The sequence below is a fragment of the Vibrio sp. bablab_jr001 genome (genome assembly GCF_016464285.1).
Classification (GTDB): domain Bacteria; phylum Pseudomonadota; class Gammaproteobacteria; order Enterobacterales; family Vibrionaceae; genus Vibrio; species Vibrio fluvialis.
On record NZ_JACDWZ010000046.1, the window covers coordinates 113673 to 170544 of the forward strand.

Sequence of the window (56872 nt, forward strand, 5' to 3'; positions counted from 1 at the left end):
TGCTCGGCGCTCTGTCGGTACAGGTACTGCTTGGCATGGGCAATGTACTGCTGAGCCTGCCGCTGACGATCGCGGTGTTGCACAACCTCGGCGCCGCGTTGCTGTTGATATCGGTACTCAAATGCAATTATCTGCTTTGGCCGCAGACGCTCGCCGTCAGTCAAACAAGGAGTGTGACTCATGAGTAAATCTATTGCGGTGGTCCATACCGCATCGGCTTCCAGTCGCTGGCACATTTATCTCACGCTGACCAAACCGAAAGTGGTCGCTCTGATGCTGCTGACCGCACTGGTTGGAATGTGCCTCGCGCAGCCGGGGTTGATGCCACTCAAAGCGGCAGTCTTGGGGTTGTCAGGTATCGGTTTGATGGCCGGGTCAGCGGCGGCATTTAATCATCTGATTGACCGACGCATTGATGCGATGATGGCACGCACCTACAAGCGTCCGCTGCCTTCAGGCGAGATTCAGGCCAGCCGCGTGATGTTGTTTGCCTTGAGTTTAGGCGCGTGCGGCTTTGTCATTTTGTATTGGGGAGTCAACGGATTAACTGCTTGGCTGACCTTTGCCAGCCTGCTTGGTTACGCTGTGGTCTACACGCTGTATCTCAAACGCGCGACACCGCAGAATATTGTGATTGCTGGCTTGGCTGGCGCGATGCCGCCGCTGCTTGGTTGGACATCTGTGACGGGAGAGCTGCACGCCAACGCGTGGCTGCTGGTGATGATTATCTTTATCTGGACGCCGCCGCATTTTTGGGCACTCGCGATTCATCGCAGAGACGATTACGCCAAAGCGGACATTCCGATGCTGCCCGTGACGCATGGGGTGGAATACACCAAAACTTCGATTCTGCTGTATACCTTTTTGCTGGCGTTGGTGTGTTTGTTGCCAGTGCTGGTGGGAATGAGTGGCGTGATTTATTTCGCGGCTTCGAGTGTGCTCAGCGCCGGGTTTATCTACTCCGCATGGGCGCTGAAGTACGATCCGGACAACAGCTCGGCGATGAATACTTTCAAGTATTCCATTTATCATCTGATGATGCTGTTTATCGCGTTGCTACTGGATCATTACCTCTGAGGCGCCAGCGATGAGAGTTAGTTAGACGTATTCAAACATGGCTCGGTTGCGGCCGTTGGTTCGCTCTCGTTGACGGTGCTCAGCCACCATTTTTCCAACGGTGCTGGCTCGGCGATGGCCATACGTTCACCAATCATCGGAGCGGTGACGGTTACATTCAGTGCTCGCGCCAGTTTAGTGACCTGCTCCAGTGGCTCGTACCAACGGTGCAGCGACAAATCAAACGTACTGTTGTGAATCGGCAGCATCACTTTGCCTTTCAGATCCAAATGCGCTTGCAGGCTCTCACGAGGAAACATGTGGACTTCAGACCAGAGTGAACTGTAGGCGCCAGTTTCAACCAAAGTCAGATCAAATGGTCCAAAACGATCGCCAATCTGTTTAAAGCCGCCAAAGTAACCGGAATCACCGCTGAAAAAGATCGATTTATCCTGACCTCGGATCACCCAACTTCCCCACAAGGTCGTGTTGCGATCACTCAGGCCACGTCCGGAGAAATGCTGCGTCGGCGTGAAGACAAACTCTGTCTCGCCAACGGTTGCTCTCTGCCACCAGCCAAACTCGCTGATTTTTTCTTGCGGCAGTCCCCATTTCACCATCAGCTTGCCCACTTCAAGTGGCACCAGAAAGCGTCCGACTTTATCGGCCAGTAGCTTTACCGCTGCTTTGTCGAGATGGTCATAGTGATCATGGCTGATCAACACCACATCAATAAAAGGCAGTTCTGAGAGAGAAATCGGTGTGTCGTGAAAGCGTTTCGGCCCCATCCATTGTACGGGTGATGCGCGGTCGCTGAAGACCGGATCGGTGAGGATCCATTGGCCGTCAAGTTTCATCAGTACAGTGGAATGGCCAAGACGATAGACAACGTCTTCGCTTTCATCGTTGAGCTGCTCAGTAGTGATCGACTGAACAGGTATCGGCTTTTTTGGCTCAGCTTCCTCGCGATCAGCGGTTAGGTAAGCCCAGGAAATGGTCAGGAAGTCGCGCATCGTGGTTTTGGTCACGACCTCGCTGTTGGCAAATTTGCCGTCGCGCATCGGAAGTTCAGTCGCCGTTGAGCAGGTTGTTTCGATATTCATATCTTCCTCCTGTGTTGTGCTGTGGCACAAACGCTTGGGTGTATCTTTAGCGATCAACATGAAGTGTTTGTGACGTTTCTTATAAGTTTTAAAGTAAACTAGTCGGTGTAGTTTACATATTGGGTGGTGAAAAGTAAACTGCTTAGTGTAATATTGACCAAAAATGAACATTCGACCAAGGCAAGAAAAATGAAAAAGACCCGCAGTGAATTGAAGCGCGAAGCCATACTATCGGCGGCGATGGCGGCTTTTCGCGAGTTTGGCGCGCAAAACACCAGTATGGATAAGATTGCCGCGATGGCGCAGGTCTCCAAGCGCACGGTCTACAACCACTTCGCTTCTAAAGAGATGTTGGTCATGACCCTGCTGGCGGATCTGTGGCAAGCGACAGCGAACCTAATGGATTCAGACAAATTGGCCTCTTTGCCGTTGCATGAGCAGTTAGAACAGCTGCTGCTGAGTGAAATTGATATTCTTGCATCCGGTGAATATCTCGACCTGGCGAGGGTCGTGCTGGGGCACTATCTGTATCGTCCAGAAGAATTGACACAGCATTCCGAACAGATGGCGATGAAAGAGACTCAACTCGCCCGTTGGCTCAAGCATCAGGTGGATAATAAGCAACTGAATATTGAGGATATCGATTTGGCTAATATCCAGTTGCATAGCCTGATCAAGGGCAGCTGTTTCTGGCCACAAATCCTCGGTTTGAAACCGTCGTTATCACAGGAAGAACGCAGCAAACTGGCGCAGCAGAGTGCCCAGTTCTTTCTCAGTCATTACGGTGTAAAAAAATAATTACACATAATTTTAAGTGTAAATAATTTACACATATTGCTTTTGGTAAAAAATAATGGTTGCGCTTGGTGCTTGAAGTGGATAAGTTACGGGAAGAGCAAATGACGCTGCTTTGGGAGAGGCTATTTCCGTTCGAATAGCCAGCAGCGACAAGTAATAGGAAGAAGTAAGCGATGTACCAAACTGATGATGTAAATATTAAACGAATTAAAGAGTTGTTACCCCCAGTTGCTGTACTGGAGAAGTTTCCAGCGACTGAAGTCGCTTCTTCAACGACATTTCAAGCCCGCGAAGCTATTCACAACATTCTGCAAGACAAAGACGATCGCCTGTTGGTGGTGATTGGTCCATGTTCAATTCACGACACTGAAGCGGCTATCGAATACGGCAAACGCCTGAAAGTGCTGCGTGATGAACTGAGCGGACAGCTCGAAGTCGTGATGCGAGTTTACTTTGAAAAACCACGTACCACGGTGGGTTGGAAAGGTCTGATCAACGACCCGTACCTGAACGACACTTACGAAATCAACGACGGCGTGCGTATCGGCCGTAAACTGCTGCTGGATTTGACCGATATGGGCATGCCAACGGCAAGTGAATTCCTTGATATGATCACCCCGCAGTACATTGCTGACTTGATCAGCTGGGGCGCTATTGGTGCGCGTACCACAGAATCTCAGGTTCACCGTGAACTGGCATCGGGTCTTTCTTGTCCGGTTGGTTTTAAAAACGGTACTGATGGCAACATCAAGATCGCAGCCGATGCGATCAGTTCAGCCAGCGCTTCGCACCATTTCCTGTCAGTGACTAAATACGGTCACTCTGCGATTGTGGAAACCGCAGGTAACCCGGACTGCCACATCATTCTGCGCGGCGGTAAAGAGCCGAATTACAGTGCAGAACATGTGGGTGAAATCAAACAGAAACTGGAAGCGTCTGGTCTGTCACAGAAAGTGATGATCGACTTCAGCCATGCGAATAGCTCGAAACAGTACCAACGCCAGATGGTGGTGGCGGAAGATGTTGCGGCGCAAATTTCAGGTGGCGAACACGCGATTTTCGGCGTCATGATTGAATCGCATCTGGTCGAAGGTCGTCAGGACTTGGTTGAAGGTAAAGCGCCAACATACGGTCAGTCTATTACCGATGCGTGTATTGGCTGGGACGACACAGAAACTGTGCTGCGCCAACTGGCTGCCGCAGTGGAAGCGCGTCGCAATCGCTAACACTCAATGATTAAAAAAGGCGCTCATCTGAGCGCCTTTTTTTGTTTTCGTATTAAGCCTGACGGACATTCATTTCGATGCGATGCAACGCACGCTGATAGATGCTCCAGGCGGTCGCGCCCGCCAGAATATTGCCGATGAACGCCCCGATAAATAGCCCTTTCAAATCGCCAATCTGCGCGCCCAACCACAAGCAGGGCAGGAAGAAAGCAAACAGGCGAAGTGCAGAAATGGTCAGCGCGACGTAAGATTTACCCAGCGCGTTAGACACCGATACCATCAGCATACAGATGCCCAATGGCCCAAGGCTGAGCGGTACCACCGTCAGGTGCCAGTTGAGGATCGATTCCACGCTCTGTTCACTGGTCATCAGACTGGCAAGAGGCGTTGCCAGTACCAATGTCAGCAAGGCGATCAGTAGCTGGAATACCAGAATAAAACGAATCGCTATAGTCACCAGTTTGCGAATGTCCGCCATATTGCTTGAACCGAGCAGACGGCCCACCATTGGCGGCATCGACATGGTCAGCGCCAACACCGACACAATGGCAAAAAATTCAAAGCGTGAGCCCAATGCCCAGGCCGCAACAGCCGCTGTGCCGAAGCCTGCCAGTAATTTGGTGGCCAGCATTGAGGAAAGAGGCGGCAGCAGTTGGCTCAGCATTGCCGGTCCCATAATGTGACCAATGGAGCGCACACTCTGGGCAATATTCAGATCGCTCCAGTCAAACAGCATCCAATGTTTGGCCGATACCCGCGGTGCTACGATCACAATACCGATACCAAAAGCAAGAATGGTCGCAATCGCTGCACCATTGATGCCGAGATCAAAAGTGAAGATAAACAGCGGATCCAGAATCAGATTCAGTACGCTGGTGATCATCATCATGGTTCCTGGCAGCATGGTGTTGCCATTGGCGCGGCAAAGACTGTAGAGGAAATAGAGCACCGCGCCCGTCCACGCACTGATGACCCACCAAATCCAGTAACTATCAATGATGGTAAACACACTTTCCGGCGCGCTTAACAGCGACAAAATCGGGTGACGTAATAAGTACAGCACCACGCCGAATACGGCGACGCCAATGCTGCCCATCGCCACGACTAAACCGCCCAGCTGCTTGGCGTATTTATCCTGACCTGCCCCCAGCGCGCGTGAAATCACGGCGGTGGTCGCGATGCCAAGACCAACCTGAATGCCGATGATGATCATCTGAATTGGCAAAGTGAACCCCTGCGCCGCCAGTGGCAGAACGCCGAGTTGGCCGATAAAAGCACTGTCGACCAGTTGGAAGCTCATCAGCGACAGCACGCCAAAGAGCATCGGCCAGGTCATCTGAAACAGCTGACGTGACAGCGAGGGGGGAGTAATTGTTTGGCGGTTTTGCATAAGAACCTATGGTTTTTTTGAATTTGAACGAGCAGTTATGTCAGGTAATATGCGGTTGAAAATATCGAAATCAACGCCAATGTTCTACGAGACAAAGGTTTACCTGATTTCGCAACTCAACTATTGTAGAACTATGTTAACAGTGTAAACGGCGAGTCGCCATGCAAATACCAGCCAAACCTCTCGACGAACAACAACGTATTGCCAACCTGCACAAACTCGGCATTCTGGATACCGCACCGGAAGAGCGTTTTGATCGTGTTACTCGCCTGGCAAGACGCCTGTTTGATGTGCCGATTGCCCTGGTGACTCTGGTGGATGAGAAACGCCAGTGGTTCAAGTCCAGTTTTGGTCTGGATGTGAAAGAGACGCCGCGGGATGTTTCTTTCTGCGGGCATGCAATTTTGGGCGATGAACCGTTTATCATCAATGACGCTGAAGTGGACGAACGCTTTGCCGACAACCCGCTGGTGACCGATAAACCTCACATTCGCTTCTATGCGGGTGTGCCACTGGTGTTCCAGGATGGTACCAAGCTCGGCACGTTGTGCATTATTGATACCGAGCCGCGTAACCTGGATCAGGACCAGATTGTCGATTTGCTCGATCTGGCCAAAATGGCGGAACGTGAGCTGTCGGCAACGCACAATGCTTCTATGGATGAGCTCACTAATATTTCCAATCGTCGCGGCTTTTTATCTCTGGTAGGAAAGAGCTTAGCGCACTGCCGTTTCAACAGCATGCCCTACAGTTTGGCGTTTTTTGACCTCAATGGTTTCAAAGAGATTAACGACAAACTTGGCCATTCCATCGGTGACGATGCGCTGCAAGATTTTGCACAGTTGATGAAACAAAGCTTTCGCGAATCGGATCTGCTTGCTCGCCTCGGCGGCGACGAGTTTGTGGTGTTTATGTCGGCGACACTGCCAGCGGATGCTGAAAACGCGATCGAACGTTTCCGTCAATCCGTAGCACAGTTTAACCACACCGCTGGTCGTCCTTATCAGCTGGCGTTTTGCAGCGGCACCGTGGCAGGGGATGGAGTGGCGGATGTCAGTATCGACACCTTACTCGAACAGGCTGATCAGGTAATGTACCGTCAGAAAACCCAAATTCGGGCCGCCAAAGGACGCTGATCACGCTTTGGGGTTGCTCGTTCCTCACTACGTTTCACAGTTTTAGTGCATCAGTATCGAAAATTCATTCGGGAGTGATATCGTTCTGCTTGGACGATATGCAATAGGATGAGAACGTATGGATGCCGATCTTCGCCAACAATGCCACACCTTTATCGCGGGCAACCATGAACCGGATCCGGCGACACTGTTTCGCCAGATGGCAGACTGGTGCCAGGAGCATGATGCTGTGCATGATGCTTACGGAGAAGGAAAAACCATTCAGAATTTTGAGCAGCAGGTCGCTGAGCTACTGGGCTTTGAGGCCGCGCTGTTTGTGATCACGGGTACCATGACCCAGCCAACCGCGTTGCAGTTGGTGTGTCAGGAAAAACGTTGCCCGGTGGTTGCGATGCACGAAACCTGTCACATCTTTGCGCATGAAGCGCAGGGCTATCAGATGCAGCAACGCTTTCAGGTACTGCCCGTCGGCGATCGCCATCGCCCGTGGAATGTCAAAGATCTTAAAGCCTGGCCGGATGAAATTGCGGCGGCGGTGTATGAACTGCCGATGCGTGAGATTGGTGGTCAGCTGCCAAGCTGGCAGCAGCTGGAAGAGGTCAAAACATACTGCGCCGAGCAGGGTATCCACCTGCACATGGACGGTGCGCGCTTATGGGAATCGGCCGCGTATTATCAGAAGAGTTATCGTGATATTGCTAAGGGGTTTAGCACCGCGTATGTCTCTTTGTATAAAGGCGTGAATGGCCTTGGTGGCTCAATGTTGCTTGGCAGCAAAGCCTTTATTCAGAAAGCGGCCGTGTGGATGCGCCGTCAGGGCGGCAACGTATATCATCGCACACCTTATGTGGTCTCGGCTGCGATGCAGTTTGAACAGCGCCTTGCGATGATGCCCGCGCTATACGAGCGCACGCAACAGGTTTATCAAATCCTGCTTGAATATCCGGAATTTGTGCTCAACCCGATTGAGCCGCAGGCCAACATGCTGCACCTCTATCTGCCACTAAGCGTCGACAATGCGATCGTACTGCGTAACCGTCTGGCGTCAGACAAGAAAATCTGGCTCGGCAACCCGCAGAGTGCACCGCAACCGAATCAAAGCTTCATTGAGTGGTATGTGGGTGACCGGTTGCTCAACATGCCTGATCACCAACTGATTGAAGTGCTGGATTGGGTGCGAGAGCAGCTTAGCCAATAACGATTTACGGAATCTCCGTCTATGTCTTATTTGAAATTGACTCATCAGACACCGCTCATTGCAGCGGTGTCTGCCTGTTTACTGGCCTCGCCCGCTCAGGCGGCGTTGGGGGACACGCCCATCATCGGCGGCGTGTTTAACTCCGCTGAGATCCTCAAAAATCAGATTGTCTCATCGCTCAGCTATTCGACCACCGTGGCGCGTGATGCCACTATTTTTACTATCGCGGGAGTGTCGCTCGATACCTACATTCTGACTTTACCGCTGGACGCGAAAGTCAAAGCTCGCGTCATTAAGCAAATTTCTGATCCGGGGTACGCCATTCCGCTCGGCTACTTCCTCTATCAGTATTACGACCGTTACACCGGGATTGAGCCGGGTGATCAGTTCAAAGCGTATCTTAGCAGCGTGTACGACGAGCAAGCGCTCAAAGGCTTTGAACACAGTCTGTATCATGTGGGTGATAAACCGACGGATGAAACCCAGATGCGCAGCAAAGATCAGGCGCATCAGGAAGGGATTAAAGTTGACCGGGATTTCATCGCGACTTTGGTGACGCTGTATGATGCGTTGGTGCAGGTGGGCGAGTGGCAAAATGTGGCTCAGTTGCCGCAGCAGTATCAATACCTGAGCGGCAGTGCGCAAGACAAAGCGTTGGTCGCTAAAATTCAACCCATAGTGGTTGGGCTGCTGGAGAAAGCCTCATCCGGCATGCAGGACGGCGATATGAAAAATGCGCTGCTGGCGGTGATGGAAGATGCCAAACCCGACAATGCCAGCAAAATCAACAATAAAGCAGAAGCTGTGACCGTCAGCCTGATCGATTTTGTGCGCCTCAATGTGCTCAAAGGGTATCGCCAGTTTTTGTATCAGCAGGAGCGTACTGAACGCTTGACGGATTGGCTGGTGGATATGCTCGACAGTGACCCGACACAAGTCGCGGATTTTCTGCGTTCTCAGCAGCAGCGCCGTTTTGCGGTGCAGATTACCGTCGATGGTTTGCAACAAGGCTTGATGCAGGGGCTGGTTGACCCGAGTAAGCCATTTATCGGCGAAGTGTACCGCCGTCAGGTAAATGCGGAGTCGGTAAGTTCGCCGTTGACTCATGAACAGCCTGAGCATCAGCAGCAGGTGCGTTTTATGCAAATCCTCGCCGAACAGCCGTATCACGATCCCTATTACCTGCCGTTCTTTAAGCGCCTTTATCGTAGTGAGCACAGCAATATCGTTCAGGTAGGGATTTCCTCGACGCCCACCATCAGCGTGCGCAACCTGCCGCTGATCAAAACGGGGGCGAAAGTCTCCGGCGATGGCGGTACCGGCATTCCCAATTTCCACTTTGTTGATCGCCAACAAGACCGGGCGTATTACTTCTACGGCAATGATGCATTGCAGCTCGATAAGCTGGTCGGTGAACGTCATGTCAAAACCATGTTTGATCGTTTGGACTACCTCAAAACGCTTAACTGCAACGCGCAATACGACTGGAATGCGCACGTCACGTACGATGGCTTAATCAACCTCGGTGTCGGCGAAGCGCAGCGCGATTTTGGTGAGAAACGCTGCTTGCGCGACCTTGAAGCGCGGGCGAAAGTGGAGCAATCGCTGAATGGCGTGCGCGCAACACTGATTGAGCAGGTGGACGACTATCAGGATATTTCAAAATGGGATTTCTACACTCGCCTGAGCCGCAAATGGTCGTTGCAACAAGCGCTGGCCGAATACGCCGAGCAAGACATCAACGGCTTGCCGGATTACACCCTGGTGTACAACCCGTGGCCGGATCATTTTGCGCATTTTACCGGCCCGTTCAGCGATGAAGTCATCATGCCAACGGGCGAGCTTAACCGTCTTGATTACTGGTTAGGGCGGATGGAAAGTGCTTATCGGGATGCAGGTGTGTATGAGCGCACTTTGTGGGGTATGGCGGGGGACCACGGTCTGGCGCCAGTCTATTTTGCGCTCAATCCGGAAAAGCAGATCTTCACTCCGCTGGCGAAAGAACTCGGAATCCCGATTCATCTGGAGAAAATTTCCTCAGATGAAGGGGAAGGGCCGAAGCTGACCAACGCGCTCAATCCGCCTGGCTATCATCAGGTCGATGTGGTGGTTGCGTCGACCGCGGGCGGTAACTTCATGCTGGATTTCTTTAATGCCAACGCGGGTTGGACAGTGCAACCGGTGTATCAGGAACTGACCCAATGGCAACCCGCAGAGAGCGAGAAACCCATCGATGTGATCGCCGAGAGCGTAATCCGTCTTGGCGATACGCTGGATTATCTGGCGGTACGCGAAAGCGCCTGCAATTTGAACCAATGTGCGGTGCGTCTGATTGGCGAACGCGAAGGTCAGCGGGTGGATGAAATTATCCGCAAGCAGGGCGACAAGCTCTATTACGCTGGCGTAAATGGTAAAGCGCGTCTGCTGGATGTGCAGGTGCTCAACCCGTATCTGTCACGCCCGAGCGAGCAGGCACTCAGCCATTACGCCAAGCTGGTGGATAAATGCCTGTATAAAGCGACCGCAGATCACGTCGCAAGTTGGTGTGATGCCAATCAGTGGCGAGATTTGACCCGCTTTAGCGCGCGGCCAGATTCCGTCAATCAGTTAGCAGCCATCTACGAAGAGGACCGTGCTGGCACCGTCAACCTGTTCCCGCGTGATGGTATTGGCTACAACACCAAAGTGCCAGGACGTCATGCCGGGGAAAGTTATCTGGAAAAAGATGCGTTTCTGGGCTTTTGGGGCGCGCCGGTGGGAGCCAATAAAAAGCCGCTGCTGAGTGAAGCGAACGGCTCATTGGCACCAACATTGTTTGAGTATTTAACCGGTGAAACGGTGGTGCCGGGTCAAAATGGTTGGGGTTTTCCATCGCTGCTGAATAAGCTCGATATTCACAACCAGTAACGTTTCACTCGAGGTGATATCTCCCTCTTAGCCAGACGCTGCGTTTGCGATTAACGCGCGTCTGGCTTTGTCGTTCTGATAACCCCATACGCTTGCGGCAACGGTGAGCACTCCCACCCAAGACATCAGGCTGAGCGTGGTACCAAACAGCGCATAATCAAACAGAATCGTCAGCACCGGAATGCTGTAGAACAGCACGCTGACCTGACTGGCGGACTGATGTTTGAGCATCAGCATCAACAGCAGCAACGCGCCGGTCGACACCACCACACTCATCCACAGCAGCGAGATGACAAGCGGCGCATTCCATTGCATCTGCCAGGGTTGCGTCAGTTGAATAAGGCTGAAAATAACCAGTGCCACACTGTTCTGACACACCACCGAATCCAGATTGTCGAACTTGATTCGGCCTTGGCAAATGGTGCCAAAAGTAATCGCTGCCAATGCCAGTATCGCCAGACCTATCCCGCTCCAGTTCAGCGCGTCCAGTTGCGCCGACCCAGCGACTGCAAGGCTCAGCCCCATAAATCCAAACAGCAGAAACAGCATTGCGCGTCGGCTCTGACGCTGCCCGGTCAGCAGTGGTGTCAGGAGTGGTTGTAAGCCCAAAATGACGGTAACGATGCCCGGAGACAGACCTGTTGAGATCGCCAGAAAGTAACCACTGAGATAGCCGGCCTGCAATAGCAAGCCGGAGCCCAGTAGGTTCCACCGGGTAGCCCCAGTGGTGTGAGACAGATTGGGGCGCCAGCGGCCGCGCATCAGGCGCAGTAATAACAGTGTCAGCGTGAAAGAAATGGCCGAACGGGCAATCAGAAAGCTCCAGACGGAAGCATGTTCTAAGCCGAGCTTGACCATCACCGCACCACTGCTCCACATCAGAAGAAACAGAATCGGTGCCAGTGTCAGCAGGGAATAAGGTTGGTTTAAACGTATTGAACGCGACATTAGACATTCTCGGTGAACAAAAATCAGTAACACCGATAGTAGAGCGATTATTTTATTAAATTGTGCAGAAAGGACACTTTGCTACGCCGAGATGGTGCTTTTCGTGTTGCCACCGCCACAAGTTCACCATATGTATTGTTGGGATGGAAAACTTACTTGGCGTAGAACTTGGGCGGCTGGCCAAAATAACGGCTGAAACTGCGGCTGAAAGCGGAAGGATCCTGAAAGCCCACTTGCTCAGCAATCAGACCAATCGGGTAGTCGGAGTGAGTCAGCAGTGCGCGGGCACGCTCCATTCTCAGTTGGGTAAGGTACTGAAACGTCGTCATCCCCAGATTGGCTTTGAACAGGTTCTTGTATTGAGTGGTGCTCAGGCACGCAATGTTGGCCAGCTCATTGATGGTCAGTGAGCGGGTCAGATTATCGCGCATCGCCTGCACCGCTTTTTGAATCCGCGGGTCGATTTTGCGCGCAAAGCTCTGGCGAGCCAGCAGTGCCAGAAACAGCTCCAGCGTCATGGCTTCAATGTGTTTATCAACCTGCGCACTGAGCTGCTTGTCGACGAACTGAATGTACGCCAACGCTGAAGGATCAAGCAGAAAACTCACGACTTCCGACTGAGTTAGATTGGCAGGCAGTTCGTTGAGATCGGCAACCAGAAAACGGAAAGCTTCCGGCGCGCTGAAATCGTGGCGCGATCCGGCGCGAATCACCACGCAATCGCCCAAACCAGATTTGAGCACGACATCATCGACCACAATGTCGATGTAGCCCGATAGCGGCAACACCAACTGGTGATAGTGGTGCACGTGGCTGGTGGAGTGGGCAGTGTAAGAGCGAATCGACAGACGGTTGCGCATTGTTAATCCAGATAACGCCACGAATCGGCGCCGTCAAAGTGGCGAATGATCAAGGCCTGTTGGACCACGGCATCAAACATCCGATAGTTGACGGCAAGGCGCTCGCTGCCCGTGCCCGGAGCCGCCGTGTAATGGGTGACGCAGCCGCATCCTTTACAGCGCTGAAACTCAATACATTGATCACCCCATACATACTGTTCAAGACCCGCCCCCTGATCGATGACCTTAACTTCAGGTTGAGTAAAGTAACCCCACAGCGCGCCATAACGGCGACAAATAGAGCAGTTGCATTCAGTGGCTGTCGTGGTGAGACGAGGGATCTCCAAACTGATGTTGCCGCAGTGACAGTGTCCACGAATCATAATGTCGTCCTTCCTGAGTTGAGGTTCCAACGGCATCAAACGTGCTAAGCAACGTGAATGTTGCCACGCAGATAGAGCACGCCATGGCCGGAAACGATGACGCGATCGCCTTGCAATTCGCACTGCAGCAAACCGCCACGTTGTGACGCCTGATAAGCGAGAAGCTTGGTTTTACCCAGACGTTCGCCCCAGAATGGCGTCAGTCCGGCATGAATTGAACCCGTCACCGGATCCTCATCACCGCCATTGGCGGGCCAGAAATAGCGCGAGATAAAATCATAGTCGGTCGATTTAGCCGTCGCAACCACATCATACGGTGCGAGTTGTTTGAGTTTTTGGTTATCGCGCAGCACCTGAGTCACCGCTGCTTCATCCTTGTACACCGCAAAATAGGCTTGAGGGCTGAGAAGCACTTCATCAGGCTTGATGGAAAGCCCTTCCAGTAAAGCGGCCGGGATTTCACTGACAGGTTGCGGCGCGCGATTGGGAAAGCTCATCGCGATGCGCTTGTCCGCCGACTGGGTAACGCTGAGTGTGCCGACGGCGGCAGTGTCGAACGTCAATGTATCGCCTCCGCCAAAGTGATTGAACAACACGTAAGCGGAGGCCAGTGTCGCATGGCCACAGAAATCAATTTCGGTCAGCGGAGAAAACCAGCGGATGGCGTAATGGTCCGCAGCAAGGCGTTTGATGAACGCGGTTTCAGAGAGGTTGTTTTCCTGGGCAATGGCGAGCATGAGCTCGTCGCTCAGCCAGTCCGTGACAGGGACAACGGCGGCCGAGTTGCCCTTAAAGCGTTCGGTGGTAAAGGCATCAACCACAAACAGTTCCAGTTCCATATTTTCTCCCGATTCCCTCTGATGTTTGATTGTCCAACATACAGAAAATCAGGCATATAGCAACGGGGAAGCACAGAGAGAAGCCGGGGCGTAAAGCCCGCCCCGACAATAACCAATTAGTTTTCCATCATCTGCATGGCTTTTTTCATCAGGATCGGTTTGAGGCGTTGCGCTGCTTTTTTGTCTTCATCAGTCATGCAGCGGTTCAGCAGTTCAATCACGTTGTTCTGATTGGCAATTTCCGCTTCGAGCTCGCTACGGCTCTCCGCTGGCAGGGATTTCAGTAACGATTCGCTGGATTTGAGCATCATCTGCATCTCTTCCATCATCATCCACTGCATTTTGTGGGTGAACTCGAAGTACTCAACCGGTGACATGCCATGATGTTTGGCTGCTGCTTCCACATCCGCGACCTCCTTGGCAGGGGCTGAAGCGACGGCCTGTTGATAGTGACGTTGCCAGTCACAGTGCGCCGCGTAGGTCAGTGGCATCGTTGTCTCGTCGGTGTCAAAAGAATCCTCTGCGGTTGCGTCGAGCTCTTCGGTCACCTGCATGTAAGTATCGAGGTTTTTCTCAGTCAGTACGGTTTTCGCAAAGCCTGATGTTGAGCAGAGTAGCAGTAGCAGACCTGCCCATACCGGGGTGTGTTTCATTTCGTCGTTCCTTTGAAAGTTAAGCCAGCTGGCGTTGAAGTTATTATTATGATTTTCAGCACGTTAATCACGGCATGAGAAGTCTAGGAGCTGGCGATGAAACTGTCTATCTCTTGTGCAATGTTGTGCTTAAAATCTTAGACACAAGACGCTTTGCGCTGGCATTCGCGCTTATAGGCGCACGTGCTGCTTGATGACCGTCATCAGCCTAGCCAGTTCTCCGGTTATCTCTTCGCTTGGCGCAAAGCCGATATTAATGCGCAGGCAGTCCTGATAGCGCTCAGACTCTGTAAACCAAGGGCCGATACGAATATCAAGCTGCGCCTGTTCAGCAGCCTCACCGACAGCTTTGGCATTGAGGCCGGGGATCTGCATCCATAACACCAAACCACCATCGGGCTGTGTAATCCGGCTTCCTGTTGGCAGATGTTCACTCAGGTAATTGAGGTAGTAGGCTTTGTGCTGACTGAGCTGGTAACGCACCCGTTTGAGATGACTGGCGTAAGCGCCGGAGTCGATAAAATCGGCCAGTGCATACTGAATCAGCGTTGGCACGCCCAAGGCTCGTTTCAAATACGGCTGAAAAAAGCGCCCTGGGCGGCACCAGCCAATCCGATAACTGGGGGACAAGGTTTTCGATACTGAGCCACACCACAGAACGTATCCGCCGTCATCGTAATACGAGGCGGGCAGCAGTGGCTGATGGCGATGGGGCAGTTCCAGATACACGTCATCTTCAATTACGGGCACCCGGTAGTGATTAGCAAGTTTAGCCAAGCGCTCCTTTTGCTGGCTGGAGAGCGTAATACCCTGTGGGTTCATGTGGGTGGTGCAGAACAAACCTGCCTGCACTTGGCCACATTGAAGGTGCTGTTCAAACTGATCGAGGTCGATGCCATCAGCCAGAGAGGGAATTTCGATAATGCGCAATGAAAGTTGGGAGAGCAAATCCAACAAGCCATTGTAACAGGGCGAACTGACGGCCACGGTGTCTCCGGGTTGTGTACAAACCTGCAGTGCGTTTTTGACCGCATCCATACAACCGTGGGTGATCACCAGCTCTTGTGCGTTGAGCGCAAATCCGCAGTGCGTGAAATGAGTGGCGAGTGCGTTGAGCAGGGCTGGTTCACCCTGAGGTTCCGGGTAATAGGTTATTTTGTTAGCGGCCCGTTTCATTGCGCGGCGCAGGCTGCGATCCAGCGCCTGCTGCGTGGGATTATCCAGTTGTAAACGCGATGTACCGAGTGGCCCGCAAGGTGCCAGCGTGCGGCTGCGAATGGTGGTCGGCGTGGTGACGGTGCTGCGAAAAGGTGGCCAGCTCGGCGGCGGTGCAATCTGGCTTTGCTGAGCAATAAAGAATCCGGCCTGCGGCCGGGCAATCAACCAGCCTTGCGCTTCGAGTTCAGCATAGCAACTGACGGCAGTCGAGACACTGACGCCATGTTGGCTGGCAAACTGGCGCAGCGACAACATACGATCGCCTGGCGTCAGTTTCCCTGCCTCAATATCGTGAACAAATTTCTCTGCCAATTGTTTATACCGCGCCATGCTGTCACCAAATTGTACTGGTTAAATTTTATAAAATTGTATCTGTACTGTTTTTATTCGGCAAGGGAGACTGGGTGACAAGGTTAAAAGTCAGGAGATAAGCAATGCAGGGACGAGATTTACTGCTCATCATCAGCGTGATGGCAATCTGGGGATTCAATTTTTCGATGATCAAACTGGGCGTGAGCGAGATGGATCCGCTGCTGATCGCCGCCGCGCGCTTTTTCTGCGCCACGTTTCCAATCATTTTCTTTGTCCGTAAACCCAATGTGCAATGGCGCTATCTGATGGCCTATGGCTTGGTGTTCGGTACTGGTATTTGGGGCATGGCATCGTGCTCCATCACGTTTGGCTTGTCGTCGGGTATGGCATCGGTGTTGCTGCAAACCGATGTGCTGACCACCGTGCTGGTCGGGGTGTTGCTGTATAAAGAGGTGATTTCCGCCCGCATGGCGGCAGGGATCGTGTTATCCGTGGTTGGGCTAGTGGTCTCCATCATTTACACCAATGGCAACGTCACGTTGGCGGGCGTGGTGTTTATCATGATCTCGGCAATTTGCTGGCCGTTGGCGGGGGTGATTGTACGCAAATCGGGCACGCGATCGGCTTTTGCATTCAACATTTGGGGTATGTTGTTTGCGCCGCTGCCTTTGGTCGTGCTGAGCGTCGGCATGAATGGATGGGACGTGCTGAGTACCACCTATCAACAGTGGAACAGTAATGCGTGGATTTCAGTGCTGTTTCAGGCTTACCCGACCACCGTATTCGGCTATTGGGTGTGGAACAAAATGGTCCTTAAATACCCGATGAGTCAATTGGCGCCGATGACGCTGTTGGTGTCGGTGTTTGCACTGCTGAGCGGTTACGCGATCTACGATGAGCAACTGTCGCTCGCTCAGTGGGTATCATGCAGCACCTTCTTACTGGGAATTGGTTTGGTGCTCTATCCCCAGAGCAAAAAACAGCCTGCGTTTGAGAAGCGAACAGTGAGTACGCCCACCTCCGTATAACGCGTCATTAAGCGCTCGAAATGCTCTGGATTTTTATTCAGGGCATTTTTGCTTTCTGGGAGTGGGCTGGTTGAGAGATTCAGTCCACGGTTACGCGTTTCAGTCATGTACATTGCGCTTAAAGAACTGCTAGATTGAGAGGAGATTCCTGCGAACAAGACGTTCATTTTTCTCGTCGCGCCAATCAACGGGCGACGCATTGCCGACAGTATCCTCGGCATGTTTACAAGGACTTGTAGATGACAAACCCTCTGCGTACTTTTGCCTCTTTGTACAGCACGACACTGCTGACTGTGCTGGCCAGCGGCCTGTTGACGACCTACCTCGGACTTCGCCTTTCAGCCATGCAAGTGCCTGAAATCTGGATTGGTGGCATGATGTCGGCATATTACGCGGGGCTGGTTGCTGGTTCTAAGATTGGTCACCGTTTGATTGCTCGGGTAGGTCACATTCGTGCGTTCGTAGCCAGTGCCGGGATTGTCACCGCATCCGCTCTGGGCCATGCATTAGTTGACCAGCTCACCATTTGGATTGTGCTGCGGCTGATGGTCGGTATCGGCATGATGTGTCAATACATGGTGCTGGAAAGCTGGCTTAACGAGCAGGCAGACAACAGTCAACGGGGCACTGTGTTCGCCAGTTACATGATCGTGTCGTACCTTGCGTTGATTCTCGGTCAGGGCGCAATCAGTCTCTACCCCGATTTAGGTCTGGAACCGCTGCTGCTGATCGCCATCTGTTTTGCGCTCTGCATTGTGCCGATTGCAATTACCCGGCGTATTCACCCGGCGCCATTGGTGCCCGCGCCGCTGCACATCACCTATTACTGGAAAAAAGCACCGCAAGCGCTAACTACGGTAGCGATTGGCAGCATGGTGGTTGGCTCGTTTTACGGCCTGGCACCGGCTTATGCCAGTAATCTTGGGCTGGCGCCGGAAGAGGTCGCCACCTACATGACCGCTACCATTTTAGCTGGCCTGCTTGCTCAGTGGCCGATGGGTAAACTTTCTGATGTCATCTCGCGCAGTAGCCTGATTCGCATCAACTGTGTGTTGCTGGTCGGGTTGACACTGAGTATCGCATTCACGCCTTACCATCACTTTGCGGCACTGGCGATGACATTTCTGTTTGGCATCTTAGCGTTCACCCTCTATCCGCTGGCTACTGCGCTGGCGAATTCTCGCGTCGAACAAAGTGAACGAGTTGGTCTATCGGCGACTATCCTGCTGACCTTTGGTTTGGGAGCCAGTATCGGCCCGCTGATTGCATCAGGTGTGATGCAATGGCTGGGCAATAATATGTTGTATGGCTTTATGGGAGCGTGTGGTTGTGTGCTGTTCTTGACGCTGCAATACATTAACTCACAGCAAAAAGCCGAAGTGCAAACCACCGAAGATTACATCATGGCGACGGGCGATTTAGTCTCTTCGCCACTGGCGGCAGCGCTCGACCCACGGGTTGATATTGAATCAGTACAAGAGCAGATGACGCCAACTCCGGACACTGACGATGAAGAGATGGAATCTGAATCTGAAGAGGAAGAAGAGAGTAAGGCAGAAGTGGCGTAAGTGATTTTCTTCTTGCCGCCACTATCACGATTTGCACAGATAAGGCCTTAAAAAGGCGCTTATTTGCTCTTCGCACATTCCGACCTGAACGTGAATGCCAGCGCGTTTGAGGATGTCGATTCCCTTACCGTTATTGCGAATGTCCGGATCCAACATCCCGACAATCACGTGCTTGATTCCTGCCTGAATTAACGCGTTTGCACAGGCAGGTGTTCTACCTACAAATGAGCAGGGTTCCAAAGTAACATAGGCTGTCACCCCATCCATGGGGCCTGAATATGCTTTAAGAGCTTGAACTTCAGCATGCTGACCACCGACAATTTGTGTATATCATCCCTCTGATACGATGGTTTCATTTTTCACTAATATGCATCCTACAGGAGGATTGGGAACGCAAAGTGGTAAAGCGTTCTTAGAAACTTCCAGTGCTCTTAGCATGTACTTTTCAGGCATTTCCTTCATATTCCTGTGACTGGCAAACCGTTTAGATAAGCTGAGAATCGGACCGCGCTATTTATGACGCGTGCCCTTTGACAAACACTTCGTGTTGGCTGACTCGTTGCAGATAGTCTTGCAGGTTAGGGGCGTGTTTCTCGACCAAATCCGCCGGAACATGATCGAGCGCACCGGAACACAGGTGGCGAAGCAACATCATTACCCTAAGATCGGCGATCGTGAGACGATTGTCCGCAAAGTAGTCACCCGCTTGAGCTAATTTCTTTGAAAAGAAGGTCAGATACGCTGGAAAGACCGTAGCGCATAACTTTTCTCGTGCGGCTTTCAGTTCTTCGCTTTGCAAAGAAAATGTTTCTGCAACTTTCGCGGTGAGTTCTTCTGCCGCGTCCAATGCTTCATCGCACAGCAGTGCTTGAATGGGGTCATTCGGGTATAACCCCGTCAGTTTGCCCACATAGCGGTTGATTGCGTTGGATTGAGTTACCCGATGGCCTTCAACGTCCATCACGGGCACTTTGCCTAGCGGGTAATCCTTCGCCCTTTCAGCCAACTCTTTGGGGGAAAACGCACATCCTCGAAATCGATGCCAGCATAACGTAATGCAATGCGTGCGGGTTCCGCTCGTCCACCGGGAAAATCAAAATAGTGAATAGATAGCTTGCTCATTGCTCAGTCCCTTTCATCGGTTTTGGATAGTTAACTTGCGGTTAAAACCTGTCGCGGCTACACAAAAAATAATCTATGAAGATTCTATTTGCGAGTATTGTGCTGAAACATTGTTTAATAATGAGCCCATGTTTACTTACGACGCTGGGCTAATGTCTTCGCTGAACTTATCGCCTTCGAGATCTTTTCTCTGTGTCTAGTTTCCCACTCTGATAAAGTCAGTGACGCTTCTGCAGATGCTTTCTCGGACGCCAATTGAAATACGCGCTCTCGTTCCGATTTCGGAATCACCACAATCCCTTCGATATCAGCGACGATCATATCGCCGGTTGCCACTTTTACGCCGCCGCAAATGATGGGCGCACAAAGTTCAGTAAAGATTTCTTTTTTTCCCGGTACCGGATGCAATCCTTTTGCAAAAACGGGGAACTGCCTATTCTCTATTTCGCTTAGATCCCGAATGACACCATCCACAATAAACCCTTTTATCCCTCTTTGTTGAGCGACGGCACATACATTACCTCCGGCCACGGCATATTCCGCATCGACGCCGTCGACCACCAAAATAGAACCTTCAGGCGCTTCATAGATTGCCGAATGAAGCATTAAATTATCGCCGGGTGCCAATTGAACCGTAAAAGCTTCGCCAAATATTCGTGGCATTCCCTGCCAAATGGGGCGGATAGTGAAGTCCATAAAGTGATCATGGCTCAATACATTTCCGTAATCGGTGGTTGCCAATGCAGAAAAATCCCTATTCATATTTAACCTCCCTATTTAAGCAAACGTGACGTCTGGTGTACAAATGGCAAAGGATATTGCCGACCAATCTTCAGGCTGTGACTACGCAACACAATAGTCAACTAAACACATATCATTAATTGGGAGTGTTGAAGCAAGAGCGGACTGTTGAAGATGTGATGAGCCGTTGCTCAAAACCATGACGAGGCAGACATTTGCCTGAGATAAACAGCACCAGTTTGCAGTAGAACAGGCTATAACCACCGCTTAAATGGCACTTACCTGGAAAGCGCAGAAACAAAAAAGGCGTTAGCAGATTGACTAACGCCTTTATGATTGATGGCATTCCGCCTCAGGTGGCAGATGCATTTCATGTTACTGATTGAGCGGGGTTAGGCTCTTATTCAACATCGCAATTGGTGCAACTTTGCAGGGCGATTTCGTGTTCAAACACGATGGCTTCGTTACCTTCTGCCGCTAGTTCGGCTAACTCATCGGCGACTTCTTGTTCATCTTCTGCTTCAACTTGATTCTCAAGCTCTTCTTCTGAATAGCCGTAGAAGTTCAGCAATAGATACTCACGCGCTTCGTCTTTAGTACAAGTCACGTTTACCGAAATATCCGGCTCAATGTTGCCTTGTTCGATAATCGCGGTCACTTGTGCCAGAACATCATCTTTCATCGCTGCGGTTAACCAACCAAGATCGGTGCTTACTGTGGTTTTTTTGCAGTTAAAACAAGGCAGTTGATGGAAGTAATATTGAAAATCAGTCATAGGTCATGTCTTCTCTGAGAGTTGTACCGGACGATTATGCGCGTTTTCCAGCAAAATACTATCTCAATAGGCAGAGAAGTGGATTGCCCTCGGTGGATTTGGTTCTGGCGGGGTGTCAAAGCCGCTGTTGAGTGTGTTTACCGATGCTTGATTGAGACAAAGCATCCACCCTTGGTTGAGAGTGGATGCTTGGTTAACTGCGCTATGACAGTCAGCGGCGCAGTTCCGTTACCTGATCAAAACCGACGCCCCAGTTGTCTGTGTTGACCTCGTCGATGACCACAAAAGTCTTCTCTGGGTTCTTATTCAGGATATCGACCATCAGTTGCGTACAACCTTTGATGATCGCCTGCTTTTGTTCCTTGGTCACACCATCATCGGTGACTTTTACGTTGATATAAGGCATGTTTTCTTTCTCCTAATCTTAAGGTTTCTCAACCTCAACTGACACGTCGGTGTACATTTTGCTGACGATGCGCCACTGTCCGTCTTCCTTCAGAAGCCCCAAAAAGTCGATGTAATCAAAGCTAAACAACGGACAATGAATTTTCGCCATCGCTTGATCTTTGACGATATCGAGCGACTCAATCTTAAAGTTAAATGCGAGGCTCAACTGCTCAGGGCTTTTTCGCTCCGACACATCGTTTAGCCACTCAGTCATGCTGCGTCGAACGCTGGGGGCTTTCAGGCACACGTCCGGGTGAAAAATGCGCCCAAGCAGTGCAGCATCACCTCGGTGTAGCCCGTCAAAATAGTGGTTGATGATGGCGATGATCTGCTGGCGATCATCATTGCCGTTAAAAGTCGTGGGCATCATTTATCCTTGTTTTTCTCGGATTCAACACGTTGTGCTTCGATCGTGCGCTGAAAGTTCGGCATCGCCTGCACGGTTTCAATCATATGACGAGAACGAGGCCCGATATTGATATCCACCGGAAAATACGCACCCCAAGTGGCGTAGACCGCGAGCAAAATATCGGCCGCGCTCGGGGCATTGCCGCCGAGGTATGGTTGGGACTGCAACAGGCTTTCGACATAGCGCCATAGAGTGCTGATTGCATCGGCTGCCTGATTCAACGCGGATTGTTTGACGGCTTCATCATCGATATTCGCGGCGATAAAGAACAGTCGGCTGTAGGCGGGGTGCATCGTAGCGTTCGCAAACAGTATGTTCTGAATCGCGTTCTGGCGCGCAAAGCCGTGGCTGGGAAGCAGGGTGTTTTCGTGCTTGGTTAACAAATGCAGAATGATAGCCGCCCCTTCCGTCAGCGTATGTTCTCCATCCACCAGAACCGGAACCGCTTGAATTGGCGTTATTGCGGCAAAATCAGCGACGTGTGCTCTGTCGACAATTTTTACGTCTTGCCCGAGTTCAAGCAAAATGACTTGTGTCGCAATGGCGCAGGTACCAGGGGAATAATAGAGTGTGTACATGGTGTTCTCCTTAACTAGACAAATTTCTTCACCGATTCGGCTTGGCAAGCAACGCTCGGTGATGGACTTATCCTAGTCCGCACTATTGGTTTCATATATAGCTATAATGTGCATATACTGTTCTCAAATCGAGAACAATGATGGCTTTATCGGGAGAGTTGAGGATGGATAAACTACGCGCTATTGAGCTCTTTGTGCGCTTAGCCAATCTGGGCAGTTTCACTAAGGTCGCTGAGCAGACTGGCACCTCAAAATCGATGATCAGCAAAGAGATTTCACGTTTAGAAGCGGATATTGGTGCGCGCTTACTGCATCGCTCCACCCGTAATGTTCAACTGACGCCCGTCGGAGAGGGCTATTTACAGCGCGCGAATGACATTCTGACAAAACTCGCCGAAGCCGACAGCTTTGCGCAGGATTTACAACAAAACCTGCGTGGTAAGCTGAAGATCAATGCACCGATGGCTCTGGGAATCACTGATTTATCCGGTTTGTTTGCCGATTTCATGTTGGCTCATCCCGACCTTGAGCTGGATATTCATCTGGGCGACGAACAGATGGATCTGGTCGAGCATGGCTTTGACTTGGGGTTTCGCGCGTCAAGCCAGCCGATTGATGTCAACTATGTCGGCAAAGCGCTCACTCATTTCAGTTACAAGGTGTGTGCATCACCGGGGTATTTAGCCAGTCATCCCAACATTCTGATGCCCAAAGATCTGAAGGAGCACAACTGCTTCGTTTACAGCTATTTTCAAGGCAAACATGTCTGGCCGATAGAGGATGGTGTCGCCATCAGTGGCCGACTGAAAGTCAACAGCACGATGTTCATGATGGAAGCCATCAAACGAGGTCTCGGAATCGGGTTTATTCCGGACTTTGTCGCACAAAGCGCCATTGATAGCGGCGAGGTGGTGGAAATACTCGCGGATTCCAACAAGCCTCAACTGACGCTCTACGCGCTTTACCCAGCCAGGCATCATGTGCCCGCTAAGTTAGCGTTATGTATCGAGTTTTTACAGGCGTGGTTTGCGAATAAGAACCGCGAAGTACGCGAAGGTAGCGTATAAGCCGCCGGTCTGTGCGCCACCTTACTCATAATGTCTTCTACACTCATAAAAGGTCGGGCGGGTGTTTTATGCCGTGAGCCTGAAATGAGAATGAGGAGAAAGCGATGAAACGCACCTTATTGTTGGTCGTATTGGCGTTATTGGCATCACCAGTAAAAGCCGGTAACAACAGCGTGAATAGCGAATTCAGCCATGCCGTTGGCGGCGCGGCGATGGCCGGGGCATTTGTATGGGCGTCGGATGCTTGGTGGTCTAAAGAGGATAGGGGCTGGGTCGGTTTTTATATCAGCACGGCTTTAGGGGCTGTGTCGCAATACTATGAATATGAGCGAGGGACAAATACGGGCAAAGAGGCATTTCTGGATGCGGCGTCGCACGCACTTGGGTCCGCTATCGGGGCATATGTGACCGACCGCTACTTGCTCGCCCCTGTCATTGCTCCCGAGGAGCACGGTACCTATGTCGGCCTGACCGTGAGTCTTCGCTACTAACTGGAGATATCAGCCATTCAATGATTGAGGCGTTCCTGCCTCAATCGACGTCAGATGGGCTTTTTGCCGGCGTTGAATCTCTCTTCGGCGTCCCGGAACACGGATTTCACCCGCTCGACATCCCATGGATGTTCGACCAGAGTTTCATGATCCCATTCGCTTCTGGGTTCGTGAGGCGCGAAAAAGTCACCGCCATAGACATGAATAGCGCCCGTCATTTTCCCGATCGGATTGAGTACGGAATGGATCGTAGTGGTATCGAGTACGCACACGTCTCCTGCTCCGAGTGATTTTGCCCCGCGAGCTTCAATGCCGTTTGGCGTCCTTTGCCAGAAAATATTATCTTCTCTGCCCGAATAGATACCGACCACCGAAAACATCTGATGATTGTGTGGCATTAAATTCATGTAAGGCGCCCACTTGAAGTTGATGATTGTGAGTGCAGGTGAGCGGTAGAGCAGATGGATACCAGCGTGCTCTTGTTGGCCAAGTACTGAAGCCATCATTCTGGTCTCAGACATGGCTTCTGACACCACCGCATTAACCGCTTGTTCCCCCTCTGAGACGGCCTGAATGCAATTCTCAATAAACTTATCGGTGTTAAACATGAATGCGTCCTCCGTTACTTTCTCTCCACAAGAGAAATCATCCATTACAAGTATTAGCTCAGGTTGGCGACTCGACAAGGGATGAGATCATGTCAGTTCACACTCTTGCGAAAGCCGCTGGGCGTCAGTCCGGTCACGCGGCTGAATTCACGATTGAAGTTGGATTTGGTTTGAAAACCGGAATTCAGATAGACCTGCGTAATGCTCTCATCGCTGTGCAGCAAACGCTGCTTGGCGTACTCGATGCGATACTCATTGAGTATTTTTGAGATGTTGCGACCGTGAATCTGATTGACCGCCATTGAAATCTGCCTGGCTGGAATCGTCAGTTTACGCGCCAGACGATCCAGGGTTAAATCCGGGTCGAGAAATGCCTGCTTTTCGTTCATCAGTGTATCGAGTCGCGTCAGAATCGCCTGCGCGTGTTCATCGCTCATGGCACTGTTATCGCTTTGCTCAACGGCAGAGTCCGGCGCGCTCGCTTGCGGTTCTTCTTCGGCCGCGTGCAAGGTACTTTGCGCCACCATCACCACCGCTAACGCTAAGGTTGGCAACAACAGGGTGTAACCGACCGCCAGAACATACATCGCGTGGCGGCCCTCATACAGTGCGAAATCAAGTGTCAGCGCGCCATCAATGCAGGCAGAAAACAGCAGCATGCAACCGGCGGTGCGCTCGGCGTAGCGCACCCAGTCCATATCGGACAACCGGACTCGCGACGCTTCATTGCGCGACGCCAGCAGCAGCGCGATACCGTAACCGATATACAGCGCCGTCAGCATCAAATCCAGTGGCGCATGCCAATACGGATAGCTCAGCGACCCGGCAGCAATCACCAGTGGCCCGAGCCAATGCAGGCGCGCGAGCCTTCCGGGTTGGTGGGCGCGGCGAAAACAGTGCCAGGCGGCCATCGGCACCAGCGCGGCACACACCGGCTGCAACATGCGAAACAGTGCGATATCCAGTGTCCAGCGCAGGCCGACAATGGCCGTGGTTAAGGCGCAGAGCGCGGTAAACCAGCTGGCGGGTTTGGTCGCCGCATCGGATTTGACCCACAACACGATCGCCAACATCAACAGCAGCAATGAGACAACAAAGGGCAGGGGAATGGCGATCATCGGCTTTCCTTACATGGGCAACGTTTCATAATCCAACGTGCTAAGCCTACCTATTTCTCCGCGTCACGTGAAGATGTTGCGGTCCTCAAACCGGATGTAGGAAGTCCTCGAACCGGATCGAGGACTCGCCCGCCAAGGGATTGCGCCAAAGTGACCTTGTTCGGCGCAACTGCCGGACATCATTTTTAACGACAGAGGTCATAGGCGAGAAAAAGGAGCGCGATGATGAATTGGTATTGGCAGGCGTGGCAACTTGGGCTGAGTTTTTCCGGGCGAGCGACGCGTCAGGCGTACTGGATGTTCTTTTTGGTCAATCTGCTGGTCAGCCTTGTATTGGTGGCGCTGGAGATCAACGCCGGTTCGCCGCCGTGGGTGGAAGTGGCGTACAGCATACTCAGCTTTCTGCCGCTGGTGGCGGTGACGGTGCGCCGTTTGCACGACACCGGACGTTCTGGCTGGTGGAGTTTGGTGTTCTTTATTCCGGTGATTGGCGTGGTCGTGCTGTTGGTGCTGATGGCGCAGCGCAGCGAACCGCACCGCAATCGCTTTGATATCGCGCAATAGGGAGAATAGAAGATGAGACGAATTAAAATAGCAGCTTGGTTGGCACTCGTATGGGCATTTGGTCTATCAAGCGCGGCGCAGGCAACGGAAAAACCGCGGGTGGGCGAACATGGACAAGACAAGACGGCAACATGGCTCCCCAGCGATGTGCAAGGCTTAGTCATCGTGCCGACTGTGGCGGAAGGGCATCTGGTTTATCTGCATGGAATCGCTGGCAAAGGCGCATACCTGAGTCGCAATGAGGATGGTGAATTGTGCATTGTGGCACCGCTGCACATCGTGGCGGGTAACTTTGAGCAAGGCGGTATTGTGGTCAAAGAAACCGGCCCGGTGACGCTGCGCATATACAGCAGCGAAGTGTCGCAAGCGCTGAAAAACGGCGATCAGGTCACGAGTGAGCACTTACACGTGACGCAAGGGTTCGACCATGAACCCGGAGATGTGGCGATCGAAAGCGGCATCGGCAGCCAAGTGCATTTTATTTTGAACCCGCGCCGCAAGTGGACTTCGTGGCTCAATGGCGAATGGTCAGCCGCGCGCTGTCAAACCGCGACCGAGGCGCAACTCAAGCAGCTCTACACACGTCAATATTAGCGTCAGGTGCATGAATAATCGCTAGGTGCACAGGTTCGCTGCAAACATTGATTCCACCTCAGAATTAGAATTGTTATTGGCATATGCTAACTTAATTTTTGATAGTGAGGTGGATGATGACCAAGGCGTTAGAATCGCACGCAATGTGCGCGGTGTGCTCGCCAGCCGAGCACAATCCTTATTCATTGGGCGTGGCTTTGGCTTGCGACGAGTGCGGGCAAGTGAGTGGTCACTTTACCGTCTATTCGCGTCATCAGGGGTATCGGGGAAAGCTGCATGGTGGGATTGCCAGTTCGCTGCTCGATGCCGCGATGACGCACTGTTTGTTACATCAAGGCATCGAAGCGTTGACGGCGCAGTTGGACGTGCGCTTTCATCACCCGATTGTGGTGGGGGAACAGGTGGTGATTTCGGCGCATTGCGATACGGTGCGCCGAGGGATTTACCTGCTGACCGCGCAGCTACACGTTGACGGTGAGCTGCGGGTCAGTGCCAGCGGCAAATTTCTCCAAGAGAAAGTGAGAACGAGCTAGCTGCGCAGGTATTTGTCCATTTCGTCTTTCGGCACCATGCCGCCCCCGGTTGCCCACACCAAGTGCGTGGCGCGGCTGAGTTGGGCGTCACTGAAACCATGCTGAGCGAGATAGCCGTGATCGCGCTGCGCGACCACCGGCCCTTTCATGCCCGCCAAGGCTGACGGTTCGAGCTGAATCTGTTCGTAATCGCTGAGCATTTTCAGCAGCGTAAATAATGTTTCGTCGCTGACGGTGTAGTAGCCATCGAGCAGGCGCTCCATGGCGCGGCCGACAAAACCCGATGCGCGCCCGACCGCGAGGCCATCGGCTGCGGTGAGGTTATCGATGCCCAAATCCTGCACGCAGATAGCATCGTGCAAACCGGTGTGCACGCCAAGCAGCATGCACGGCGAGTGAGTGGGTTCGGCAAAGAGGCAGTGCACGTGATCGCCAAACGCGAGTTTGAGGCCAAAGGCGACACCGCCCGGGCCACCGCCGACGCCGCACGGCAGGTAAACAAACAGCGGATGCTCGGCGTCGACGCGAATTTCACGCTGTACCAACTGCGCTTTGAGGCGCTCACCGGCCACCGCGTAGCCCAGAAATAGCGTGCGGGAGTTTTCATCGTCGATGAAAAAGCAGCTCGGATCGTTTTGCGCTTGTGCGCGCCCTTGTTCAACGGCGACGCCGTAGTCACTGTCGTATTCCACCACGGTGACGCCATGTGAGCGCAGTTTGGCTTTTTTCCATTCACGGGCATCGGCCGACATGTGTACCGTGACGCGAAATCCGAGTTTGGCGCTCATGATGCCAATCGATAGGCCGAGATTTCCGGTGGAACCGACGGCAATCTGATGTTGCGAGAAAAAGTGGCGCAGTTCATCACTTGCCAGCGTGCGGTAATCGTCTTCAAGGTGGAGTAAACCCGCTTGCAGCGCGAGTTGTTCGGCGTGAGCCAATACTTCGTAAATCCCGCCTCGCGCTTTGATCGAGCCCGAAATCGGCAGGTGGCTGTCGAGTTTGAGCAGCAGCTTGCCCTGCATGTCGGTTTGGTAGTGAGATTGCAGCGCGCGGCGCATGTGATCGATGGCCACCAGCGGCGATTCGATGATGCCCTGGTTGACGGCGGTTTCAGGAAACACATGTTCAATATACGGCGCGAAGCGGCGCAGCCTTGCAGCCGCATCCTGCACGTCTTGCTCACTCAGGCCAACATGGGGCAGGCCTTCCGCCAGTGTGGTGATGTTGGGGTTGAACCATTGCGTTTCTTGTAGCGCAATGAGCTGTTTGAGCAATGGAAATCGTTCAATAAGGGCTTCGGTCATAGGGCACCTTCTCATCGGGTTTTAGCTTGTCATCATAACGATTTGTGTCGGTTTGCCTAGGGCGGGGCAATCAAAGTCTGAACCGATGCGTCACCTTGGCTGAGTGGATGTCGAAAATCTTCAATCTCTGATGTTTCCCTTTCCTTATGCTGTGAAAAACAGAGGAGAAAGACCATGTCAAAACGCATCAACTACATCCACATCGCACCGCAAGCCATGGACATTTTGTACACCCAAGAAGCGTACTTCCATGACCAGTTTCGTCAGTCGGACACCATGAATATGACCATCTGGGAACTGGTAAAGTTGCGTGTGTCGCAAATTAATCAGTGCGCTTTCTGTATCGATATGCACAGCAAAGACGCGCTCAAAATGGGTGAGCAGCCCGAGCGAATCTGGGGACTGAGTGCCTGGAAAGACATGCCACTTTACAGCGAGGCCGAACGCGTGGCGTTGGCGTGGGCAGAACTGCTGACGGCGGGTCAACCGGTGGAGGATGACGCCTATCAGCTCACCTTGAATACCTTTGGCGATAAAGCTATGGTGAACCTGACGGTGGCGGTGAATGCCATCAACAGCTGGAACCGGATAGTGAAAGTGTTTAAGCCGCAGGTGGGACTGTATCAACCCAACTAATCGCAATGTGGGAACATCCGTTTGGATTTAGATTTTGAGATTTTCAAACCGCAGGGATTATTAGCCGGCCAGATTCAGGCAATCTGGTCGGTTTCTGTTGCGCCTGAAACCGAGCAAACCGTGCGCAGGCAACTCCTCAGTGATGCAGGCACGGGCGTGACCTTCATTTTGCAACAGCAGGTGCAAATGGACAACGAATGGCAGGCGCCGGGTGTGGTGTTGCTGCCGGTCAGCACCCTGGCCCATCAGGTCAGCTTGCCACCGGGAGCAATCGTGGCAGGGGTGCGTTTTCACCCGGCAGTGGGCTATCAGCTGTTTGGTGAACGGTTGGAGACGCCGCTGCGTATTGCTGGCGACCACCCACTTGCCGAATCCGCACAGACCGTCTTTTTAGCGCTGCAAAGCGCGCGTTCTCCGGCCGCCAGAATTACTACGTTATATCGTTGGTGCCACGCGTTGATCGCGCAGTATCAGCCGCAGGATGTGGGGCATATCATTCATCGCCAGCCCGAGACGCTCAGTCAGCGTCAGCGCGAACGCCAGTTTCAGAAATGGCTGGGGATCACGCCGAAACAGTATCAACGCATCGTGCGGGTGAAACAGACCTTGGAGCAACTGCGCGCGCAGCCTCATGTGTCGCTCGCCGATTTGGCACTCGAACAGGGTTTTGCCGATCAGGCCCACATGACGCGCGAATGCAAACAGATTGCCCGCATCACGCCCAAACAATTTATCCGCCAGCGCAGGCCCTGATTGGCTGGCCAGCAGGCATAAAAAAAGCGCCGCAAGACGGCGCTTTTTCGATAGAGCAGTGAGCGAATTATTTCGCAGCCACTTCACCCAGTTTGATCCACGTATCAATCACGGTGTCTGGGTTGAGCGAGACCGAACTGATGCCTTGTTCCATCAGCCATTCCGCCAGATCTTCGTGATCGGATGGGCCCTGACCACAAATGCCGACGTACTTGCCCGCTTTGGTTGCCGCATCAATCGCCATCTTCAGCATCACTTTCACCGCAGGGTTGCGCTCGTCAAACAGGTGCGCCACGTCACCGGAGTCACGGTCAAGGCCAAGGGTCAACTGAGTCATGTCGTTTGAGCCGATAGAGAACCCATCGAAGTACTTGAGGAACTCATCTGCCAGTACCGCGTTGGATGGCAGTTCGCACATCATGATCACTTTCAGGCCTTGCTCGCCACGGCGCAGGTCAAACTTCGCCAGCAGGTCAATCACCGATGCTGCTTCGCTTGGTGTACGCACGAATGGAATCATGATTTCGACGTTTTTCAGCCCCATTTCGTTGCGCACGCGTTTCACCGCCAGCGTTTCCAGTTCGAAACAGTCTTCAAACACCGGTGAGATGTAGCGAGACGCGCCGCGGAAGCCCAGCATTGGATTCTCTTCGTGCGGTTCGTAGTGCTTGCCACCCACCAGGTTGCTGTACTCATTCGATTTGAAGTCTGACATACGCACGATCACGCGTTTTGGCCAGAATGCTGCGGCGATGGTCGCGATACCTTCAGTCAGTTTGCTGACGTAGAAATCGATCGGATCTTTGTAACCACGAATGCGGTTGGTTATTTCGGCTTTCAGCTCGTCGGTTTGCGCGTCAAAGTTCAGCAGCGCTTTCGGGTGAATGCCGATCATCTTGTTGATGATGAATTCCAGACGCGCCAGACCCACACCTTCGTTCGGGATTTGTGCAAAATCGAAGGCTCGATCCGGGTTACCCACGTTCATCATCACTTTGGTTGGCAGCAGTGGCAGTTCATCGACCGATGAGCGGCGCACTTCAAAGTCCAGCAGACCTTGGTACACGTAGCCGGTTTCCCCTTCCGCACACGAAACGGTCACGGTTGCGCCGTCTGTCAATGTGCTGGTGGCGTTCCCACAACCGACGATCGCCGGAATGCCCAGTTCACGTGCGATGATCGCAGCGTGACAAGTACGGCCGCCACGGTTAGTGACGATCGCAGCGGCTTTCTTCATCACCGGTTCCCAGTCTGGGTCGGTCATGTCGGTGACCAGCACATCGCCTTCTTTGACCAGTGACATTTGATCCAGTGAATCGACCAAACGAACGGTGCCGCTGCCGATGCGCTGACCGATCGCGCGGCCTTCAATCAGGATGTCGGCTTTGTTGTTCAGCTCGTAACGCTCAATGACGTTCTGCTCGCTTTGTGAACACACGGTTTCTGGACGCGCTTGCACGATGTACAGTTTGCCGTCGATGCCGTCTTTCGCCCACTCGATGTCCATCGGACGCTGGTAGTGCTTCTCGATGATCATCGCTTGTTTTGCCAGCTCTTTGATCTCGTCATCGCTCAGAGAGAACTGATTACGTTCTGCGTCTGTAGTGTCGATGATTTCAACCTGTTTGCCGATCACCTGGCTGTTGGCGTAAATCATTTTTACCAGCTTCGAACCGAAGGTTTTCTTCACGATCGGCGCTTGGCCTGCTTCAAGCAACGGTTTGTGCACGTAGAACTCATCTGGGTTCACTGCGCCTTGCACCACCATTTCGCCCAGACCCCAAGCCGAGGTAATGAAGACGACTTGGTCGAAACCAGATTCGGTATCGAGGGTGAACATCACGCCCGATGCCGCTTTGTCTGAACGCACCATGCGCTGGATACCCGCCGACAGCGAGATGCCGCGGTGGTCAAAGCCTTGGTGCACGCGGTAAGAGATCGCGCGGTCGTTAAACAGCGACGCGTACACGTGCTTGGTTGCTTCCAGCACCGCATCGATGCCTTTCACGTTAAGGAAGGTTTCTTGTTGGCCTGCAAACGAAGCGTCTGGCAGGTCTTCAGCGGTAGCCGAAGAGCGAACCGCCACTGAAAGCTCGGGGTTGCCTTCAATCAGCGTTTCGTAGTTGTCTCGAATGTCCTGCTCTAAATCTGCAGGGAATGGGGCGTCTAATACCCATTGACGGATGGTGGCACCTGTCTTGCGCAGGGCTTCTACATCGTCAACGTCCAGTTCGTCGAGCAGGTTGTGAATGCGATCGTCCAAGCCTTCAAAATCAAGGAATTGGTTGAACGCGTAAGAGGTTGTCGCAAAACCGTTGGGTACGGACACACCGGCGTTGGCGAGGTTAGATACCATTTCGCCAAGTGATGCGTTTTTACCGCCGACTTTATCGACATCTTCCATGGATAGGCTATTGAACCAGAGGGTGTTCTTTTGCATGTCTTTCTCCAGAAACATTGCAGCTTTGTAGGGGAGGGCAATCGATTACGTGGCAACTGAAAAAAATTCCGAGGAATTTTTCAAAGCTGTGGGGGCCGTAATGGCATGCCGGGTTTTATTATCGGTATTATGTAAACCATCGTAATAAAATTTATTTGAATGTTTAAACGAAAATGGAAATAGATTGTCAAAGCCGTGATGTATTCTACGTTTCGGATGGAACCGCGATTACATGTGAAACATTGGGTCACGTCGTTCTCGGCCAGTTTTCTTTTGTGCCGAACGAAAAGACCTTTCCGTTTGTCGAAACCGACGACAAACTGAACGACCTCATCAAACAGATCGAGCACTCATTTCAGCGCAACGGTGTTCGCCCGTTGGTGTTCTTCTCCATCGTCATTCCTGAGTTCCGCACTCGTCTGCTGAGCGCGCCCGCGCACTGTTATGACGTGCTGGAAAGCATTGTTCAGCGTGTCAAAGATGACATTCAGATGGAACCGACACCGAAACTGCAACGTTCGCGCAGTGTCGGCAAAGATTCCAACACCTACTTTGACCGCATCGCCGCGATTGAATACACCCTGGCGCACGATGACGGCATCTCCACCAAAGGCCTCGATCAAGCCGATGTGATTCTGCTCGGCGTGTCGCGCAGTGGCAAAACCCCAACCAGTTTGTACATGGCGATGCAGTTTGGTCTGCGCGTGGTGAACTATCCGTTTATTGCCGACGACATTCGTGCGCTCAAACTGCTGCCGGAATTTGAAATTCACCGTCACAAGTTGTTTGGTCTCACCATTGACCCGGAGCGCCTGACCGAAATCCGTGAAAACCGCTTATCGGGCAGTGACTATGCCAGCACCGAGCAGTGTCAGACGGAGCTCGCCACGGTCGAAGCGCTGTTTCGCCGCGAAGCGATTCCGTACATCAACACTTCATCGTTGTCAGTGGAAGAGATCTCCACCCGTATTCTTGAAAAAGCGGGGCTGAAACGGCGCTTATTCTGACGTTAAAGCCCTATTGTTCAAGCTATCAACAGGGAGCCTCGGCTCCCTGTTTTTTCGCGCTCTGTCAGCGATAGTCAGCAACCACTTTAATTAACCGGACGTGCCACTTCATCGACTAAATACAGAATCGACTGGTACGGAATGCCGCTGTGATGCGACAAGCCAATTTCACACGTACGGCTGTTACTAAAACCGCGCGAGCAGGCTGACGGCACTTGCTCTTTCAGTGGATGCACCGCCGCCGCATTCAGCTCTGGGGTGGTAAAGCCCTTGTCGCCCGCCCAACCGCAGCACTGAATGTGCTCTGGCACCACCACGTCAGTCACGCACGCCTGCGCCAGTTTGAGCATCTCGCTTTCCAGCCCCATGCGACGCGAACTGCAGGTGATGTGCAGCATCACGGTTTCCTGTTTCGGCGTGATTGTCAGATGATCCAACAGATACTTGCTGACAAACCCCGTCGGTTCGAGAATTTCCAGCGGCTTGGTGAACTGCTCAATGCTGCGTTTGGCGCACGGGCTGGTGTCCATCAGCACCGGATAGTCGCCGTGATGGCTCGCTTCCCACAGCGCCTCTTCCAGTTGCTGGGCTTTGCTTTGCGCCAGTTCGGTCATACCTTTGCTGTCGTAGGGCATGCCGCAGCACTGGCTGCTGAGTTCGCTCGGCAGAATCACTTCAAAACCCGCTTTATTGAGCAACGATAAAGTCACCTCTGTCAGTGGGCGCTGATCCTGCGCATCGCTTTGCTGGCCCATATTGCGGCTGGCACACGACGGCAGATAGACCACTTTTTTCTCACGGCGCGGCAGATTTTCGGCGGCCAGTGCCAGCTTATGGGTGTTGGCTTGTGGCATTTCCGGCATCCACAGCGGTGTTTTGCCTTGGGTCAGATTACGCAGGCCGTTGGTCAGATTGCCGACGGTTTTCTCACCCAGCGCCTTGGTCGCCAGTTGGTTCGCTTTCAGTCCGCTGCGCGCAATGGCGGTGGTGGCGGAGAAGTGCTCGGCCGTCCAGCGCGCAATCGGGGTGAATTTCTGATATTTAGCGGTGCGCAGTTTCTTCACCAGATCGCCGGTGTTGATGCCCACCGGGCAGCGCTCGGCACACAATCCGGTCGCGGCGCAGGTATCTAGCCCCTGATACTCGAACACTTGCTCAAGTTCGCTCGCCTGCACGTTTTCACCCGCGGCAATACGGCGCTGCAATTCACGGAACAGCACAATGCGCTGACGCGGAGAGAGCGTTAAGGTACGCGACGGACACACCGGCTCACAGAAGCCACACTCGATGCAGCGGTTGACCAAATCATCGGCTGCCGGCATCGGTTTGAGATTGCTGATGTGCGAATGGGGATCGGGGTTGATGATGACGCCCGGGTTGAGCAAGCCGCGCGGGTCAAACAGCGCTTTGATTTTTTGCATCAACGCGTAGCCGTCTTTGCCCCATTCCAGCTCCACATACGGCGCCATGTTGCGTCCGGTGCCGTGCTCCGCTTTCAGCGAGCCCTGATACTTCACCGCCACCAGCTCGGCAACATCGTCCATAAAGGCGCCGTAGCGGTCGATCTCTTGCTGGCTGTCAAAGCCCTGCGTGAACACAAAATGCAGGTTACCTTCCAGCGCATGGCCGAAAATGATCGCTTCGCTGTAGGCGTATTTGTCGAACAGTGCCTGAAGATCGCGCACGCCAGCGGCGAGATCTTCAACCGGAAACGCCACGTCTTCAATGATAACGGTGGTGCCGACTTCGCGCACGGCGCCCACGGCCGGGAACATGCCTTTGCGAATGCCCCACAGCGTCGCCACCATACGGATGTCGGTGGTAAAGGGCACGGATTCGAGAATGTGAAAATCGCTCAGCGCGCTCATGATCGCGTCGCACTGCGTATCCAGCGTGGCTTGATCGCTGGCGTGGGATTCAATCAGCAGCGCGGCTGCTTCGAGATCCAATCCGGCGATAAACGCTGGCATGCCCTTTTTATCGGCCACCGAGCGCATCGCGCGGCCATCCATCATTTCAACCGCCGCTACCGGCGATTTAGACAGAGTAGTCACGGCTTGGCTGGCTTGTTCGATATCGGCAAACACCAACAGCGCCGACGCTTTGTGCGCGTGTTCAATGACCGTGTTGTAGGTGATTTCGGCGATAAAGCCGAGTGTGCCTTCTGAGCCGATCATCAGGTGCTCAAGCACCTCAATCGGATCGCTGAAATCTATCAGCGCATTGAGTGCGTAGCCGGTGGTGTTTTTCAGACGGTATTTGTGACGAATGCGTTCGGTTAATTCCTGATTGGCGAGCGTTTCAGAGCACAGCGCTTCAAGGCCCGCAACCAGATGCGCTTTGTGCTGCTTGAAGTGTTCAACGCTGGCGGCGTCTTTGGTATCCAACACAAACCCGTCGGCGAAGACAATTTTCATGCTGTCGACGGTGCGATACGAGTTCTGCGCCGTCCCGCAGCACATGCCGCTGGCGTTATTGGCCGCGATGCCACCGATTTTACAGGTATTGATCGACGCCGGGTCCGGGCCGATTTTGCGCTGGAATGGTGCAAGGTATTTGTTGGCATCGGCGCCAATCACGCCGGGTTGTAGCAAGATTTTGTCGCCATTCTCGAGGATCTGGTGACCACGCCAATCGTCGGTCAATGTGATCAGCACAGAATCGGACACCGCCTGACCCGACAGGCTGGTGCCTGCTGCGCGAAAGGTGAAGTGAATACCGAGTTCGCCGCAGCATTCAATGGCAAAAATCACTTCGTCGAGTGATTTCAGGCGCAGCACGATTTTGGGAACCAGACGATAAAAACTGGCGTCGGTGCCGTAAGCGAGGCGCTTGGCCTCCTGAGTGACGATACGTTCTGGTTCGATTCGGTTGCTCAGTTTCTGTTCTAATTGACGATAATTTTCGGCAGTAGGTGACTGATTCATAATAGCTTCCAGTGTAATGAATTAAGGCTTCAAAATCCGAATTTCGAAGCCTTATGTTGGGTTTATCCTTTTACCAGCGAATCACGCGACAGGTCGTGAATGGTTTTCGCGCCGGTCAGCGTCATCGCCACTCGCATCTCTTTATCAAACAGGTCAAGTAGGTTTTCTACGCCGGCCTGTCCTTGGGCGGCCAGTGCGTAAACAAAGGCGCGGCCGAGGAGCGTACAGTCGGCGCCCAGTGCCAGCATGCGCACCACATCGAGGCCCGTGCGGATGCCGGAGTCGACCAGAATCTTCAGGTCGCCTTTCACCGTATCCGCGATGTCTGGCAGCGCACGTGCGGTCGAGAGGACGCCGTCTAGCTGACGGCCGCCGTGGTTCGAGACCACGATACCATCAGCACCAAAACGTACCGCATCTTTGGCATCTTCGGTATCCAGAATGCCTTTGATCACCATCGGGCCGTCCCAGAAATCACGAATCCATTCCAGATCTTTCCACGAAATCGACGGGTCGAAGTTCGTGCCCAGCCAGCCGATGTAATCTTCCAGTTTGGTGGGTGTGCCGCGATAGGTGGAGATGTTCCCCAGATCGTGCGGTTTGCCCAGCAGACCCACATCCCACGCCCAGCTTGGGTGCGTCATGGCCTGCATTACGCGGCGAACGGCCGCGTTCGGGCCACTCATGCCAGAATGCATGTCGCGATAGCGTGCACCCGGCACGGGCATATCGACCGTAAACACCAGTGTGGTCACGCCAGCGGCTTTGGCGCGTTCCAGTACGTTTTTCATAAAGCCGCGATCTTTGAGTACGTAGAGCTGAAACCACATCGGGCGGTCAATCGCTGGCGCCACTTCTTCAATCGGGCACACCGAGACGGTAGAAAGCGTAAACGGAATGCCTTTGTTACTGGCGGCGGTGGCAGCCTGCACTTCGCCGCGGCGGGCGTACATACCGGTCAGGCCAACCGGCGCGAGGGCAATCGGCATCGCCAGCGATTCACCAAACAGTTCGGTCGACAGATCAAGCTGTGACATGTCGTTGAGCACACGTTGGCGCAGCGCGATGTCGGACAGGTCGTCGGTATTGCGGCGCAGGGTATGCTCACTGTAGGAGCCGCCATCGATGTAGTGAAACAGAAACGGAGGCAGTTTGGCTTTCGCCGCAGCACGGTAGTCGGTAGATGCCGAAATAATCATAGATACATTCCTAATGTTAGCTCATACAGGTCAGATGCCTGTTTATCCCGGACAACCCGGACGCTGCTGGGGGAGGCTTGGTGCGCAGCGTCAGGTTGGCGGGGTATCGTTGACTTAAGAGTTCATTAACGCGTCGGTCATGTGGAAACCGTAGATCACGGCCAGACCAATTAATCCTGTTACTACAAGGTAGTAGAAAGTTGGAATGATGGTTTTGCGCAGTGTCGCACCTTCACGACCCAGCAGGCCGACCGTGGCCGACGCCGCCACCACGTTGTGAATGGCAATCATGTTGCCGGCTGCCGCGCCCACCGCTTGTAGTGCGATGACGATGACGCTCGACACGCTCAGCGTTTGTGCCACTTCAAACTGGAACTGGCTGAACATCATGTTGGAGACCGTGTTCGAACCGGCAATGAAGGCGCCCAGTGCTCCTACCGTTGCGCTCAGAGCCGGGAAGGCGCTGCCCACCAGACCCGCTGCAAAGTTCGCGGTGGTGACCGGCATACTCGCCAGATCCGACATGTTCACGCCTGAGTTGATGAAGATACGCACCATGGGAATCGTGAATACCAGCACGAAACCTGCGCCAATCAGGGTTTTGGTCGATTCGTCCAGCGCCTGACCCATAGGTTTCAGGCTGCGCGCTTGCAGCAAGACAGCCAGCAGAGCCACGAACACCAGAATGCCGCCTGGTAGGTAGAGTGGTGCAATCGAGGCACTCACGCCCACTTCACCGAGAATGTTGTTGAACGCCAGATTCACGCTCAGCAGCAGGCCTTTGAAATCCGCACTCACGCGGCTCAGCACCAGAATGACCGCCAGCAGCACATACGGTAGCCACGCCAGCGCGAGTCCCATCGGTTTACCTTTGATGTCATCCAGTTCCATTTTCAGTGAGCCGAGCCATTCCGCTGGCCATTCGTTTTCCGGGCGGAAATCCCAGCTCTGTTTTGGCACCAGAAAGCCTTTTTTCGCTGCGGTGACGACAATCGTCAGACCGAACAGACCACCCACCAGTGATGGGAATTCAGGACCCAGCAGCACGCCAGTCAGCGCGTAAGGAACCGTGAATGCGAGGCCGGCAAACAGCGCGAATGGCAGGATGCTCAGACCTTCGGTCCAGCTGCGGTTTTTGCCAAAGAAACGGGTCAGCATCATCGCCATCAGCACGGGCATCAAAGTGCCGACGCTGGCGTGGATTAACGCCACGCTGGCGGTGATCTGCTGCAGGTATGCATCCCAGTTTGAGCCGTGTGCCACCAGAGCTTCGGTGATGTTGTGCGTATCCAGGCCTTTGTTCACACCGACCAGAATCGGTGTACCTACCGCGCCAAATGAAACCGGCGTGGACTGAATCATCATGCCCATCAGCACCGCTGCTAGTGCAGGAAAACCGATGGCAACCAGCAGAGGCGCTGCAATGGCTGCGGGCGTGCCGAAACCGGAAGCGCCTTCGATGAATGAGCCGAAACACCAAGCGATGATGATGGCCTGAATGCGGCGGTCAGGTGAAATGTTGGTAAACCCATTGCGAATCACGGTAATCGCGCCAGTGTATTTCAGTGTGTTGAGCAGGAAAATCGCCCCAAACACGATCCACAGCACGGTGACTGTGATCCCCAATCCTTGCAGAACCGACGCCAAAACGCGGTTGGCCGTCATGTCCCAGAATGTCAGGGCAATTGCTACGGTCAGCGCAAAGGCGACCGGCATGGCTTTTTTCGCTGGCCAGTTCAGGCCAACCAGAAGAATAGCTGCCACCACAATCGGTGAAAACGCAACCAATGCTAATAAAGTGTCGCTCATGGAATACTTCCTCGTCCTTGAGCTCTCCATCCATCAATGATGGCTTAACGCGTGCTGTAGGATACGGGTTAAGACGTTAGAGCTCGGTGTTACAAATTTTTATAGTTGTGATGGGTTTGTTAATTCGGCGTGAATGTACCCCTTTACTTTTTGGTGATATAGGGAAATAATGAAAATAATTAGTTCCAAAATTGGCATAATCGAATGCGTGCAGACGACTTAATTCTGTTTTCTCAGGTGGTAGAACTGGGCAGTTTTAGTAAGGTGGCTGAACAAAATAACCTTACGAATTCGGTAGTTAGTAAAAGAATGGCGCGACTGGAAGAGGAATTGGGCGTTCAGCTATTATATCGAACAACGCGTAAATTGACCCTGACCGAAGCGGGCAAGGCGTTGCTGGCGAGTGCGAAAAATGTGAAGCAAGCCACTCAGGAAGCGATGGATGCGGTGGCGGGGTTTGGCGAAAATGTCAGCGGTCACATACGCATGTCGGTGCCCAGCATCTCGGGTGATTTGATTCTGGCGGATGCGGTGGCGGAATTTTGTAACCTGCATCCGGGGCTGACGGTGGAAATGTCGCTCGATAACCGCTTCGTTGATCTGGTGGAAGGTGGCTTTGATTTGGTGATCCGCACGGGTTATCTCGAAGATTCCAGCCTGATTGCGCGCCATATTCTGGATTCACAATGGGTGGTATGCGCGTCGCCATCCTACATTGCGCGTAACGGCAAACCGATTAAGCCGGAAGATTTGGTCAATCATAACTGCCTGCAATACGCTTACCAGACGACAGGGGCGACCGATTGGGAGTTCAAAAGCGCCAAAGGCAACTACATTGTGCGCGTGTCAGGCACCTTCACGACGGATAATGCTACGGCGCTGCGTAAGGCGGCGCTTGGTGGTCATGGCATTGCTTACGTACCGCGTTGCTTGGTGTATCACGATTTTCGTAATGGTGAGTTGGTGGACATTTTCCCGGAGCAGGTCGGCAAGAAACTCGGCATCTACGCGGTGTATCCGTTTACCCGCCAACCGCCGAACAAAGTCCGTTTGCTGATTGAACACATTCGCGCCCGTTACTTGGCCATTTCCCACTATTTCTGAGCTTTTTACTGTCGGTTTGTAGTTATGGCTTTGCACCAGAAAAGAAAAATGCCGCATCCGTGCGGCATTATCGATCGGCGGCCAAACCGATATCAATCATATTGACGGCGCCAGTATGGCGACGCTCAATGACAGTTTGATTACGCGGCGACCTCGTCTTCGATATCAAACGAAGCGGCAATGAGTTTCTTGGTGTAGTCGTGCTGCGGACGATGGAAAATCTCCTCGGCGCTGCCTTGTTCCATCACTTCGCCTTTTTGCATCACCATCACGCGATCCGACAGCGCTTTCACCACGCTGAGGTCGTGGCTGATGAACAGAAAACCGATGTTGCGGCGCTGTTGAATGTCTTTGAGCAAGTCAATTACGGTCAGCTGCACCGAACGGTCGAGGGCAGAGGTCGGTTCGTCGAGCAGAATGAATGATGGTTCCAGGATCAGCGCGCGTGCGATCGCAATGCGTTGACGCTGACCACCAGAAAACTCGTGCGGATAGCGGTTGATCGCGCTGGCATCCAAACGCACCTCTTCCAGTGCTTTGCGTGCCCGTTGCAGGCGTTCAGCTTTGCTAATGTGCGGTTGATGCACCAGCAATCCTTCGGTGATGATTTCGCCGACCGTCATGCGCGGCGACAGGGAACCGTAGGGATCCTGAAACACCATCTGAATGTCTTTTTTCAGCGTCAGGCGCTGCACTTCGCTCAGTTTGCGATAGTCCATGCCTTTGAACTCAATTTCGCCCGTTGATGGCAGCAGACCGATCAGCGCGCGGCCCAGTGTCGATTTGCCGCTGCCGGACTCGCCGACGATGCCGAGTGTTTCGCCCTGTTTGAGTTCCAGTGAAATGCCTTTCACCGCTTCGAAATACTGATTCCGGCTGGCAATAAAATGCGGTTTGATCAGGAATTTGACGCGAATGTCGCTTGCTTTGAGCAGAGCGGGTGCATTCGCATCAACCGGATCTTTGCTGCCTTTAGGAATGGCGTTAATCAGCATGCGGGTGTAGTCGTGTTTGGCGTTAGTAAACAGTTCCTGTGTGTCACCTTCTTCGACCACATCGCCTTTGCACATCACCAGTACGCGGTCGGCAACATAACGCACCACGCCCAAATCGTGGGTGATGAACAAAATCGCCATGCCCATTTTGGCTTGAATCTCTTTGATGAGCTTGAGCACTTCCGCCTGCACCGTCACGTCCAGTGCAGTGGTTGGCTCGTCGGCAATCAGAATGTCGGGCTCGTTGATCAGCGCCATCGCAATCATTATGCGCTGCAATTGGCCGCCGGAAAATTCGTGCGGATACTTGCTGTACGCCTGCTGCGGATTTGGCAAATGCACCAATTCAAACAACTCCAAAACGCGCTGTCTGGCCTGAGCCATCGACACTTTGCGGTGACACATCATTGCTTCTGCTACCTGAATGCCCACGCGCAGGTAAGGATTGAGCGAGGTCATCGGTTCCTGAAAAATCATCCCGATGCGATCGCCACGCACACGGCGCATCTGCGCTTCGCTTTTTTCCAGCAGCTCTTCGCCTTCAAACACGATGCTCGACTGGGCATCAATCCGGGCATTGTTAGGCAACAGTTGCATCAGCGCGTTGGTTGAAACGGATTTGCCACTGCCGGACTCACCGACGATGGCCAGCGTTTCACCGACATTCAGCTCGAAATTGACATTGTTGACCGCATTAACCACGCCGTCATTGGTTTGAAAACTGACCGACAGGTTTCGGACCTGCAACAGAGGAGAGTGTGACATTGTACATCCTTATCAATTGATCACGGGCGCGCCGCTTTGCAGCTCGCGATAAGACTTCAGTTGGGTGAAATAGTGGTGTGCTTTTTCCACCTGTTCATATTCCAGTTGCCAAGAGGCATTGCGCTGCGCGAGACAGAACGCGCCGATGTGACGCAGCAAATCATTACTGTTTTTTTCCAGCACAGGAGAGACGGCGGCGACCAAATCCGATTCTTCAATCGACATGAACTGCAGCAGCGCATAGGACTGATTAAGTACCTCAAACGCACGCTGGTACTGACCCATGTTGTTGAGGATTTCTGACTGATAAACCGCCGCGTCGCGCAATCCGGCGATCAGGCAGCTCATCTGACAGGGCTTGGTGTTCTCGTCGTGCGTAGCATGCTGAATGTGGTGCGGCAGATGATGCAGCACATCCTCAAACAAATAGTGTGCCTGCGGCCAGTGGCCCTGTTCGAGCAATTTTTCCGCCTGAAGATACGTGGTCCAACATTGTTGCAGATTCATAGTCCGCCTCCTGTGCATCGATGGAGAACATTTAAATGCAAATGACTATCAATTGCAAATGATTGTCATTTTTAAGTTGGATATTGTTCGCCGCAGTGATTACCCGCTTGAGGGTGCAAATTGATTATTATTTGTTCGCTTGAGCGCGAATCCAGTCTAAGTCACTAAAAAGTCAATGCTTTACATCTACACTTAGGCTACAAAACAAGAAGTATAAATACCAAAGGAGGGGAGTATGGCGATTCAACAATTGAACGCAGCGCAGCTCTACCATGTTGCAGAGCTAGAAAAACTGCCGTGTAAATCTACCAAAGAATTGGCTCCCATTGATGAAATCGTTGGCCAGGAACGCGCACAGAAAGCGGTCGAATTTGCCATGTCCATCAAGGAAAAGGGCTACAACATTTACGCCATCGGGCGCAATGGCCTTGGCAAACGCACCATGATTCTGCGTTACCTCAGCCGCCACAAACATGAAATCGCCGAGTTGTTCGATTGGTGTTACGTGGCGAATTTTGATGACATTCGTACTCCGCGTGTACTCAAACTGCCGTGCGGTGTGGGTCAGGCTTTCCGTCAGGATATCGAAAAACTGATGGTGAAGCTGATGAACGCTATTCCGCTTGCCTTTGACAATGAACTCTACTTCTCCCGTGCCGAAAAGCTGAAAAACCAGCTGGCTCAAAAGCAGCAGGATGAGCTGGAAGAGATCACCCGCAAAGCCAAAGAACGCAATATCAGCCTGACTATTACCTCTCAGGGGGACTATCAGTTCGTTGCCATGAACGGCGAAGAGCTGCATACCGAAGAGACCTTTGACGCGCTCAGCAAAAAAGAGCAGGAACAGTTCAGCCAGACAATCGATGAGCTGGAAGTGGCGCTGCGCAATATGGTGCGCCAATTGACCGAGTGGGAAGAGTCGTACAGCGAAAAGATCAAAAAGCTGAATGACGACGTCACGCTGGATGTGATTGGTCACTTTATCAAGCAGCTGAAACACGATTACTCCAAGTACTCCGAAGTCAAAACCTACCTGACCGAGTTGCAAAAAGATATCGTCGAAAACGTGGATATCTTCCTTGATGAAACCGGTGAACAGGGTGAGCTGGCCAGTGCCGCTCTGGATAAAAAACTGCCGCGTCGTTACAAAGTGAACGTTTTGGTCAGCCGCAACAAAGAAGATTTTCCTATCGTGGTGGAAGAGAACCCGAACTATCACTCGCTGTTCGGTTACATCGAAACCGCGACCTACAAAGGGACCGTGTTTACTGACTTCTCACTGATTCGTGCTGGTAGCCTGCACAAGGCCAACGGCGGTGTGTTGCTGATGGACGCGGTGAAAGTGCTGGAGCAGCCTTATGTGTGGGATGGCCTCAAGCGTGCGCTACGTTCACGTCAGATGAGTTTTACTTCTCTGGAAAAAGAGGTGACGCTGACGGGTACTGTGTCGCTTGATCCGGAACCGATCCCTCTGGATGTGAAAATCATCCTGTTTGGTGATTACCGCACCTATGAGTTGCTGACGCACTACGATCCTGAGTTCAGTGAGCTGTTCCGTGTCACCGCTGATTTTGAAGATGAAATGAAACGTACCGCCGATTCTGAGCTGCATTACGCCCGTTTTATCTCCAGCATCGTGCACGACAACAACATGCTGCATTGTGATCGTAAAGCGATTGCCCGCATCATTGAACACAGTTCGCGCATCACCGGCGACCAGAACAAGTTGTCGCTGCACTCGGCGCACATTGCCAATCTGCTGCGGGAGTCTAACTACGTGGCTCGTCAGGCGAACTCGAACATGATTCGTCAGAACCACGTCGATGAGGCGCTGAAGAATCAGGAAATGCGCGTCAATCGCCTGCAAGAAGGGGTGATGGAGAGCTTTGTGAACGGCACTACGCTGATGCAAACCGAAGGCATGGCGATTGGTCAGGTGAACGCGCTGTCGGTGCTGGCGACCAGCGATCACGCATTCGGTGCGCCAAACCGGATTACCGCGACGACGTCATACGGTGATGGCGACATCATCGATATCGAGCGCAGCGTGGATCTGGGTGGCAGCATTCACTCGAAAGGGGTGATGATTCTGTCGGCTTATCTGAGTTCGGTCTTCGGCCGCACGGCGCGGGTGCCACTGACCACGACCATCACGTTTGAACAGTCGTACGGTGGTGTGGATGGTGACAGTGCCAGCATGGCGGAGTTCTGTGCCATTGTGTCGGCGTTCTCCAAACAGCCGAACCGTCAGGACATCGCGATTACCGGTTCGATGAACCAGTTTGGTGAATCGCAGCCGATTGGTGGGGTGAATGAGAAAATTGAAGGCTTCTTCGACGTGTGTGGCATCAAAGGGCGCCACAATACTCAAGGGGTGATCATTCCTCGTTCGAATACGCATAATCTGATGTTGCGCGCCGATATCGTCAAAGCGGTGGAAAAAGGTGAGTTTCACATTTGGGCGATAGACCATGTGATTGAAGCGATTGAAATTTTCACCGGAAAACCCGCTGGCGTTGCGACGGATGACGGCAGTTATCCGGTGGATACCATCTTCGGTTTGGCGCAGGCAAAACTCAACGCCTTGCGCAAGTAAACAGCCTGTTTATGCGCTGACTTTCAATGGCCACCTTAGGGTGGCTATTTTTATATATTTCTTCATAAATTGTCATGATTGATTCACATTTTTCCGGCGTGAGAGAAACCAAACGTTTCCGCTGTTAACATTATGATTTATTTGGATTTAATGCTGGACAGAAATGTGATCTTTGTCTAATCTCGGCGCCGAATTAACTCTCTGGGCTAACGCCCGCTGCATGGACGCAATCTTTTCTTTCTTGAGGTGTAGCATGCAGTTTTCATTGAAAAACATATCAATAAGAGTTCAGGTTTTATTGCCTGTCGCTTTTCTCACGGTGGCCCTGCTGATCGCACTTTGGGTGACCAAATCCAATCTGATTCACGAACAGCACGCCGTTGCCAACAACACACACGCGCTGGTGCAGTACAAAGATACGCTGGCACGTGTTGATGACACCATCTATCCATTACGCATCAGCGCGGTATACGCAATTTACGATCCGGCGCGCCGCGAAGTGTTCCTGCGCGAGCTGAAAAACGGCCTGAAAGTGGTTGATCAAACGCTGGAAGAGATGCAGAAACAAAAGCTGTACGACGAAGAAATCGAACACGTTCAGCAGAACATTGTCGAATATGTCGATATGTCCGAGCGCGCGGTGGAATTTTTCACTCGTCGTGATGCAGGCTTAGTGACCGAGCAGGATTATCAACGTTTTGTTACACAATATCGCGAAGTCGGTAACCACATGGTGGAATCGATCAATGACCTGTCGCAGAAAGTGAACCACTACGCAACCCAATCGATGGAACAGAGCGCCAAAGACAGCGCTGCAGTGATGCAAAATGCAATGTGGACCGTACTGTCTGTGCTTGTGGTTTCACTCGGTGCGGCTTGGTTGCTGTCGGGCAAAATTGTGGCGCCGATTCAACGTCTGCAAGCGGTGATGCGTAAACTGGCGCAAGGCGATCTGTCAGTACGTGCTGATGCGAGCGGCGATAACGAAATTGCGCGCCTGAACAAAGACGTTAACCAAACCGCAGAGCAGTTACACGCGACGGTCGATCAACTGACGCGCATCAGTGAAGATGTGGCTTCGGCGGCGACTGAGCTGGCAGCGGTCATGACTCAGGCAGAAAGCAACGCGCAGCAAGAGCTGATGGAAATCGAGCAGGTGGCGTCGGCGGTGAACGAGCTGGCGAGCACAGCCAACAACGTCAGTGATAACGCGACGTCAGCCGATGCGACGGCGCGTGAAGCAGACGGTCTGGCGCAATCGGGTCTGTCTATCTTTATGGAAAGCGGCCAGGCAAGCGAGCAGATGTCTGTGGCGCTCAACGATGCGGCGCAAGTGGTTCAGCGCCTCAAAGAGCAGTCTGAACAAATCAGCAATGTGATCGAAGTGATTCGTGGCGTGTCTGACCAAACCAACCTGTTGGCGCTGAATGCGGCAATTGAAGCGGCGCGCGCAGGCGAATCAGGCCGCGGCTTTGCAGTCGTGGCGGACGAGGTACGCTTGCTGGCCGCACGTACTCAGGCATCAACCGAAGAGATTCAGTCCATCATCGAAGAGCTGCAAGGTCAATCGGTGCTGGCCAATGAAAGCATGCAAACCAGCTTAGAGATGCTTAACCGCAATAACGAACTGGCGCAGCGAGCCAACGATGCTCTGATTGGCATCACAGAATCGGTATCGGCAATCAACGACACCAACGCTCAGGTTGCGACAGCAGCTGAAGAGCAGTCTCAGGTTACACAAGACATCAACCGCAACGTGGTCAATATGTCGGAACTGGTGCAGCAGAACGTGACGGGTATCAGCCAGAGCGCCAGCGCGAGTAACGAACTGTCTCGCTTAGCAGAAAAGCAGAAAGAGCAGCTTTCCTTCTTTACACTGTAAATATTCTGGAAATAAACATTCAGAGCCGTGCAATACGCTGTATTGTGCGGCTTTTTATTTGCAGAGAAGATGATCTAACTAACTGTATAAATTAGGTTTTATTAAACGTTTTTCTTATTCCGTTTCGTCATGAATCAAAGGTCAAATATCGCTATCTTTCTTTACATTTTCTCTCTATATTGGCGATAAAACAGCCAAAAGTGTGACGATTGTCGCGCAATTATAACGTCAGGCGGATCTAGGAGAATGTATGGAAAAACAAGAAAGTTTATTTGAATGGCAGAGGATACAGCGCTTTAACTTCTCAGTCTGGACGGTATTGGCCGGCACCCTGTTTGCTCGCACCAGTTTCTTTATGGCCTGGCCGTTTCTGATTGTGTTTCTCTATCAGGATTATGGCGCGACAGCGGTGGAAGTGGGCACTATGCTCGCAAGTTCGGCGGTTGTCGGTGCGGTCACCGGGCTCTATTCCGGTTACCTGTCTGACAAATTTGGCCGCAAATGGGTCATGGTGGCGGGGGCGTTGGCGGCGTCAGTTGCGTACACCGGTATCGGCATGGCGAATCAGATCTGGCATTTCTACGTGTTGATCATTCTGGCGGGCTTGATGCGTCCGATGATTGAAGCGCCGGCGAAAGCCGTGTTGGGCGATAACCTCAGCAACCTCAAAGATCGCGAACTGGCGATGAACATTCGCTATTTCTTGCTCAATCTCGGTGGTGCGATTGGCCCGCTGATTGGCATCACTCTCGGCTTAGCGCATCCTCAGGTGCTGTTTATCGCCACGGGCATCACCTACCTGATCTATGCGCTGTGGCTATTGATGGCGATTGAACGTAAAGGCCATCACGTCAAACCGGATACCTCGCTGTTGCCGAACTTTGCCCGCACACTGCGTGTGATCAGCAAAGACAGCATCTTCGTCAAAATGATGATTGCCAACTTCATCATGATGTTTGTTTACGCGCAGATGGAGTCGTCGATTCCGCAGGTGATTGTACGCTCCAGCGTCTCGGATGCGGCGCAGCTTGTCGCCAGTCTGGTGCTGGTCAATACGCTGACCATCATCATCTTTCAGTTCCCGACGCTTAAGTGGCTGGAACATGTGCCTCTGTTTGTGCGTACCCGTATCGGCATGGTGTTAATGATGCTGGCGCAGGTTGGATTTCTGTTTACCCCGACCGATTGGCCTTACGGCTGGTACATTGCCGGGTTTATTCTCAGCATGGGTGAAGTGATCGCATTCCCGACTCTGAATGTACAGATTGACCGGATGGCGCCGGCTCACTTACGCGGCTCGTACTTCGGCGCGGCGGCGCTCTACTCACTGGGCTTTGCTATCGCGCCATTAGTGGGTGGTGTGGTGATTGAGTCACTCAATCCTAGTTGGTTGTTTGGTGTCTGTATCGTGTTGTGTCTGGGGATGATCTGGCTTTACTGGCTGGCTGAACATCAGGAAGATCCGGTGCAGCGTGAAGTGGTAGCACAAAACTGAGAGCTGCATAGACAATAAAAAAACCGCCAAGTTGGCGGTTTTTTTATTTATTGCTTCAGAACTATCATGGACGCGCGGGTGGCTCAGGTACTTCGCCGGCACTGGTCGGGTCGATGATCAGCGTGCGGGTCGGGAACGCAATGTCGGCACCATTTTTCTGAATGATGGCCATAATCTTCAATAGCACATCCTGCTTCACTTCGTGATAACGAATCCAGTTGACGGTTTTCGTGAAAGTGTAGATAAAGAAATCCAACGACGATGGACCAAAGGCGTTAAAATTCACAATCAGGGTTTGATGTGCATCGATATCCGGGTGATTTTTCAGCATGTCACGCACTTCGTTGATCACGGTCTCCATCTTGTCTGCATCCTGATAACGCAGGCCGATGGTTTCGTTAATACGACGATTTTGCATGCGTGACGGGTTCTCCACCACGATGTTGCTGAATACCGAGTTCGGTACATACAGCGGGCGTTTATCGAAGGTGCGAATAATGGTCATGCGCCAGCCGATACGTTCAACCGTCCCCTCTATCTGGCGATCCGGAGAACGAATCCAGTCACCGACTTTGAATGGGCGATCGAAGTAAATCATCAGACCGCCAAAGAAGTTCGACAGCAGATCTTTGGCTGCCAGACCCACCACCAGACCACCGACACCACCAAATGTCAGCAGCCCTTTGAGGCTCAAACCAAATGCCTGCATGATCGACAACATTCCCGTGATAATCACGATTAAACGCGTCACTTTCGATACAGCCTGCACTGTGGTCTCATCACGTTTACGCTGCTTGAGAATGTAGTGTTCTACCTCAGACACCAGACGCAGCAGAATCCAGACAAAGATGGTGATCAACATCAGTTTCTTGGTGTTTTGCAACCAGTTAAATTTGGTCTGGAAATGGTCATCAAGCAGCAGACCCAGCGAGATGGTTGCCGGCCAACACCAGATCAAGGTACTGATCGGCGTTTTCAGCGCGTGCAGGATCAGATCATCCCAATGAAAGTTAGTTTTTTCGGTCAGATTGAACAGATAGCGATAAGAGAGTCGCCAGATTCCCCAGGCCACAAAGCTGGCGAGGGTGATAAACAACACACTGTTGTCCCAGTCTTTTAAATAGGGGGATGCCTGAAAGCGCATCAGTAAATCGTCTATGCTCATGAGTATTCTTATCGATGAAAATTTGTGGCTAAAACTAGCAGAAAATGCAGGGATTCTCTATAGATGGCGCGGTGGATGATTTCCATCCGCTCTGCGTTTGAGTTATAAAATGAGGAGCATTACCCGCTATTAGATTGCAGAGTGAAGGCTCTGCCTTACGTCAGTATTCGTATAAGGCAACATAATGAAAATTCGTGACAAGCAGTTTGCAGTGATTGGGTTGGGACGCTTTGGGCTGTCGGTCTGTCAGGAGCTGACAGAAGCTGGCGCACAAGTGCTGGCGGTCGATATCGACGAAGACAAAGTCAAGGCGGCAATGAACTACGCGACTCAGGCAATTGTGGCGAATTGCACCATTGAAGAAACCGTATTTGAACTCAAACTGAAAGACTACGACATGGTGATGGTCGCGATTGGTGAAGACATCAACGCTTCCATTCTCGCAACCCTGGTGGTGAAGGAATCCGGTGCCAAATCGGTGTGGGTCAAAGCCAACGATAAGTTCCACGTGAAGATTCTGCAGAAAGTGGGCGCAGACCACGTCATCATGCCGGAACGGGATATGGGGATTCGCGTAGCCCGTAAAATGCTCGACCGCCGCGTGCTGGAGTTCATCGAACTGGGCAGCGGGTTGGCATTGACTGAGGTCGTGATTGGTTCACGTATGATGGGCAAACGGATTGATGAAATGGCGATCTGCCAGGAACACGGTGTTCAGGTACTGGGCTTTAAACGTGGCCCTGAAATGACGAAAGCGCCATCCCTCGATACCGTGATGGAAATCGGTGACATGCTGATTGTCGTTGGCCCTCAACAAACCCTCACCAAACAGTTGAAAACCTTATGATGTCTCTCGAACGCAGCGGCATTTTTTACGCGCTGGATAAAGATAAGAACAACAAAAGCGGATCAGAACCGAAAATCATTCTGGTCAGTTTTTTGTCGGTACTCGTTCCAGCGGCCGTGCTGCTGACGTTACCTGTGTTTTCAAAAACCGGACTCAGTTTTACCGATGCGCTATTCACCGCCACGTCGGCCATCAGTGTGACCGGGCTGGGGGTGGTCGATACCGGCACGCATTTTACGATTGAAGGCAAGATTCTGTTGATGCTACTGATGCAAATCGGTGGCCTTGGTCAGATGACGCTGTCAGCGGTGCTGCTGTACATGTTTGGCGTGCGTCTTAGCCTCAAACAACAGGCGATAGCCAAAGATGCGCTGGGGCAGGACCGTTCGGTCAACCTGCAGCGGCTGGTAAAACGCATCATCATTTTTGCTCTCATTGCCGAAGGGATTGGCTGGGTTATTCTGTCGTTTCGTTGGGTGCCGCAACTGGGCTGGGCGGAAGGACTGTTTTGCGCGCTGTTCCACGCCGTATCGGCATTTAACAATGCGGGCTTCTCACTCTTCTCCGACAGTATGACGAGTTATGCCAGCGATCCGACGATTTTGCTCACGTTGGCGGGGCTGTTTATTTTTGGCGGTCTTGGCTTTACGGTGGTTGGCGATGTATGGGCGCACTGGCGCTCAGGCTGGCGTTTCTTCAGCCTGCACACCAAAATCATGCTGATTGCCACGCCGGGTCTGCTGCTGGTTGGTACGCTGCTGTTTTGGGCGTTGGAACATCGCAACCCGGAGACGATGCAATCCCTGCCGCTCTGGCAACAGTGGCTGGCGGCCTTTTTCCAATCAGCAACCGCCCGTACCGCTGGCTTTAACAGCATTGATGTCGCACAAATGACTCAGCCGGCGATGCTGATCATGATCATCCTGATGCTAATTGGCGCGGGTTCTACGTCTACCGGGGGCGGGATTAAAGTCTCAACCTTTACGGTGGCATTTGTGGCAACCTGGGCTTTCTTGCGGCAGAAAAATCATGTGGTGATGTTTCATCGCACGGTTAACTGGCCGACAGTGACCAAAGCGTTGGCCATCATTGTGGTCAGTGGCGCCTTGTTGATGACGGCGATGTTTCTGTTGATGTTGACCGAGAACGCGCGTTTCGAAGTGGTGTTGTTTGAAACCATCTCGGCATTTGCAACAGTGGGGCTGAGCGCGGGATTAAGCGCGGAGCTGAGTGAGCCGGGCAAATACATCATGATTGCCGTAATGATCATCGGCCGTATCGGTCCGCTCACTCTGGCTTACATGCTGGCTCGTCCACAGGCGACACTGCTCAAGTATCCGGAAGATAATGTTTTGACGGGGTAAGTGCTATTTCTCATTGAAGTGGGCGGAGAGTGCCGATCTTCTGGCTTGGCCTGCGGTGCCTTCACCCTCTTCAATCGTGTCTTCATACCCTTCTTTGATGAAGCGTTGAATTGGTATTGTGGGCTCTACCCGTTTTAACTGCGGTGAATTTCTTGTACCAGCGATTTGGTAGGTCATGCGACCCAAACCGGTTTCGACCTCAATATTTTTGCCATCGTACTCGAAGTTGGTACTCACCAGCCGACTGTTACGAAATACGCCTTGCTCATTGAACGTCAGGATCTCGGTCTGATAACTGGGCGTGCCGATTTCTATCCAGGAGCCATATACCTGCTCGGGATTGACATAATCCTTGTAGCTAAACAGCAGCAGAGCCGCGAATGCACAGGCGAGCAGAGACAAACCACTCCAGAAGACGATTCTGAACATGTTGGCTTTCGATATTCTGGGCGATCCCGCTCTCATCTTGTCTGTTTTGGTTCGCTTGTTCCCTGTTGCCACCGTGATTTACTCCTGTCCCGGCTACCCTGTGTCTGCACGCGTGACCTCGTCTGACGAGGCTATCTCTGCGGCACCATTTATTTTTTTCATAAAATGGTCGCGCGAAAATAACATGGAGCAGTTGGCGTCTATCTGTTGCAAAAGTATCGCAAAAATAGAGAAACATAGAGTGGAGTAGGCGCAAAGTGAGCGCAAATTTCCCACAATAAATTATGATCTTGCTTCAAAAATTGAGTTTTCTATCAATGCTGTTGCCAACGGAAAGAAGATGCCGCACCAAAGAGGTCAATAGCGATGCGGCGTGTTGGTGTAAAAGTCGCAGCCAAAGGGGTGACAATCGCTTGTGTAAAGCGCGCTCTTGAGTTAAAAACAGAACGTCCGTTCGCGCAGGCCGCGACTCGGCAAGCACTAAATTTGACAAGGAAGAACAATGATTAAAGAGAACAGCTATTTCGAAGGCAACGTAAAGTCTTTGGGTTTTCAGCAGGATAGTAACGAAATCACCGTCGGCGTTATGGCGCCGGGCGAATACACCTTCGGTACAGGTGCACCAGAGCGCATGACCGTTGTGAAAGGTGCGTTGACCATTAAACGCGCGACTGATGCAGACTGGGTAACGTTCAACTCAGGTGAAGCGTTTGAAGTGGAAGGTAATTCCTCTTTTGATCTGCAGGTAGCCGTTGCGACTGCATATTTGTGCGAATATCTGTAAGCGCGATTTTTTCGCCCAGTAAATTCAAGAGCGCCCCACTGGTTAAGTGTGGCGCTTTTTATTGTCCAATGTTTCAGGCAAAAGTGTCGTAGTGGCAGATTCACCGCTAAAGGTGGCGTATGGAGTGTGCTGTACTTATCGATAGTTTTGTTGATGAATCGCTTTGATTTAGCAAAAGGAGTAGGGCTGCTTTTATATCCTTACATTTATATTGGCTATTATTCCTCAATGAGAAAGCCACATATTCACTGATGATTTCTCTCCGCAACCTTCAATATATTCCTATCAATAACGCAGCCTAATATTCTAAAAAATTCCTTTAAATATTAGTAATTTAAGAAATATTAATTTAGATTTTAATTTATAAGATAATACTAATTTATGATCAATAATTCGGCAAAAACGATATTTTTTTGTGATCTGAGTTCACTCTGAGTGAGAAAAATCGCAAGCTGCACAATTTATGCAAATTCCCAATCTAGTATCTCGCTTGTGAATAAGTGAATAACAATATATTGGTTGGGTAACTGTATATATGAGAGCTTTCTTTGAAGTGCATCTACGGTTGGTGATTACCGTTTGGGTGATCCTCCTTTCCGTACTCAGTTTGCTGTACTTAATGAACTACATGAAGTTCGACAGCCTGATGTCGCACGTGGTGTCTTCAAAACTGGAAGTGATCTCCTCCTCACTCGCCAATTCGGTGGAAAGGGTCGAACGTCTCGGTATTCCCTATCAGTCCGCTAAAAACCTCAAACAACAAATTGAGCAAGCCCGTGTTCGTGAACCGAATGTGGTTGCGGTGGCATTGATTGATCAACATGGCAAACCGTTGGTGCAGTCTTATGCTGACGATAGCCCTGTACAAAGCTTGCCTGAAGACGTGGTTCGCCGCGCCCTTAAGTCCAGTGAGCCAAGGTGGACGCTGAGCGACGACTCAGAACTCTACAGTGGCCTGCAAATTTACGACAGCTTCGGTGCGTTCGCTGGCAGCATTGTCATCGTCTACAACAAATCCGCCCTGTTTGGTGTTTACGCGTTGGTGCGTTTGCACCTGCTGGAAGCCACTGTGGTGATTTTCCTGCTCGCGTCGTTGCTGGTGTTTTTCATCATCCGTATTGGTTTTGGTGATGTCACCAACGTCATTAAGCTCATCCACGGTTACTCCACTGGTGATCAAAAGCGTCTTGAACAGATCCCGCAAGGTCAGATGACCCAAAGTCTGGCAGAGCAAATTAAGCAAAGCGAAAAGATGAAGTCACTGGTTTCTGAAGAGCTGGAAAAGCTTCAGGACCTGACGGCCAGTCAGCCATCGACTCAAAACACTGAGGTTCGTTCATGAACAAAGCCAAAAGTATGGCCAGTTTTATTAACCGCCGTCTGATTCTGATTACGATTCTGAGCGCCTTTATTGCCTCGGGACTGAGCGCGGTTTACACGCTGGTGGAATTCAACTTTTCGGTGAAACCTGAGCTGCTGAAGAAAGCCAATGCCATTGCGCAGAGTGTGCATGATGATCTGACCACGGCGGTTGATGCGGGCGTGCCATTCGACCAGATTCGCGGTATGGATGCCTACCTGAAAGATTCACTGGATAAGTACCCTGAGCTGACGTTTGTCGCAGTGACTCAAGGCGATACTGTGCTGTACAAAGCGGGCGAAGTGTCCAATTTGGATCTGGCCGACGACAAGACGTTTGAAAAATCATCGACTCAGTATCTCGGCGCGTCACTACTCGATCGTTTTAGCGTGGTGGTGAAAGAGCTGCCACTACTGTTTGAATCGTCGTTTCTGGGCAACTCACCGCAAAGTGATGTGTTCCGCCTTGATATTGATACGTCTGGTCAAACCGCTGGCCGCGTGTATGTCGGCCTGAGCGCAACTTACGTTCAGTCGCAACTGACGGATATTTTCTTTGATATCGCTATTGTGCTGGTGGCCGTGCTGCTGGTCTGTTTCGAGGTCGTCATGGTCGTGGTGATGTTCTACATCTCCGGCCCGCTGGAAGAGTCAGAATCGATCCTCAAGCGTCAGGTGAAAGGTGACTTCTCCGTCAACGAGAGTGTGGCGACCCACGGCACCATCGGCACATTTGCTGACCGCCTCAATCAGGATTCACGTGAACTGCAAAGCCGCTTCAGCCGCTTGTTCGGGTTGCTCAACAGCGAAAGTGCGCTAGAGCTGCAAAACCGTCTTAAATCGATTGCAGAACGTTTTCGCCTGCAAAACCGACTGGGCATGAGAAAAGGCGACATTGTCGATGCGCGTATTCCGCTGTTTGTGTTCTCGTTTGCCGAAGAGCTGCAAAAATCATTCATGCCGCTGTTCGTTGAAGAATTCTATGAGCCTTCTTCCTGGATCTCCAAAGATGTGATGCTGGGCCTGCCGATTTCGGTCTTCATGTTTGTGATCGCTGCGTGTACGCCTTTCGCCGCAAAGTGGGTGGATCGTTGGGGCCAGAAACGCCTGTTCCTGTTGGGATTGATCCCGGCGATTGGTGGCTACTTTGGCTGCGCCTTTGCGACCAACAGTATGGACATCGTGATGGCGCGCGGCGTAACCGCACTCGGTTACGCGGTGATCACCATCAGTTGTCAGAGCTACATCGCTGCGGTGGTCACCTCGGAAAACCGCGCCAAAGGCATGTCAATCTTTGTCGGCGTGCTGATGACGGCCACCATGTGTGGAACGGCACTGGGCGGCATCATTGCTGACCGTATTGGTTATCAACCTGTGTTTCTGATTTCTGCTGCGCTGGCCGCGTTTGCCGGTCTGCTGGCGTGGCGCATGTTCTCGGGCAGCGTCAACGATGGCAAAAAGCAGGGCGCAAAGAAAGGCAGTATCAAACTACTGGCAAAAAATGCCCGCTTTGTGGCCGTGACCGTGTGCTGCGCGATTCCAGCCAAAATCGTCCTGACCGGTTTTCTTTACTTCACCGTGCCGCTGTATCTGGTGTCACTTGATGCCAGCCAGTCTGAAATTGGCCGCATCATGATGATTTACTCTTTGGTGATCATTCCGCTCAGCCCGATTGCGTCCGGCATTGCTGACCGCACCAAGAAGATGCGTGAACTGATCGTGCTCGGCACCATTCTGTCGGGTGGCATTCTGGTGTCGCTCTATGGCGAAGCGTCCATCATCAAAATGCTGATGGCGGTGACACTGATGGGTATTGCGCACTCCATTCTGAAAGCCCCCCTGATCGCGTGTGC

The 56872-nt window shown here is 52.3% G+C and carries 51 protein-coding genes and 1 pseudogene (2 of these 52 only partly in view); 26 read left to right on the plus strand and 26 right to left on the minus strand.

All coding sequences use genetic code 11. The features are described from left to right. Together JIG40_RS07795 and cyoE are read left to right on the plus strand one after the other, a co-directional pair. A protein-coding gene (locus tag JIG40_RS07795) for a COX15/CtaA family protein (RefSeq protein ID WP_199465085.1) crosses the window boundary here: on the plus strand, nucleotides 1–188 show its end. It extends 868 nt beyond the left edge of the window; only the last 188 of its 1056 coding nucleotides appear in the window; its start codon lies off the left edge, out of view; it ends in the stop codon at nucleotides 186–188. Further along, nucleotides 181–1077 carry a heme o synthase gene (gene cyoE, locus JIG40_RS07800; RefSeq protein ID WP_199465086.1) on the plus strand — a complete coding sequence of 299 codons (897 nt, stop codon included), beginning with the start codon at nucleotides 181–183 and terminating at the stop codon, nucleotides 1075–1077. Before JIG40_RS07795 ends, cyoE begins: the two co-directional genes overlap by 8 nt. Before the next feature lie 17 nt (nucleotides 1078–1094). Here the strand turns inward: cyoE and JIG40_RS07805 are convergent, their stop codons facing one another. After that, nucleotides 1095–2159, minus strand: a complete 1065-nt coding sequence (locus JIG40_RS07805) for an MBL fold metallo-hydrolase (RefSeq protein WP_199465087.1) — start codon at nucleotides 2157–2159, stop codon at nucleotides 1095–1097. 189 nt (nucleotides 2160–2348) lie between these two features. Here JIG40_RS07805 and JIG40_RS07810 point away from each other — a divergent pair, with 189 nt between their 5' ends. Further along, nucleotides 2349–2957, plus strand: coding sequence for a TetR/AcrR family transcriptional regulator (locus JIG40_RS07810; RefSeq protein ID WP_038127576.1), 609 nt, complete (start codon nucleotides 2349–2351; stop codon nucleotides 2955–2957). Nucleotides 2958–3130: 173 nt separating this feature from the next. Next, nucleotides 3131–4183 (plus strand): 3-deoxy-7-phosphoheptulonate synthase AroG, encoded by a 1053-nt coding sequence (aroG, locus tag JIG40_RS07815; protein WP_024374868.1) that lies wholly within the window; start codon nucleotides 3131–3133, stop codon nucleotides 4181–4183. Between the two features lie 52 nt (nucleotides 4184–4235). Here aroG and JIG40_RS07820 read toward each other — a convergent pair whose 3' ends face one another. After that, a complete protein-coding gene (locus tag JIG40_RS07820; protein WP_055452028.1) occupies nucleotides 4236–5573 on the minus strand; it encodes an MATE family efflux transporter in 1338 nt (445 codons plus the stop codon). Nucleotides 5574–5734: 161 nt separating this feature from the next. Between JIG40_RS07820 and JIG40_RS07825 the strand changes: the two genes are divergently transcribed. From JIG40_RS07825 to JIG40_RS07835, 3 genes are all read left to right on the plus strand, one after another. Further along, nucleotides 5735–6709, plus strand: coding sequence for a sensor domain-containing diguanylate cyclase (locus tag JIG40_RS07825; protein WP_032080889.1), 975 nt, complete (start codon nucleotides 5735–5737; stop codon nucleotides 6707–6709). Between the two features lie 118 nt (nucleotides 6710–6827). After that, nucleotides 6828–7907 carry a beta-eliminating lyase-related protein gene (locus JIG40_RS07830; RefSeq protein ID WP_154183042.1) on the plus strand — a complete coding sequence of 360 codons (1080 nt, stop codon included), beginning with the start codon at nucleotides 6828–6830 and terminating at the stop codon, nucleotides 7905–7907. Between the two features lie 21 nt (nucleotides 7908–7928). Beyond that, a complete protein-coding gene (locus JIG40_RS07835) occupies nucleotides 7929–10814 on the plus strand; it encodes an alkaline phosphatase family protein (RefSeq protein ID WP_199465088.1) in 2886 nt (961 codons plus the stop codon). 27 nt (nucleotides 10815–10841) lie between these two features. On the opposite strand, the gene JIG40_RS07840 is transcribed toward JIG40_RS07835, so the two are convergent. The 6 genes from JIG40_RS07840 to JIG40_RS07865 all read right to left on the minus strand — a co-directional run bounded on the left by JIG40_RS07840 (nucleotide 10842) and on the right by JIG40_RS07865 (nucleotide 16024). After that, nucleotides 10842–11762 (minus strand): DMT family transporter, encoded by a 921-nt coding sequence (locus tag JIG40_RS07840; RefSeq protein ID WP_199465089.1) that lies wholly within the window; start codon nucleotides 11760–11762, stop codon nucleotides 10842–10844. 152 nt (nucleotides 11763–11914) lie between these two features. Further along, nucleotides 11915–12622 carry an AraC family transcriptional regulator gene (locus JIG40_RS07845; RefSeq protein ID WP_199465090.1) on the minus strand — a complete coding sequence of 236 codons (708 nt, stop codon included), beginning with the start codon at nucleotides 12620–12622 and terminating at the stop codon, nucleotides 11915–11917. A 2-nt stretch (nucleotides 12623–12624) separates the two neighbouring features. Beyond that, nucleotides 12625–12984: an aldehyde-activating protein gene (locus JIG40_RS07850; protein WP_024374861.1), complete on the minus strand. Its 360-nt coding sequence runs from the start codon at nucleotides 12982–12984 to the stop codon at nucleotides 12625–12627. A gap of 44 nt (nucleotides 12985–13028) precedes the next feature. Further along, complete coding sequence (locus tag JIG40_RS07855) at nucleotides 13029–13823, minus strand: PhzF family phenazine biosynthesis protein (protein WP_199465091.1); 795 nt, start codon at nucleotides 13821–13823, stop codon at nucleotides 13029–13031. Between the two features lie 116 nt (nucleotides 13824–13939). Further along, a complete protein-coding gene (locus tag JIG40_RS07860) occupies nucleotides 13940–14476 on the minus strand; it encodes a hypothetical protein (RefSeq protein ID WP_020328852.1) in 537 nt (178 codons plus the stop codon). Nucleotides 14477–14647: 171 nt separating this feature from the next. Then, entirely contained in the window at nucleotides 14648–16024 is a 1377-nt protein-coding gene (locus JIG40_RS07865) for a PLP-dependent aminotransferase family protein (RefSeq protein WP_199465092.1), read from the minus strand. Nucleotides 16025–16128: 104 nt separating this feature from the next. Between JIG40_RS07865 and JIG40_RS07870 the strand changes: the two genes are divergently transcribed. Then, nucleotides 16129–17034: an EamA family transporter gene (locus JIG40_RS07870; RefSeq protein ID WP_199465093.1), complete on the plus strand. Its 906-nt coding sequence runs from the start codon at nucleotides 16129–16131 to the stop codon at nucleotides 17032–17034. 239 nt (nucleotides 17035–17273) lie between these two features. Next, the gene (locus JIG40_RS07875) at nucleotides 17274–18602 is read left to right on the plus strand and encodes an MFS transporter (RefSeq protein WP_199465094.1); all 1329 of its coding nucleotides are present in this window, start codon (nucleotides 17274–17276) and stop codon (nucleotides 18600–18602) included. A gap of 24 nt (nucleotides 18603–18626) precedes the next feature. Here the strand turns inward: JIG40_RS07875 and JIG40_RS07880 are convergent. From JIG40_RS07880 to JIG40_RS07910, 7 genes and pseudogenes are all read right to left on the minus strand, one after another. Continuing rightward, nucleotides 18627–19055, minus strand: a pseudogene (locus tag JIG40_RS07880) (bifunctional diaminohydroxyphosphoribosylaminopyrimidine deaminase/5-amino-6-(5-phosphoribosylamino)uracil reductase RibD). A gap of 61 nt (nucleotides 19056–19116) precedes the next feature. Next, complete coding sequence (locus JIG40_RS07885; RefSeq protein WP_199465095.1) at nucleotides 19117–19563, minus strand: glutathione S-transferase family protein; 447 nt, start codon at nucleotides 19561–19563, stop codon at nucleotides 19117–19119. Nucleotides 19564–19856: 293 nt separating this feature from the next. Next, nucleotides 19857–20486 carry an RraA family protein gene (locus JIG40_RS07890; RefSeq protein ID WP_199465096.1) on the minus strand — a complete coding sequence of 210 codons (630 nt, stop codon included), beginning with the start codon at nucleotides 20484–20486 and terminating at the stop codon, nucleotides 19857–19859. A 379-nt stretch (nucleotides 20487–20865) separates the two neighbouring features. After that, nucleotides 20866–21240, minus strand: a complete 375-nt coding sequence (locus tag JIG40_RS07895) for a hypothetical protein (RefSeq protein WP_024374857.1) — start codon at nucleotides 21238–21240, stop codon at nucleotides 20866–20868. Between the two features lie 211 nt (nucleotides 21241–21451). Next, the gene (locus JIG40_RS07900; RefSeq protein WP_020328859.1) at nucleotides 21452–21646 is read right to left on the minus strand and encodes a 4-oxalocrotonate tautomerase family protein; all 195 of its coding nucleotides are present in this window, start codon (nucleotides 21644–21646) and stop codon (nucleotides 21452–21454) included. An 18-nt stretch (nucleotides 21647–21664) separates the two neighbouring features. Continuing rightward, nucleotides 21665–22054, minus strand: coding sequence for a nuclear transport factor 2 family protein (locus JIG40_RS07905; RefSeq protein WP_158126356.1), 390 nt, complete (start codon nucleotides 22052–22054; stop codon nucleotides 21665–21667). After that, a complete protein-coding gene (locus JIG40_RS07910; RefSeq protein ID WP_199465097.1) occupies nucleotides 22054–22674 on the minus strand; it encodes a glutathione S-transferase family protein in 621 nt (206 codons plus the stop codon). The genes JIG40_RS07905 and JIG40_RS07910 overlap by 1 nt, the downstream gene beginning before the upstream one ends. Nucleotides 22675–22838: 164 nt before the next feature. Here JIG40_RS07910 and JIG40_RS07915 point away from each other — a divergent pair, with 164 nt between their 5' ends. After that, nucleotides 22839–23741 (plus strand): LysR family transcriptional regulator, encoded by a 903-nt coding sequence (locus JIG40_RS07915; protein ID WP_154183065.1) that lies wholly within the window; start codon nucleotides 22839–22841, stop codon nucleotides 23739–23741. A gap of 104 nt (nucleotides 23742–23845) precedes the next feature. Then, nucleotides 23846–24232: a hypothetical protein gene (locus tag JIG40_RS07920; protein WP_020328864.1), complete on the plus strand. Its 387-nt coding sequence runs from the start codon at nucleotides 23846–23848 to the stop codon at nucleotides 24230–24232. A gap of 50 nt (nucleotides 24233–24282) precedes the next feature. Here the strand turns inward: JIG40_RS07920 and JIG40_RS07925 are convergent, their stop codons facing one another. After that, nucleotides 24283–24840 (minus strand): hypothetical protein, encoded by a 558-nt coding sequence (locus JIG40_RS07925; RefSeq protein ID WP_158152355.1) that lies wholly within the window; start codon nucleotides 24838–24840, stop codon nucleotides 24283–24285. A 92-nt stretch (nucleotides 24841–24932) separates the two neighbouring features. Continuing rightward, nucleotides 24933–25958 (minus strand): AraC family transcriptional regulator, encoded by a 1026-nt coding sequence (locus JIG40_RS07930; RefSeq protein ID WP_199465098.1) that lies wholly within the window; start codon nucleotides 25956–25958, stop codon nucleotides 24933–24935. A gap of 222 nt (nucleotides 25959–26180) precedes the next feature. Between JIG40_RS07930 and JIG40_RS07935 the strand changes: the two genes are divergently transcribed. The 3 genes from JIG40_RS07935 (at nucleotide 26181) to JIG40_RS07945 (ending at nucleotide 27649) form a co-directional block, all read left to right on the plus strand. Further along, nucleotides 26181–26522 (plus strand): DUF805 domain-containing protein, encoded by a 342-nt coding sequence (locus tag JIG40_RS07935; RefSeq protein ID WP_020328867.1) that lies wholly within the window; start codon nucleotides 26181–26183, stop codon nucleotides 26520–26522. Between the two features lie 12 nt (nucleotides 26523–26534). Next, the gene (locus JIG40_RS07940) at nucleotides 26535–27116 is read left to right on the plus strand and encodes a hypothetical protein (RefSeq protein ID WP_199465099.1); all 582 of its coding nucleotides are present in this window, start codon (nucleotides 26535–26537) and stop codon (nucleotides 27114–27116) included. Nucleotides 27117–27232: 116 nt separating this feature from the next. Continuing rightward, nucleotides 27233–27649: a PaaI family thioesterase gene (locus tag JIG40_RS07945; RefSeq protein ID WP_199465100.1), complete on the plus strand. Its 417-nt coding sequence runs from the start codon at nucleotides 27233–27235 to the stop codon at nucleotides 27647–27649. Here JIG40_RS07945 and dsdA read toward each other — a convergent pair. Further along, complete coding sequence (gene dsdA, locus JIG40_RS07950) at nucleotides 27646–28956, minus strand: D-serine ammonia-lyase (protein ID WP_199465101.1); 1311 nt, start codon at nucleotides 28954–28956, stop codon at nucleotides 27646–27648. The genes JIG40_RS07945 and dsdA overlap by 4 nt on opposite strands. A gap of 174 nt (nucleotides 28957–29130) precedes the next feature. Here dsdA and JIG40_RS07955 point away from each other — a divergent pair, with 174 nt between their 5' ends. Beyond that, the gene (locus tag JIG40_RS07955; RefSeq protein WP_199465102.1) at nucleotides 29131–29592 is read left to right on the plus strand and encodes a carboxymuconolactone decarboxylase family protein; all 462 of its coding nucleotides are present in this window, start codon (nucleotides 29131–29133) and stop codon (nucleotides 29590–29592) included. 21 nt (nucleotides 29593–29613) lie between these two features. Continuing rightward, complete coding sequence (locus tag JIG40_RS07960; protein WP_199465103.1) at nucleotides 29614–30345, plus strand: helix-turn-helix domain-containing protein; 732 nt, start codon at nucleotides 29614–29616, stop codon at nucleotides 30343–30345. Between the two features lie 67 nt (nucleotides 30346–30412). Here JIG40_RS07960 and ppsA read toward each other — a convergent pair whose 3' ends face one another. After that, on the minus strand, nucleotides 30413–32803 hold the full coding sequence (ppsA, locus tag JIG40_RS07965) for a phosphoenolpyruvate synthase (RefSeq protein ID WP_020328873.1): 2391 nt from the start codon (nucleotides 32801–32803) through the stop codon (nucleotides 30413–30415). 155 nt (nucleotides 32804–32958) lie between these two features. Here ppsA and JIG40_RS07970 point away from each other — a divergent pair, with 155 nt between their 5' ends. Further along, entirely contained in the window at nucleotides 32959–33792 is an 834-nt protein-coding gene (locus JIG40_RS07970) for a pyruvate, water dikinase regulatory protein (RefSeq protein WP_199465104.1), read from the plus strand. Between the two features lie 86 nt (nucleotides 33793–33878). On the opposite strand, the gene JIG40_RS07975 is transcribed toward JIG40_RS07970, so the two are convergent. The 3 genes from JIG40_RS07975 to JIG40_RS07985 form a co-directional block, all read right to left on the minus strand. Continuing rightward, nucleotides 33879–36719 carry an FAD-binding and (Fe-S)-binding domain-containing protein gene (locus tag JIG40_RS07975; RefSeq protein ID WP_199465105.1) on the minus strand — a complete coding sequence of 947 codons (2841 nt, stop codon included), beginning with the start codon at nucleotides 36717–36719 and terminating at the stop codon, nucleotides 33879–33881. 62 nt (nucleotides 36720–36781) lie between these two features. Further along, the gene (gene lldD, locus JIG40_RS07980; protein WP_199465106.1) at nucleotides 36782–37918 is read right to left on the minus strand and encodes an FMN-dependent L-lactate dehydrogenase LldD; all 1137 of its coding nucleotides are present in this window, start codon (nucleotides 37916–37918) and stop codon (nucleotides 36782–36784) included. Between the two features lie 114 nt (nucleotides 37919–38032). Then, entirely contained in the window at nucleotides 38033–39727 is a 1695-nt protein-coding gene (locus JIG40_RS07985; RefSeq protein WP_199465107.1) for an L-lactate permease, read from the minus strand. 204 nt (nucleotides 39728–39931) lie between these two features. On the opposite strand from JIG40_RS07985, the gene JIG40_RS07990 reads away from it, so the two are divergent. Then, nucleotides 39932–40831 (plus strand): LysR family transcriptional regulator, encoded by a 900-nt coding sequence (locus JIG40_RS07990; RefSeq protein ID WP_004727550.1) that lies wholly within the window; start codon nucleotides 39932–39934, stop codon nucleotides 40829–40831. Between the two features lie 140 nt (nucleotides 40832–40971). On the opposite strand, the gene JIG40_RS07995 is transcribed toward JIG40_RS07990, so the two are convergent. Together JIG40_RS07995 and JIG40_RS08000 are read right to left on the minus strand one after the other, a co-directional pair. Then, nucleotides 40972–42591, minus strand: coding sequence for an ABC transporter ATP-binding protein (locus JIG40_RS07995; RefSeq protein ID WP_199465108.1), 1620 nt, complete (start codon nucleotides 42589–42591; stop codon nucleotides 40972–40974). A gap of 12 nt (nucleotides 42592–42603) precedes the next feature. Beyond that, nucleotides 42604–43098 (minus strand): hypothetical protein, encoded by a 495-nt coding sequence (locus tag JIG40_RS08000; RefSeq protein ID WP_024375144.1) that lies wholly within the window; start codon nucleotides 43096–43098, stop codon nucleotides 42604–42606. A 235-nt stretch (nucleotides 43099–43333) separates the two neighbouring features. Here JIG40_RS08000 and JIG40_RS08005 point away from each other — a divergent pair, with 235 nt between their 5' ends. From JIG40_RS08005 to JIG40_RS08015, 3 genes are all read left to right on the plus strand, one after another. Next, the gene (locus JIG40_RS08005; RefSeq protein ID WP_020328880.1) at nucleotides 43334–45694 is read left to right on the plus strand and encodes an ATP-binding protein; all 2361 of its coding nucleotides are present in this window, start codon (nucleotides 43334–43336) and stop codon (nucleotides 45692–45694) included. A 253-nt stretch (nucleotides 45695–45947) separates the two neighbouring features. Next, nucleotides 45948–47576: a methyl-accepting chemotaxis protein gene (locus tag JIG40_RS08010; RefSeq protein ID WP_199465109.1), complete on the plus strand. Its 1629-nt coding sequence runs from the start codon at nucleotides 45948–45950 to the stop codon at nucleotides 47574–47576. Between the two features lie 250 nt (nucleotides 47577–47826). After that, entirely contained in the window at nucleotides 47827–49071 is a 1245-nt protein-coding gene (locus tag JIG40_RS08015; RefSeq protein WP_199465110.1) for an MFS transporter, read from the plus strand. Nucleotides 49072–49135: 64 nt separating this feature from the next. Here JIG40_RS08015 and JIG40_RS08020 read toward each other — a convergent pair whose 3' ends face one another. Then, nucleotides 49136–50236: a mechanosensitive ion channel family protein gene (locus tag JIG40_RS08020; RefSeq protein ID WP_020328883.1), complete on the minus strand. Its 1101-nt coding sequence runs from the start codon at nucleotides 50234–50236 to the stop codon at nucleotides 49136–49138. Between the two features lie 184 nt (nucleotides 50237–50420). On the opposite strand from JIG40_RS08020, the gene JIG40_RS08025 reads away from it, so the two are divergent. Next, complete coding sequence (locus JIG40_RS08025) at nucleotides 50421–51083, plus strand: TrkA family potassium uptake protein (protein ID WP_032080917.1); 663 nt, start codon at nucleotides 50421–50423, stop codon at nucleotides 51081–51083. Further along, a complete protein-coding gene (locus tag JIG40_RS08030; RefSeq protein WP_199465111.1) occupies nucleotides 51080–52447 on the plus strand; it encodes a TrkH family potassium uptake protein in 1368 nt (455 codons plus the stop codon). The genes JIG40_RS08025 and JIG40_RS08030 overlap by 4 nt, the downstream gene beginning before the upstream one ends. A gap of 3 nt (nucleotides 52448–52450) precedes the next feature. Here JIG40_RS08030 and JIG40_RS08035 read toward each other — a convergent pair whose 3' ends face one another. Beyond that, the gene (locus tag JIG40_RS08035; RefSeq protein ID WP_024375140.1) at nucleotides 52451–52891 is read right to left on the minus strand and encodes a DUF2850 domain-containing protein; all 441 of its coding nucleotides are present in this window, start codon (nucleotides 52889–52891) and stop codon (nucleotides 52451–52453) included. Between the two features lie 487 nt (nucleotides 52892–53378). Between JIG40_RS08035 and JIG40_RS08040 the strand changes: the two genes are divergently transcribed. The 3 genes from JIG40_RS08040 to JIG40_RS08050 all read left to right on the plus strand — a co-directional run. Continuing rightward, on the plus strand, nucleotides 53379–53660 hold the full coding sequence (locus tag JIG40_RS08040; RefSeq protein ID WP_024375139.1) for a pyrimidine/purine nucleoside phosphorylase: 282 nt from the start codon (nucleotides 53379–53381) through the stop codon (nucleotides 53658–53660). Between the two features lie 535 nt (nucleotides 53661–54195). Next, on the plus strand, nucleotides 54196–55002 hold the full coding sequence (locus JIG40_RS08045) for a hypothetical protein (protein ID WP_172559007.1): 807 nt from the start codon (nucleotides 54196–54198) through the stop codon (nucleotides 55000–55002). Further along, nucleotides 54999–56872 carry the 5' portion of an MFS transporter gene (locus tag JIG40_RS08050; RefSeq protein ID WP_199465112.1) on the plus strand. Its footprint extends 238 nt past the window's final position, so 1874 of the gene's 2112 nt are visible here — the first part of the coding sequence; it begins with the start codon at nucleotides 54999–55001; its stop codon lies beyond the right edge, outside the window. Before JIG40_RS08045 ends, JIG40_RS08050 begins: the two co-directional genes overlap by 4 nt.

What these genes read in the sequence shown, in the direction of transcription:
- cyoE (WP_199465086.1), top strand. Translation starts at nt 181, where the DNA reads ATGAGTAAATCTATTGCGGTGGTCCATACCGCATCGGCTTCCAGTCGC.
- JIG40_RS07805 (WP_199465087.1), bottom strand. Translation starts at nt 2,159, where the DNA reads ATGAATATCGAAACAACCTGCTCAACGGCGACTGAACTTCCGATGCGC.
- JIG40_RS07810 (WP_038127576.1), top strand. Translation starts at nt 2,349, where the DNA reads ATGAAAAAGACCCGCAGTGAATTGAAGCGCGAAGCCATACTATCGGCG.
- aroG (WP_024374868.1), top strand. Translation starts at nt 3,131, where the DNA reads ATGTACCAAACTGATGATGTAAATATTAAACGAATTAAAGAGTTGTTA.
- JIG40_RS07820 (WP_055452028.1), bottom strand. Translation starts at nt 5,573, where the DNA reads ATGCAAAACCGCCAAACAATTACTCCCCCCTCGCTGTCACGTCAGCTG.
- JIG40_RS07825 (WP_032080889.1), top strand. Translation starts at nt 5,735, where the DNA reads ATGCAAATACCAGCCAAACCTCTCGACGAACAACAACGTATTGCCAAC.
- JIG40_RS07830 (WP_154183042.1), top strand. Translation starts at nt 6,828, where the DNA reads ATGGATGCCGATCTTCGCCAACAATGCCACACCTTTATCGCGGGCAAC.
- JIG40_RS07835 (WP_199465088.1), top strand. Translation starts at nt 7,929, where the DNA reads ATGTCTTATTTGAAATTGACTCATCAGACACCGCTCATTGCAGCGGTG.
- JIG40_RS07840 (WP_199465089.1), bottom strand. Translation starts at nt 11,762, where the DNA reads ATGTCGCGTTCAATACGTTTAAACCAACCTTATTCCCTGCTGACACTG.
- JIG40_RS07845 (WP_199465090.1), bottom strand. Translation starts at nt 12,622, where the DNA reads ATGCGCAACCGTCTGTCGATTCGCTCTTACACTGCCCACTCCACCAGC.
- JIG40_RS07850 (WP_024374861.1), bottom strand. Translation starts at nt 12,984, where the DNA reads ATGATTCGTGGACACTGTCACTGCGGCAACATCAGTTTGGAGATCCCT.
- JIG40_RS07855 (WP_199465091.1), bottom strand. Translation starts at nt 13,823, where the DNA reads ATGGAACTGGAACTGTTTGTGGTTGATGCCTTTACCACCGAACGCTTT.
- JIG40_RS07860 (WP_020328852.1), bottom strand. Translation starts at nt 14,476, where the DNA reads ATGAAACACACCCCGGTATGGGCAGGTCTGCTACTGCTACTCTGCTCA.
- JIG40_RS07865 (WP_199465092.1), bottom strand. Translation starts at nt 16,024, where the DNA reads ATGGCGCGGTATAAACAATTGGCAGAGAAATTTGTTCACGATATTGAG.
- JIG40_RS07870 (WP_199465093.1), top strand. Translation starts at nt 16,129, where the DNA reads ATGCAGGGACGAGATTTACTGCTCATCATCAGCGTGATGGCAATCTGG.
- JIG40_RS07875 (WP_199465094.1), top strand. Translation starts at nt 17,274, where the DNA reads ATGACAAACCCTCTGCGTACTTTTGCCTCTTTGTACAGCACGACACTG.
- JIG40_RS07885 (WP_199465095.1), bottom strand. Translation starts at nt 19,563, where the DNA reads ATGGACGTTGAAGGCCATCGGGTAACTCAATCCAACGCAATCAACCGC.
- JIG40_RS07890 (WP_199465096.1), bottom strand. Translation starts at nt 20,486, where the DNA reads ATGAATAGGGATTTTTCTGCATTGGCAACCACCGATTACGGAAATGTA.
- JIG40_RS07895 (WP_024374857.1), bottom strand. Translation starts at nt 21,240, where the DNA reads ATGACTGATTTTCAATATTACTTCCATCAACTGCCTTGTTTTAACTGC.
- JIG40_RS07900 (WP_020328859.1), bottom strand. Translation starts at nt 21,646, where the DNA reads ATGCCTTATATCAACGTAAAAGTCACCGATGATGGTGTGACCAAGGAA.
- JIG40_RS07905 (WP_158126356.1), bottom strand. Translation starts at nt 22,054, where the DNA reads ATGCCCACGACTTTTAACGGCAATGATGATCGCCAGCAGATCATCGCC.
- JIG40_RS07910 (WP_199465097.1), bottom strand. Translation starts at nt 22,674, where the DNA reads ATGTACACACTCTATTATTCCCCTGGTACCTGCGCCATTGCGACACAA.
- JIG40_RS07915 (WP_154183065.1), top strand. Translation starts at nt 22,839, where the DNA reads ATGGATAAACTACGCGCTATTGAGCTCTTTGTGCGCTTAGCCAATCTG.
- JIG40_RS07920 (WP_020328864.1), top strand. Translation starts at nt 23,846, where the DNA reads ATGAAACGCACCTTATTGTTGGTCGTATTGGCGTTATTGGCATCACCA.
- JIG40_RS07925 (WP_158152355.1), bottom strand. Translation starts at nt 24,840, where the DNA reads ATGTTTAACACCGATAAGTTTATTGAGAATTGCATTCAGGCCGTCTCA.
- JIG40_RS07930 (WP_199465098.1), bottom strand. Translation starts at nt 25,958, where the DNA reads ATGATCGCCATTCCCCTGCCCTTTGTTGTCTCATTGCTGCTGTTGATG.
- JIG40_RS07935 (WP_020328867.1), top strand. Translation starts at nt 26,181, where the DNA reads ATGATGAATTGGTATTGGCAGGCGTGGCAACTTGGGCTGAGTTTTTCC.
- JIG40_RS07940 (WP_199465099.1), top strand. Translation starts at nt 26,535, where the DNA reads ATGAGACGAATTAAAATAGCAGCTTGGTTGGCACTCGTATGGGCATTT.
- JIG40_RS07945 (WP_199465100.1), top strand. Translation starts at nt 27,233, where the DNA reads ATGACCAAGGCGTTAGAATCGCACGCAATGTGCGCGGTGTGCTCGCCA.
- dsdA (WP_199465101.1), bottom strand. Translation starts at nt 28,956, where the DNA reads ATGACCGAAGCCCTTATTGAACGATTTCCATTGCTCAAACAGCTCATT.
- JIG40_RS07955 (WP_199465102.1), top strand. Translation starts at nt 29,131, where the DNA reads ATGTCAAAACGCATCAACTACATCCACATCGCACCGCAAGCCATGGAC.
- ppsA (WP_020328873.1), bottom strand. Translation starts at nt 32,803, where the DNA reads ATGTTTCTGGAGAAAGACATGCAAAAGAACACCCTCTGGTTCAATAGC.
- JIG40_RS07970 (WP_199465104.1), top strand. Translation starts at nt 32,959, where the DNA reads ATGGAAATAGATTGTCAAAGCCGTGATGTATTCTACGTTTCGGATGGA.
- JIG40_RS07975 (WP_199465105.1), bottom strand. Translation starts at nt 36,719, where the DNA reads ATGAATCAGTCACCTACTGCCGAAAATTATCGTCAATTAGAACAGAAA.
- lldD (WP_199465106.1), bottom strand. Translation starts at nt 37,918, where the DNA reads ATGATTATTTCGGCATCTACCGACTACCGTGCTGCGGCGAAAGCCAAA.
- JIG40_RS07985 (WP_199465107.1), bottom strand. Translation starts at nt 39,727, where the DNA reads ATGAGCGACACTTTATTAGCATTGGTTGCGTTTTCACCGATTGTGGTG.
- JIG40_RS07990 (WP_004727550.1), top strand. Translation starts at nt 39,932, where the DNA reads ATGCGTGCAGACGACTTAATTCTGTTTTCTCAGGTGGTAGAACTGGGC.
- JIG40_RS07995 (WP_199465108.1), bottom strand. Translation starts at nt 42,591, where the DNA reads ATGTCACACTCTCCTCTGTTGCAGGTCCGAAACCTGTCGGTCAGTTTT.
- JIG40_RS08000 (WP_024375144.1), bottom strand. Translation starts at nt 43,098, where the DNA reads ATGAATCTGCAACAATGTTGGACCACGTATCTTCAGGCGGAAAAATTG.
- JIG40_RS08005 (WP_020328880.1), top strand. Translation starts at nt 43,334, where the DNA reads ATGGCGATTCAACAATTGAACGCAGCGCAGCTCTACCATGTTGCAGAG.
- JIG40_RS08010 (WP_199465109.1), top strand. Translation starts at nt 45,948, where the DNA reads ATGCAGTTTTCATTGAAAAACATATCAATAAGAGTTCAGGTTTTATTG.
- JIG40_RS08015 (WP_199465110.1), top strand. Translation starts at nt 47,827, where the DNA reads ATGGAAAAACAAGAAAGTTTATTTGAATGGCAGAGGATACAGCGCTTT.
- JIG40_RS08020 (WP_020328883.1), bottom strand. Translation starts at nt 50,236, where the DNA reads ATGAGCATAGACGATTTACTGATGCGCTTTCAGGCATCCCCCTATTTA.
- JIG40_RS08025 (WP_032080917.1), top strand. Translation starts at nt 50,421, where the DNA reads ATGAAAATTCGTGACAAGCAGTTTGCAGTGATTGGGTTGGGACGCTTT.
- JIG40_RS08030 (WP_199465111.1), top strand. Translation starts at nt 51,080, where the DNA reads ATGATGTCTCTCGAACGCAGCGGCATTTTTTACGCGCTGGATAAAGAT.
- JIG40_RS08040 (WP_024375139.1), top strand. Translation starts at nt 53,379, where the DNA reads ATGATTAAAGAGAACAGCTATTTCGAAGGCAACGTAAAGTCTTTGGGT.
- JIG40_RS08045 (WP_172559007.1), top strand. Translation starts at nt 54,196, where the DNA reads ATGAGAGCTTTCTTTGAAGTGCATCTACGGTTGGTGATTACCGTTTGG.